The following is a 57,671-nucleotide window of genomic DNA, read 5'->3' as shown; positions in this document are numbered from 1 at the left end:
TCGCCAATGATATTGGCTGTTATTTTTTCAACTTCATACGTCGCCATTTAGCTTCACGCCTCCTCTAACTCAGATGTACTTTTACATTATGTTGTAACCAATTTTTAGCGGTGAAAATATTATCTGGTCCCTTTTCCCCCGCAAGTCCCGTAATATCACGCGAAGAACTCGATTGCATAACGTCCGTGGCCGCCGTGAACACAGTCTTTCTCAGCGTTTCTTTCCACTCGTTGACCTTTACGCTACGTTCATCGTGATTACTTAATCCCGCTAACCATGCTTTGAACGGCGCATTCAAGCGGTCATAAAACCCGACACTCAGTTTGTTTGCAAATGCGGTCGCATCTAAGTTACGAATTCGACCAACATTGGCCAAGAACCGATAATAATCTTTACCGATGGTTTGCGTCATCAAGATGACATCTTCAATTTGCTCTGGCCAGTATCCTATATCCGACTTAGTATCAAACAAGACGTTTGCTTTAATCCGCATATCGTCAACGATTTCGGCTGCTGGCGCTTGCGACGTGACGTTTCCGTCGCTAACCAACCCCACCGACATCAGCGCCAATTGCTTGTCATCCGGAATCATGTTCTGGTCCTTTAAATCCCGCAACCACACCACGATTCCGGGTTCATGCGTGGCAGCACTTTCGTTGACCTTGACGTACTGCCCAAAATTACGCCACATGGCGATGCTTAACGACCGGAGTCCCTTCACCGCCGGTCGGTCGGCATGCGTTTTTTTATCGTGGCGCCAAGTCGTCATCGGTTCGATAAACGCATTATCGGCTTCAAAAATAGGTAACCCTGCACTGAAAATGGTGGGATGATCATCCGGCGTCCATTCAATATGCAAAATTCGTGACCAAGTTGTATATAATTCGGCTAAATTATTCGGTTGAACCTGTTGCTTCCGCCGGGCAACGTGGGCCGCGATTGATTCTTCCCAAACCGGAAGTTGTGGGGCGTACGGGTCTTGTTTCCCCGTTAAAACCAAGTTCAACATCAAGGTTTCAAACAAACTTTCTCCGTTAGCAAAAACCGGGCTCAATCGGTAGACCCACCCCGCCGAATTAGCAAATTTCTCAGTCGTTTCAATCTTGGTTTTATCGGTCACTCCCGTAAAGTTCTGGTAGGTGACCAACCAACGAGTTAATTCGGCCAGGGTCAACGTATTCTTAGCATCGCCCGCTTTGGGTGCAAAAATGGCGGGTGTACTACCACTTTCAGAAACTTGCCGATTAATCTGTTTGATAGCAACTTGCCCGTTTCCCGTGGCCACCCGCTTCTTAGTAGGAACCAAAGCATCGTAATCAGTCGTCGTTGCCTGGTAAAAAGGCCGCTCCCCAAATAAATCAAACCGGTCCGCTTGTTGCTGTAAGTACTTAGTCACTGCCGTTGAAAATGCTCCGGCTCGGTAGAGGTCACGCCAAGTTTTCAGTAACCCCCGTTGAATCGTCTTGCGACTAAACTCGGCTTCTGCCTGGTAACCAGCTTGTTCAATAGCCACAGCCCAATCGTAGGCGTTTCCCGCCATATCAACCCGTGAATAAACCGTGGTCAAAATTGCCAGCAGTAACCGGAAAACCGCTAAATCCTGTGCCTGCATATCTCCGGCCAGTCGTTGGTAATCCGGAGCATTTTCAAATAACTCTATCAGCGAAACCATTTTCTCGTGGTCCGCTTGATCAATCACTTTGAGCCATGGTTCGGTCGTTAAATTGAAGCTTTTTTCACCCATAATCCTCCCCCTTTATGTAACGCAATCCTGTCGTAGTTGCGTAGGACAAATGCCAGTTTCCCAAATCCGTTTCTAACGTTTCATTGAGCGGCAACGCTAGCGCTCCTCGTAACCACACACTTTCACGCCATGCTGCATAATGCCGACTCGTCCGTTTTTCCAAATCTGCAATAGTTTGGTCTAATTGATACACCGGTGTTACGGCAGCGGGTAAGCGAATAACCTGTTGTGCAATTTCCCAATCAGGTGCCTGGCTCAAGGGACGGCCATCGAGTAAAACATCCCCCTTGGCAGTCTGTTGAATCAGGATGACTTCCAAGGTTTCTTGGATATCCCGTACCGCAGCACTCGCCTTTTGATCGTCATTAGCCACCTCTTCTTGTGGCCGTTCCAGCCACCCTAAGATGGTCGCATCAGCATCCAAATCTGGTTCGTCAATTTGAAACGCCTGGGCCTTCCTTTGTTCTTGACATCGATGCCGGTTAAAATTTTCCAACGCCTTTTCGATTCCTGGTATCTCAACCGGAGCGGCTTCATCATAAACAGCCTGAACTAGCGGTGAGATATCCGCCGGCAACTTCAAGGTGTCATTTAGGAAATAATCCGTACGAAGCAACAGATACTTTTCGTAAATGGCTTCGTTAGCCGCTCCATACTGACCCGTTGTTTGACTCCCCATGACGTAAAGCTGTGGTGTCTGGAGCGCTTGTGGCCGTTTGATTTGATGCCGATGCAACCGCCCCGCCCGTTGTAACAGTAAATCCATGGGGGCGATATCGGTATACAAAACATCAAAATCAATGTCTAGCGACTGCTCTAGGACCTGGGTGCCAATCACAATCAACTTAGCCGGTCGCTTGCCCTGTTTGCCGATGACCGCTTGTAACCGTTGCTCCTGTTTTTCACGGTCCGGCGCTAAGAAAGCGGAATGGAGAATCAGGACCTCTTCATCAGCTGGAACCAAATCAGCTAACGCCTGCGCTCGTTTGACGGTGTTAACGATGAGTCCGGCGACCCCACCACCACTCAACCGTTTCAACACATGCGCCATCAAGTCATTATCTTCGAGCGTTAATCGTTGGACTTTAACGTCCTGCCGGGGACCCGCCTCAGCAAATTGAGTGACTTGCCGAACTTGCTTGCCGTCTAAAAGACTCAGTAACGGGTAAGCTTGGGTCGCTTCCCACCCCGACGGCCCCGTTAATTGCTTCGTGCCATACTTTCCCTTGGCGTACGCCTGAAGTAACGCGTTACGTTTCACCTTCGGTAGCGTTGCCGAAAGTACCACGATGGGCACGTGGTACGCACCCAACCACTCAATCGCTTGATACAAATACTGATTCATATAGGCATCGTAAGCGTGTACTTCATCGATGATGACAACTTTGTTACTCAGGCCCAAATGCCGCAAAAAGAGGTGCTTTTGTTTTAACCCCATCAAGAGCAGATGATCAATCGTTCCAACTGTAAAGTCCGCTAAAATCTATTTTTTCCCCGAAAACCAGCCGTTCACCATAACGGATTCAACCTGCTCAGTTTCAGCATTTGAGTGTCCTTGATTCACGTTAGTCGCGCGCGGCAAATGCCGGTATAACTCATTGAATTCCGCTTTTCCGTGTAACAATTTGATTTGTAACTTTTCACCTTGGCGGTCGGCCAACTGGGCTAACCAGGTATTTACCCGGGCAAACATAGCATTCGTCGTTGCCTGCGTAGGCAATCCCATGAAGAGCCCATCTCGCTGCGTTTTATAAGCCAATTCTTCCGTGGCGACCAGCGCTAACTCCGTCTTTCCCAGCCCCATAGGCGCTTCTACAATCATCATGCCAGGATCAAGTGTCTGACTGATTGCTTCTGTCATCACCTTCTGGACCGAATTTTGTTGAAACCCCCACCGGGCTTGATAAGGGTCAGAACTTGTTTTAACAGCTTGGGGCGCCCACTTATCTTCACGCCGCCAAGCTAAAATCGCCTGTTGAAACCGGGCCGTCATATCGACATCTTGCCATGTGTCTGCTACCCCAATTAACGGGAACAGCGGCATTTGGGTGTCATCATCTAAGAATTCACTTGAGGCTAGCCAGTCTGTCATAATCAACAAGCCTTCCAAAATCACGGCCTGCGGTTGTCCCACTGACGGAATTTCCGCGACATGCTGATAACCAGACAACGACAACCCGTAGTGAAACAACTCCAACTGCACTTGTTGCCAAGGCGCTTGCAGCGCGGCATTCTGATCACTTTGCCAGTAGTTCGCGGTGTAGGTCCGTAATTGTTTTCGCGGACGACGGTCGGCCGGCCTCCCATGATGCCCACCGATGATAGCCCCGATGGCAACTGGGACCCCAAAGCTTTCTAAAATGGCTTCCCCGGCAAGCGCGTGGGGTGATTTGCGGGCCAAGGCCACATCATCTAACCCTTGAAAGCCGTTGAAGGTCAACTGGTCGCGTAACTCGTGATCCAGTTCCTGGTCGCCATTGTAAGCCGGCTTTAATTGAAACGCCGCAGTGGCCTTCCCCAAGTCATGCATAAATCCTAAAAACTTCACTAATTTCTGCAAATCTTCCGCCGACAAGGATTGACACAATAGCTGCCGTTGACCTTCGGCTAACCAGTGATTCATTAACCAGTTAATGACGTTCTGGGCATCCACTAAATGAGTGATCAATGGCAACCATAAGTGATGACCATCCACCGATCGCTTTTTTGCCCAGAGAGCGCTACTTTGAGCCGATAACGCCATGATTCAATCACCTCCCCCTAGTAAGTTCCGCTAATTGTGGCTAACTTTTTCAAACTCTTTTTCGAGGTGCCGTCACTTCGATTCCTACTTTGAGCTATCACTTTACTTTGATTCTGCAACCACCCCCTTTCGGTTAGCCATTTGGGGAATATAAAACTACTTTATTCTGATTAACTGTGTCTTTACCCCAAAAGTACCTGGATTATTATCCATAGCAGCAATCCACCTATCATAATCAAAAACAGCCCACCACACATGTCTTTCCTCCAAAATAAATTTTAAATCACCCCCCACATGCGTGGGGAACACATCTTCGCTATGTTTCGGATTCGGGTAGAGTGGGAATCACCCCCACATGCGTGGGGAACACACTAAAGAATCCCTGTCAGACCGGCGTTTTAAATTTTGCAAAGAGCTATTTTTTATTAGTTCGTCCTTTGTTCCCCAAATTATAACTTCATCGCTCACCCAACAGGTGCTTAACGCAAAAAAGACACGGTTGATTTTCAATCCGTGCGTTACCCAAATACCAGTTAATCAATTTCCAGAACCAGCCCCACTCGTTTCTTAGCCAACGCCTCCTTGCTTTCTTGTCACTCATTTTCCCATAAAACGCTCGCGTCACATTTTCAACAGCACTTCCCACCCCCGCTTCCCCACTAGCGGCTATGCTAGCCTCGTCTTATTTAAACAGACGACTTTTAGCCAAAGGAAGCGAACGAACATGACAAAAATGATTGCCGGACAGGCCTTGGTCAAAGTGCTCGAAGACTGGGGCATCACCCACATCTATGGGATTCCCGGTGGCACCATTAACCACGTGATTGAGGGCCTCTACCAAGAACAGGACCGCCTGCAGTATATCCAGGTCCGCCACGAAGAAGTCGGCGCTTTAGCCGCCGTGGCCGACGCGAAATTCACTGGTCACATCAGTGCGGCCTTCGGGTCAGCCGGTCCCGGCGCCATCCACCTGCTTAATGGCCTGTATGACGCTAAAATGGATCACATCCCCGTGTTGGCCCTGGTCGGCCAGGTCGACCAAGCACAGATGAACACCAACTTCTTCCAGGAAATGGACGAACTACCAATGTTCAACGACGTGGCCGTTTATAACCACCAAGTCACCACGGCCGCCCAGATTCCTTACGTCATCAACCAGGCGATTCGAGCCGCGTACCAGTTCCAAGGTCCCGCCGTGGTCATCTTACCGGACGACCTCTCCGCTACGGAAATCGAGTACACGCCGACCAAGACGCCAACCGTTGTGGCCGCGAATACCACCCAGATCATTGACCCGCAGGCGATTCAGACCAGTCTCGACCTGTTGAAGGCCGCCAAGCACCCCCTGATTTACGCTGGCCGCGGACTGATGGGCGCCCGCGACGAACTGGTTCAGTTCAGTGAGCAGTTCAATCTACCGGTCGTCAACACAGTCCCGGCGACCGGAATCTTACCGACCCGCCACGCTAACGCCATCGGCACCACCGGCCGTTTAGGCTCCAAGCCGGGGTTCGAAGCCGTGCAAAACGCTGATTTGATTCTCTTCTTGGGGTCCGAATTTCCGTTTGCTGGCGGGTGGCCGAAGACCCTGAAAATCATCCAGGTCAACAACAACGCCTTTGACATCGGCAAAACGGTCCCGATTGACGAGGCTGTTATCGGGGACGCCAAGACCTACTTGCGCGCGATGATTGCGACTAAGGAAACCCTGCCAGAAACGGCCTGGTTACGTTTAAACCGGCAAAACAAGCAAAACTGGGAAAACTGGCTGGCGGAACGTGCCGACGATGAGACCAACGGCTTAGCCCCCGAGGCCGTCATGCAACAGGTCGCATCAATGGTCGGCCCCAACGATTTGTTTGGCGTCGACACCGGCAACGTGTCCGAGTGGGCCGTACGCGGCTTACCACTCAACCAGAACCAGCGTTTCGCTATCTCCGGGCTGTACGCCACCATGGGCTTCGGGTTGCCCGCGGGGATCGCCGGGGCGTTGAGTCGGCCCGATGCGCAATCCTGGACCTTTTCCGGGGACGGCGGGTTTGCGATGGGCGTTCAAGACCTGATCACCGCCGTCAAATACAAGCTCCCAACCATCAACGTGGTCTTCACCAACACGCGACTGGGGGTCATTTACGAAGAACAGCTTGAAAACCAGCAGCATCTCTTTGGTGTAGAACTTGCCGACGCCGATTGGGCCAAAGTCGCCGAGGCCATGGGCGCCATCGGCTTTACCGTCAGGACCAAAGCGGAAGTCGCCCAGGTCTTCGACCAGATTGAAACACTGCAGGACCAGGGCAACCAGAAACCCATCGTGGTCAATGCCATCATCAACCGCGAAGACCCGATTCGCACCGGTAACGTCCCGCTAGACCCGGCCAAAAACGATGCCGCTACGATCGCCGCTTACGCCAAGGCCTCCCACCTCGACGTCACGGCCCAACCTTCGTTAGGTGAACTCTTAGCGGCCCACGACGACCATTAAGTCTAACCTGGTCAGCAACTGTTAGCGAAATAGCGGACCTTCACCCGTTGGTGGCAGGTCCGCTATCTTCGTTTTTTTCCTCAAGGAGGTGGGTCCCGTGGCGCAATTGGCATTTACGGCCGACCCGCAAATCCAGCACCACCGCTGGTTGATCCTGGTGGCCGTTTGTTTGTTTTCGTTTATGTCTACGCTAGACGCCAGCATCGTCAATATCGCTTTACCCGTAATGGAGCGCTCATTGCACATCCCCATGAACCAGGTCGAGTGGGTCGTGTCCATCTACCTGCTGGTGACCTGCGCGTTTCTCCTATTGTTCGGTAAAATGAGTGACAGTTACGGGAAGATTCGAATTTTCAAATGGGGCGCGGGGCTGTTCACGCTGGGGTCGTTTCTTTGCGGCGTCAACCTGGGCCTGTCCTTTCTGCTGTTTTCCCGGGTCACCCAAGGAATTGGCGCGGCCATGACCATGAGCACCAATAGCGGGATCATCACGGAAATCTTTCCCAAGACCGAACGCGGCCGCGCGTTGGGTACGATTGGTTCCTTTGTGTCTTTGGGGAGCATCGCCGGCCCCGGCATCGGCGGCCTGATTCTCGCCAACTACTCCTGGGGCTATATCTTCTGGATGAACGTCCCGATTGGCATCATTGCCTTGATGTATGGTCACTTCATTTTACCCCACGATGTCACCTTCAGCGACGACGCCATCGATTGGTTAGGTGCGGGCCTCTTTTTCATCACCATCGCGACCACTTTTGGCGGCATTTTCGGCGGCCAAGCGATCGGGTTCACCCAACCCATTATTCTTTGGGGCTTGGCTTTGGGGCCCTGCTTTTTCTTGAGCTTCCTACTCACGGAGTACCGGTGCCCCCACCCGTTGGTCGCTTTGCGCTTGTTCGCCAACGCGCAGTTCTCCGTTAGCTTGTTGTCGGCCTTTCTGGTCTTCGTGGCCAACCTGTTCTTTTCGGTCATTATGCCCTTTTTCTTGGAAAATACGCGCCATCTTCCGGCTAACGTCGCGGGCTACCTGTTCATGACCTTCCCTTTGGTCCAAGTCGTTATTGCCCCGTTGTCCGGGTTAGTGACCGACCACGTGGGACCAGAACTGATTACCGTGATTGGCTTAGCTTTGATCAGTCTCAGCCAGTTGGGCTACCTGAACACGACGGTCGGCTTGCCGTTTGCTTTCCTGGTGCTCTTCATTGCGACCGGTGGCCTGGGCAACGGCATCTTTCAAGCGCCCAATAACACCATCGTGATGAGTGCCATCCCCGTGACCGAGTTAGGCATCGCCGGCAGTCTCAGCGCGTTGGTCCGAGAACTCGGCATGGTCATTGGTATCGCGACCGCCACCACGGTCCTCTTCTCGTCGATGAGTCATCAAGCAGGGCACCTGGTCTCAACGTACCCGTTTGGCCATCCCGACTTATTTATTCATGCGTTGCATACCGCCTTCACGTTGGCTTTAGTCCTGTGCTTGCTTGCCACGGGCTTATCGATTTACCGGTGGATGGTGACCCCACGAAATGCATCAGTGAAATAGAACCATGTTCCACGTGAAACATCATTTTTCAATCAAGTAAAAGTGCAGTAGAAAATAACTCTTCCACTGCACTTTTTTAGACCCCCACATGCGTGGGGAATACCCGGAGTTGACCAAAGGCCAGTTAAAACGCATGGAATCACCCCCACATGCGTGGGGAATACAAAAGAGCCGGATCGCTGATCTGGCGGGAAATAGAATCACCCCCACATGCGTGGGGAATACACTAAGGAAATCCCGTCAAACCGGCGTTTTGATTTTCGCCCGAGACCGTTTTTTATTAGTTCGGGTTTTGTTCCCCTAGTATACCCTATCAATAATGACCTGACGTGAAATCCAAATTCACTGGTCAGAATCCAAATTTATCCTAGCCAGAACTGACTTCCACCCCATTTGTGGTACCATTGACCTTTAGTGACGCTAAATTGAAAACCTAGGAGTTTAACATGAACGAAATCTTAAAAGCACAGTTTTTCGTCGACGACTTATCCGCCGACCAGAAGCATATGATCACCAAAATCAACGATTACATTGCTCAAGGCCTGACCCGTAAACCATCTTCGGTCGCCATCATCGAAGGCGCCGCCGGAACCGGGAAATCCGTCGTTTTGATAGAACTGGTTCGGCAGTACATGACCGACCCGCAGTACCGGACCGCGCTGGTGGTCAACCACCCCGAGTTATACAAGGCCTACCGCGACATGGGGAAGGCCATTCCCCATTTGAACGTCCAATCGATTCGACGGCCAACCGCGTTGATCAACGATGCTCAAAAACACGATAAGCAGTACGACATCATCTTTGTCGACGAAGCCCATTTGCTATACTCCAAGTCGGAACCCTACGCCCATTACCGCGGGCAAAACCAACTGACCGATTTGATGAACCTGGCCAAAGTCGTGGTTGTCGTTTACGATTTCGACCAGGTCTTCCAATCCAAGATGTACTGGGACAAGGATCTCTTGATGAAGACCATCGGCCAGCACCCGCACCAACTCTTCTCCATGAACTTCCAATACCGGATGGTCGCCAGCAACGAGCAAGTCGCCTGGATGGACGACTTGACGGCTCAAAAACCGCTGCGGCCTTTCCCGACCAACAGTAAGTTCGAGTTCAAAGTCTACGACAAGGCCGGCGACCTTTTTGAAACCATCAAACGCCGCAACAAGGAATACGGTATGAGCCGGGTCGTCGCGACTTCCGGTTTTCCGCGCATCGACGGTCGGCACAACGTAGAAATGGACACCTTCAACCTCCCCTGGGACGAATGGGACCCGCAACGTACCCCGTGGGCCAAGCGGGAAGGTTCCATCACCCAGGTCGGTACGATCTACACGCTGCAAGGGTTTGACTTAAATTACGTGGGCATGATCATCGGCCCGTCCTTCGGCTACGACGCCAAAACCGACAGCATGACCGTGATCCCCGAAAAGTACTCGCATAAAGAGGTCTTCAAGAAGCGCAAGGACCGCAAATTCACCCGTGCGGAGTACCAGGCCTTCATCGCGAACGTCTTAAACGTGCTCATCAAGCGTGGCAAGTATGGCCTGTACTTGACAGCGTACGATGATGCGTTACGGCAACGCCTGTTAGAACTGGCGCAACAAAACTAACTCGTCAATCTAAAAAAATCTCGGTCACCACAGCCGTAGTGGGATGACCGAGATTTTTTGAATTTTATGCCCGTGATGGTTTGACTACAGTTGCTTATACAATAAGAAACAAGTCAGGGCTGCCGAAGCCGGGTCATTTTCGTCTAAGTGAATTTTTCGTTGCGCAAGCACGTTGAACTGCCGCTTAAAATAAAAGGGGTAGTTACAATCCGAATCGGTATACAGATAAATCAACTCATGAGACGCATATTGTTCAAACGCGTGTAAGAGCCGGGAGCCAATATGGTGACCGGTCAGTGCGGGGTCGACCGCAAACAGTGTGATTTCCGCTGATGGGACTAACTCCCCAAACTCCAGATACATCTGTTGGTTGACTTGATCGTACTGCTTAGACTCACCGGCATAGCTGCCTAACGCAATGACGTGTCGTCCCAACGTTGTGTAGCATCGCTGGGTCCACTTGAGCTTCAGCCGAGGTGTGTTGGAGATACGCACAAACAAGAATCCCACTAAGGAGTTAGGGCTAAAAAATGACTTGCCGTTATTGGCAAGTCATTTCTTAGTCTGTGCTCAACCCCTGTTCGTCGCTGTGATAGCACCGATAGACTCATTTTCAAAGACGACCGACCAGTCAGTCGTGACCAGCTTGGGGCCCATGTCTTTAACTCTCGCTGATGGGAGTTGCCTAGGGGACACCGCGGTCCCACCTAGCCACCTTTGTTCCACGTGAAGCATCCCCATCACCACCTTGAGTCCTTAGTTACGGGTATCGATACAGTAGGCTCGGATTGGCGAATCACTGACTTCGATTCGCAATAACTGCGCCCCATTGTCCCGCAAGACTTGGTCAATTTTTTGAAAAAGGTACTCGGTGACGTTTTCCACCGTGGGGTTCACCGTTTGAAATTCCGGTAAATCATTCAAGAACTGGCCAGAAAGTTCATCTAAGACTTGTGTAGGATCGTTTCGATATCGTAAAACGCCACCATTTTATCCGTGGTATGTAACTCACACACGATTTCCCAGGTATGTGTATGCTTCTCCCCCGATCCCGCGGCCCATCGAATCGCGTGGCTCGCGTTAACATAAGATTTTATTTTATAAGTTCGTTGACTCATCTCGTTCCCTCCCGCATGGCACTACTGCCATCTTAGTCGAAGTCTGGCCCCTTGACAACTGCATCCGCGCCACTTCCAGTTGCGCCGTGCGTCCCGTAGTTGTAAGCTTTGAATAGTTCTTACTCTAAATTGATTCGAGGAATTCACATGCGGCAACAATTTTACCATTTCAATACCCGAGCCCTAAAACTCATCTTTTACGGCTTTTTCATCCTCACCTTTGGCTTTGCCCTGACTTCACCTAACCTGATTTTGGGGGACAATGCCGTCACCAAAGTTGGGACTACAGGGGTGACGACCGGGGTGCTATTGCTGGCCTTAGCCATCGCACTTACCCTATACGTCTCTCCCCACGCGCGACGGCTAGGTTACAAGGTGTTCGTGACCAACCGGTGGGTAACCGCCAGCGGGTGTCTGGGCCTCGTGGTGCTCGGCCAAATCGGCTTAGTCTGGGCATTGCATTTCCCCAGCGGGGCTGATGTAGACGCCATTCACCAAGCCCTGCTCACTCCCAACGCCCCGAACACCGTGGGCTATTTTAGCGTCAACCCCAACAACCTCCCCCTCTTACTCATCCAACACTGGTTAGCCAGTCAGTTTCACACTACGTCCTGGCTCTTCTTCGATTCCTGGACGTTGCTTTTCGTCGACGTCTCAGCGACTTTGAACCTCTTGAGTTTGGCGGTCATCGACCGCACCAATGTCCCGTGGGGCTTGTATCTACACGCCCTGTGGCTCGCATTCTTTCCCGCCATCACCATTCCGTATACTGATACCTGGGTCTTACCCGCTGTGTCATTCTACATCCTCTGCTATTGCGTGCTAGCTTACTCGAACGCCCCTAAGCTACTTAAAGCTCTCGCCGCGCTTGGGTTCGGCATGGGGGTCAGTGCCGCCTTCTTCATCAAGCCCTCGGCCATTGTTCCGGCAATCGCCATTGTGCTCATTGAAGGCTTGACACTACTGAAGCCCCAACCCCACCACTGGCTCTGGCTGGGACTGTTGGCACTCCTCCTAACCGGTAGCACTGCCGGCAGCTACATAGTGGGGCACCACGTCGTCCAAACTCAAACCTACATCCGCGTCAATCAGGCCCGGGCTAAGCCCCTGGTCCACTTTATCAACATGGGCCTCTCGGGTCAGGGCGGGTACAACGCGAAGGACTCCTACAAAATGGTGACTACGTTGAATAAACAAGCCCGCATCAACTATTCCGTGACGACCATCAAGCGCCGATTACGACGTCTGGGCCTGACCGGTTACGTGGCCTTCCTCTGGCAAAAACAACAGCACAATACCAGCGACGGGTCGTTTGGCTGGGCCCAAGACCCCTTGCTGGCCCAACGGCGTCACTTTCCAACCTCGCCTAGTTGGTCCGGTCACCTCGAGAACTTCTTGTTCCTTTATGGCCGGAATTTGGGGGATCTCCGTTTTCTGACCCAAATCTGGTGGTGTCTCTGGTTAGGTCTCATCTTCTTTGCCTGGCACGATGACCGCAAAATCATCCAAGCACTCCGGTTGGCCTTCGTCGGTGGGTGCTTGTTCCTGTTGATTTTTGAAGGTGGGCGAAGCCGCTACCTGATTCAATTTTTACCCGTTTTGTTGCTTCTCGCGACCCTCAATAGTCCGGCTACGCATCAGCTACTTCACCGTCATTTGGCCTGGCTCCACGCCCCCACCGTTAATCACTCGGTGACTTAATTAGTTCAGTAGCTTTACTTACATTTCACTCACAAGCTATACTAAAATTAGTGATCGGCTAATGGCCGACCACGTTCGGAGGCATATTGCATGGGAATTTATAAACCCATTTTCATCTTAACTTTAACCATCAGTTTTGCATTACTGGGAGGTGGCCCGGCACAAGCAGCGACCACCACGACCTCTCGTAACGCGGCTCTGACACAACTACATCATCAAGCGGCGACCTCGGCATCACTATCGACGGTGATTTTACCGACTGGGCTGATAAACCAAAACACGCCATGACAATCAGCGGCGATGACGACAACGTGAAGTACGTCTCGTTGTTGACCGATAACCACTCCATCTACTACTACATATTGATGAGTCCTAAGCTGCAAGGCGGCTACACCAACTTTCAACCGAGCGGGTACGTCCTGACGGTTGGCGGCAAGACGTTCCACCTTTCCTTCAACAATCATCAAACCGTGACCCTTAACGTCGGTGAGAAACAGGCCGTCGCCATGAACCTTTACGGGAGCGACGGGTCGAACGTGAACTTGAGTCATCAAGCCTACGTCTCTCGTCAAATCATCCCCCAAAAGTTGGGTGACGGAACGGCCGTCAAGGGGAAAGGATACGTCCTCGAATGTGCCATTCCACTAGCGGATCTCCAAGGAATTTCCAGCACCAGTGGCCAAACCATCTCCCTGAAAAACCCGAATCTCTGGACCGGATCCTTAAAGGTTTCCGGCGGAAGTACCGGACCCATCGTCTTGGCTGGCATCGGCGCTTTAATCGCCGTGGGAAGCGTGTGGCAATTCTCGACTCGTCCGCAGAAACGAGGTCCCCGCCAATCATGAGCATTTATTTAATCCTGGGGTTCCTCATCTGGCTTTATCTTATCTCCGTTTTAAAACGTGCTCAGGTTCCCGCTTTCTATTTCATCGTGGGGTCCGCCGGGCTCTTTTTCATCCTGATAGCGTTGAGTGATCCTTATTGGGTCTGGTTCTTTACTCACGCCGTCATCAACGGGGTCCGCTGGGTGGGGACCGTGACCGGCATGTGTACCATCATGTCTCACTACGGCCTCGTCAGCATCAATAATCCGTTTAACCCGCTGACCATGACCATCGACTACGAGTGTTCCGGCATCATCGAGACCACCGCCTTCGTTAGCCTGGTCGCTTTCTTTCCGCTTTTTAACCACCACGAACGCGTCTTCTTTGGCTTGCTGGGCTTGTTGTGGATCTACCTGGCCAACGTACTACGCTTAGCCATTGTCATCGTGTTGGTCCACTTTTCGGGCGGGCAGATTTTCTTTTTCGCCCACGCCATCCTGGGCCGCCTTGTTTTCTACATTCTGGTCATTGTTCTGTACTACAACGTCTTCACCTACTCACAAATCTCACGAAATTTTTATGCGGCCTGCGTTGCGACCCTGCGTCGCTGGCAAGTTAACCTTCACTGGGGGCGAGAAAAGTCATGAGTTATTGGTTGAACCTGACGCTATTTAAAATGGGCTTTTGGTTGACCTGGGCGTTGATCCCCATCGTGGTCGAAATTATCCCCGCCATCATTTCTAGCTTACGTCTCCTACGCCACAATGCCCATCCGCGGCACCTGGAGTCGCCCGCTAAATGGCCTGTGATCTCCATCATCGTCCCGGTCTACAACTCCGCGGACACCCTCTTTGCCTGCCTCGACTCGATCGAACGGTCCACCTACCCTAAGGCCGCCATCCAGGTCATCGTGGCTGATAATCAGAGTACCGACAATAGCTTCGCTGTCTTTGCGGCGGCCCAAAACACTTTCCAGGACCTCCACTTATCCATCATCCACACACCGAAGGGAAAGGCGCGGGCCTTAAACAACGCCCTGTACGTGGCCATCGGAACCTACATCATCAATATCGACAGCGACGGTGTCCTTGAACCGCACGCCCTCACCAATATGATCCTGCAATTCGAAAACGACGACCACGTCGCCGCGTTGACCGGCACCATTTTGACCCAAAAAGACCGGCTGAAACAGCATGGGCACGTCTTGCAATATAACGAGTACTTTGAGTACGCTCAGGCCTTCCTTTCCGGTCGAGTCATGGAATCACACCATAACCAACTGTTCACCATGTCGGGAGACTTTTCCGCCTTTCGCAAGGAGGTCGTGCTCAATACCTTTCTTTACGATGCCGACACCATCGGGGAAGACACCGATATGACGTTTCAAATCAGAGACCGCCTCAACCAGCGCGTCGAGCTGTGTCCCGACGCCATCTTCTATATCGAACCAATCGCTAATTTGGGCCAACTCTATACCCAACGTCAGCGCTGGCAACGGGGGGAAATGGAGGTCGTTCAACAGTACACGCACCGTCTGAGCGTGCGCGACTTCTTCACAAACTTCATGGTCCGCCGGCTCTTGTTGGACCACACATTCCTTTTTCCCCGCATGATTTGGCTCTGCGCCAGCGTCGTGCTGCTCTTCTTTCGCTACTCCCCAATTATGATGGGCATGTCGTACGTTATCATCTACCTGCTCTATATCCTGGTGAGCCTCTTCAACTACCTCTGCGTCTTGCAATTACTGGTCGCCTTCCCGGAGGAGCGCCGCTTTTACCGCCGGCAATGGTGGGTCGCGACCACCCTGCCCGTGTATAGTCTGGTCTGTGCTTTCATTCGGCTAGTGGGCGTCCTCAACAGCATGACCACCACGGTCGGCTGGAACTCGACGCCATTTCGAGCCGAGTGGCGCCGCATCAAGACTGTCGTCGCCCACGATTGGCGCGCCGTGAGATTGCACCGCAAGTCGGCGCGTAAATGATTAACCGCAACCCAAAATGCCTAACCTGGAAGTTTAACCAGGTTAGGCGTTTTTAATTGTCTTTATTAATCCAACTCATACGGTGTGTAAACCGACTGGCCCCCGAAGACCAAGAAGCCAAAGTCCTCCGGCGTACTGCCGTCTTCATCCCCATCGGGATCGAAATTGACGGCGTAGGTCTTTTGCGGATTGAACAGTGCCAAACGGTACTGGGCTTTCCCGTGGTAGTGGACCTTCTTGGTCTTGAAACCACTCAACTTCTTGGCCAGATACAAGTAGCGTGTGTGGCCCTTGATGGTGGTCCGCTTGATTTTCACGGACGTCTTAGGCTTGGCCCGGTATTCCGTCTTACGACCAGCCGGATCGTTGTGGTGGACTTCCACGTACCCATCGGTGGTGATCACCACGCTCCGTTTGGCCAGTTTCCCCGCCGTGATGGGTTTGGTCGAGCTTCCCAAATACAGGTCCCCCGCACTCCCATTTTTCGGCATGTAGGCGGGGCGCTTAACCCGGGCAAAGGATTGGTAATGCTTAGTCGTTGCGGCATCTTGACCGGCCCATAAGCCCTTTTTGTACCCCGGTGCGAGGCGCTTGGTACTCAACCGATTCGTGACCACTTGCATGCTCTTCACCGTCTTGCCTCGTTGCCGTTGGCTGACTACCTGGCCAGCCACCACGGTCCCCTTCGGTAAGGTGATGGTCTTCTTTAGCGTCCCGGAAACGTACGCGTCAAACGGTGCCCGTACGCGAACCTTTTTGGTGGTGCGGTAATAGGTCATCTTGGGCGAAGTCTTGACCTGTTTGGCCAACGCCTTAGCGCTGAGCTTCTTGGCTGTAACCGGCGACCCCGTCGTTTGTCCTTGGTACGCATAGAACGACTGGCCCCCGACGCGGTAGTTGGCATAGACGCCATAACCGATGGTGGTCGTCTGCTTTTGCTTCTGCAGAGTCAACTGGTACCCCGCAGCCCCCTTTACCGTGGTGGGCGTATCTTTCAAACCCTTCAGGTGGTGCCGGTAGGCCATTGTGACCACGCCGTGTGCCTGACTAGTCCGCAAAATCTTCTGACTCACCGGTTTCCCTTGCGGTAAGTCCGTATCGTTCCTCTGACTGGTGCCCGTGTCGTAGTATTCGACGTACCCGTCACTCGTGGTCCGGAACAATTGCGTGCGTTTTTCCTGCGCCGACGTGCCCTTAAACAGATTAGCCGCGGTGAGATCCGCAAAGTCATCGTGCATCACGGTACTGTATGCCGGTTGGTCAACGGGCGTCGCCTTAAGCGTACGTACTGCGACATCTTTAAAGGTCTGTTTGTCGCCAATCCCCAGTTGGTGCCGCAGGTGATAGCTCAACGCCGTGGCGTTGATGGCCAAAGTTTCCCGGCCCTTGCTGACACTGGTGGTCCCTTGAATGACGGTCCCCTTCGCGTTTGATAGCCTTTGGAGTACCCCTTGACCATCGACTTCGCGTATACGTACCCGTCATCACCGCCGTAGTCATCCCGAATATGTAAATAAGTTGCCGACTTGTTGCCATGTTTCATGGTGACCTTGGCGTCCGCCATCCAGGTCATCTTCTGGTGGGCGCTGTCGACCTGATTTAAAATCCACAACCGCTTGGTGTGGGTCTTGTCCCAAGTAAAGCGCGTCTGCTTATCATTTTTAAGGTGATAAGCTGTCCGGGCAATCTTCTGCGTCTTGGTGATGTGGTAGCTGGTCTTAGCCTGCGCCGTGGTGGTCATCAGGCCCACGCTGCCCCCGATAAACGCCACGGTGGTGGCTAACCTTCCCCATTTAATTAACATCTAAATAACCCCCTCCTCAAATCTGGTTACTAGTTAAGGATACCACTATTGTTGACTAATAATGGTATTATCGGGTAAATGTAACGGGGATAAGTTACGGCCAGATCAACGTTTATGCTTCTAATCTTAGCTATTAAGCCGATCAGCAGGCCGCACCTAATCCCGCCAAAAAAGCGTCCAACCATCACGGTTGAACGCTTACTTTATTGTTCAAAAATTCCATTCATCTCAAGTTACATAAACCGGTAGGCCGACGTCGGCAGACTGTACCGATGCGTCCCGGGCTTGAAGTGGGTCAACACCACGGGTTTTAAACTGCTAAGGTGTTGCGATTGGACCAAGATCCACTGCTTTTTCCCCCGTAACTTCATCTGGCGGAGTGAAAAACTACTTTCCTGGTAATTATTCCGCGGATCTTGGCGGTTCATTATCGTGTAATGCTGCCACTTGCCCTTGGTCGTGGTACGTTGGACCACGACATGCTTGAGATTAGCGATGCGGTGTCCATCCCGATACGAGCGGTAGTGATGCTTGGTCATCACCGTTTTGCGTAAACCATCCGTATTCCTGCCATAGTAGTGGTACCAGGTCCCACGTAGTTTCTTCGGGATTGTGGTCAACTGCTGAGTGCGCGTGGCTGCGTGGGCCGTGGGGGCACCCACGGGCAACAACAAGCCAACGCTATCAATCCTGCTTTAAGTTTCATCGCCAACTCCTCTTTTCGCTGTTACCGACCCGCTAAGCAACCCGGCTTTTCCCTTTTTATACTTCCAATTATACTGCATAACTGTAGTTTCTGCCGGACGACTTGTCCTATTTTCTAAGTTAGATATTACCCAGTTTATAAGAGATTGTTAGTTAGTGACAACAACTGGCGCTTCACTTTAGATTATACGACGTATAAACCGCCTGGCCCCCAAAGACCAAGACCCCATAAGCGTTTGGTTTAAGCCCTTCTGCATCCCCATCGAGATTAAACTGGACGGCGTAGGCCTTTTGCGGATTGAACAAAGCTACCCGATACTGAGTTTTCCCGTGGTAATGGACCTTCTGCGTCTTGAACCCGCTCAGATTTTGGGCCAAATACAGATACCGAGTGTGGCCCTTGATGGTTGTCCGTTCAATCTTCACTGATGTCTTAGGCTTACCATATTGCGCATCCCATTCCACGTACCAATCGGTCGGCGTATTTTGCCGGATTTCCACATAACCATCGGTAGTGATTCTAGCACTGCGTTTGACGAGCTTTCGCGTGAGAATGGCTTAGGGCGAGCGCCCCACATACAGGTCCCCCGTACTGTTATTTTTGGGCATATAAGCCGGCCGCGCGACCCGGGCAAAGGACCAGTATTGCTTGACCTCTGCAGTATCTAGACTGGCCCATAACCCCGCGCGGTAACCGGGGGTCAGGCGCTTGGTGCTCAACCGATTCGTCGCCACCTCCATTATGGTGATTTTTTTGCCCTTTTGGTAGCGATAGTTCAAGTTGCCAGCAACAATCGTTCCTTTAGGTAACGTAATGGTCTTTGGTAACGTCCCGAAAGTGTACGCATTAAATGGGGCCTTTAGCCGTAGCGTTCTGGTCGTGCGATAGTAAGTCATCTTTGGCGCCGCCTGAACCCGCTTGGCTAATGCTTGCGGACTCATTTTTTTAGCCGTGATGGGCGGATCAGTTACCCCCCGGTATGTAAAGAACGGTTGATTACCGACTTGATAACGGGCATAACTGTCTTCATCGACCGTTTGAATCTGCCGTTGATTCTGGATAGTCAACTGATACCCTGCGGCCCCCGCGACCGTGGTGGGGGTATCGCGCAGCCCCTTGAGGTGGTCACGATAAGCAATCGTGATCCTCCCATGAGATTTACTGGCCCGTAAAATCTTTTGACTCACCGGTTCACCTTGAGGGAAATATAAATTCCAACGCTGATCGCTACCATTGTCGTAGTATTCCACGTAGCCGTCACTGGTCGTCCGCAGTAATTGGGGAAATTTTTTCGCAGCTGGGTCCCCCGCAAAGAGCTCCTCATCCGTGACTGCATTAACATCATCAGCGTGTTGCTCAGTGCTGTAACTCGGTTGGTCAATAACCGTAGCAGCCGTCTTAGCGAGCACGATTTTTTTGAAAGTTTGGGTATCTTTCAACCCAATCTGTTGCCGCAAGTGATAGCTTAGGCGCGCTTCATTGATATTCAGAAGCGCTTGACCGTGATTGGCACTGATGGTTCCCTGGACGATGGTCCCATTGGGCAACGTCACCGTTCCCCCACCCGATAAACCGACCCTAGTGGCTGCATTAAACCGGTAGTAACTCCGAAGCGAGGTATCCGTTTGGTAATTCTTGGGGTACCCTTTGACCATTGCCTTGGCATAAACATAACCGACCTCCCGATTCGAGTCACGAATATGGAGGTAGGTCGCCGAGTGATGCCCATGAGTCATGGTAACTTTGGCATCAACGAGCCAGCCCGTCCCGTATTGGTTCAAGATACACATCCGGTTGGTGTGGGTCTTGTCCCAAGTAAACCGTATCTGCTTACTATTTTTTAGCCGATAAGGTGTCCAATTGATACGCTGGGTCTTGGTAATCCGATAACTGGACTTAGCCTGTGCCGTGGTGGTCATTAAGCCCACACTACTCCCAATCAGGACCATCGTGGCCCACTTTCCCCATTTACTCAACATTGATGTAGCTCCCCTTAAATTTTAGTGATTAGTTAGCCCCGTAAATCCCCAAATAGTTTCTTTAGCTGACATAATTATCCCAACTACTTGTGGACATTAACTGTCAGTATGGTATAATTCTAGCTATGGCATTTCTTCATTCCAAAAATACGAGAGGTGCCTAGTATCTAGCCGCAGCGTTGCCACGTTGCGGTTTTTCTTTTGCCCTAAAGTTGCTAATCTAACGGTCGCTCGGAAATGTTCCACGTGAAACACTTGCCGCATTACCGATGAGCGTCGTTCGTAAAATGACTGACTTTCTTCGCGACCGTCGCATCCCGGAATCCCATCTTGCGATAACTCCCGTAGTCCGTCAGCTTCAACTTTTTTCCTTTTTTGTAAATGACGTAATCCCGGGAACCGGCTAGCACCAGACCGCGCTTGGCTACGTGCCCCTTCAACCGATAAACGTGAGCTTTCAGCTTTTTATAGGTTAACTTGCTGTGCCGTTGTTCTGGCATGTTGGAAACTTGCCAAGTGAAGGTCTTAGCTTTAAAGATCAAGTGCGCCGGAAACCCTTGCGCCGCGGTTTGATGCCGGTCTTGATACTTACCCCGAATCGCTTTGGGGACGCCGCGATGCCAGCTGGCGGCACTAGCCGTCGTTGAGACGATACCGCCTAGACTGATGGTGGTCAGGACCAGTGCCACGCCACGTTGCCAGTTTTTCATGTTGTGTCCTCCCTAGTTGTCGTACATTCCATTTTACTTGCCGAGCTCCCAGAAACCGGTCGGCAAGCTCATCGAAGTTTTTATAATTACGACCGCCAGTTGCGACTTTTATCCCGTTTCATCACCAGCAGCCGTTAGTATTCTTGTGGGCCGTGTCCTTAGCTAACGTCCAATTCGATTTAAGTACTGCTTGCCCTTATAAGTATACGAATAGTTGTGCGCTAACTTTTGTTTCGTCCAGACCTGAAAGCCGCCCATATTGTAGTAGATACCTAGGGTTCGCTTCCCGTGAACGCGCTTATGTGATAACCAAACGTTGCCGAGCGTTTGATAATCATATTTTGCCAAAGAATTTAAGTTATAGTTGGTCCCGCCGTAACCTTTATACCCCGATTCAGCTCCCTGCCCTTTCTTTAACCGTAAAACATGTAGTTTACGCCACCCGTGTTTATTGGTAGCGTATAATCGCTTGCCATTCATGCTAACCGCATGCTTCGTAATCTTCAAAGCTTGCCACCGGTGATGGCCAAAGTATTGATACCACGTTCCCCGCAGCTCCGTGGGGGTGGTCGCATGCCCCTGATACTTCGCACTAGCCGGTTGCGCGCCACTCAACCCTAGCCCCACACTGATTGCGCCAATTCCCAACATTAATCCCAGTCTAGCTTTTAGCATTTTCTAACTCATCCTTTCCCAATCTAGTTGGCTAATTTTAGAATACCACCGGGTAAGTCAGCAAGCTAGGGCTTTACAGAAATAATACATATGGTTATTAATTTACTAATATTGTGAAGTGCACAGCCCACAGAAAGTCGTCAAAAAACTAGCCGCTCCACCCACCTGTTTAAAATCGACCTAACTAAAAAACGTCCTTGAGTATCCAATTGCTCAAGGACGTTTGCTAGTGATGCTTAATCGTGACTGGTTCAGCCAACGACCCCGTTTGGTCGCTCGAAGCACCTTATTTATGATACGGACTCCCCTCGTTGATCATAAACGCACGATAAACTTGTTCCGTTAAAACTAACCGCATCAGCTGGTGGGGTAGGGTGAAGCGCCCAAACGAGATTTGCGTGTTAGCCCGCTTCAAGACTTCCGGCGCCAAGCCCAGCGACCCCCCAATCACGAAGGTTAAATCTGAGTGCCCGTACGTGGTCAAATCCTTGATTTCCCGCGCAAACTCCTCTGAGGAGCGTTCTTTCCCCAAAATTGCTAGGGCAAAGACATACTCGCGGTCCTTAATCTTTGCTAGGATCCGGTCACCTTCCGCTTGCATTACCTGGTCCATCTCCGCTTGCGAGAGACTCTCCGGCGCTTTCTCGTCTGGCACCTCAACAATGGAAAACTTACAGAACCGGGACAACCGTTTGGCGTACTCTGCGATTCCCTGCTTAAAATACTTTTCTTTTAACTTTCCGACCACGACAAACTTGATGTTCATAACGGCCTCCTCAATTAATTTATCCACAGGTGCATAACCAGTGGTTTTTAGTTTCTCCATAACAACCAATTCCCATTATACCCTGAACTCGTCGTCAGAACCAGATAGCGATTATCGCCGCTACGGCCCGTTTTCTAGATACCCCTGGGGGTAGAAACGTAGGCTTTAAGCTGTGGCTTCTCTCACTTATCGCAATGTTCCACATGAAACATTTATCAACAGGTTCCCGTCAGTTACCCACCACGGTAATTTCTGGCGACGTTTTCCAGTGACCTCTACCGCCCATATGATCAGCAGCCCGTTAGCCTACTTCCCTGTTCAATTCAGAAATAGTGTCTAACCCCGTCATACCGGCGTCTAAACATAATCTAATGCTAATAATCTGTGAACTTTTCCGTTAGACACCTTACTCAGATACCTGACAAAACGACGGGTCCTCTTAGAGTTTATTCACAAAGTTATCCACAAGTTGTCCACAACCGGTAAGCAGATATTGGGGGTCGTTTTGATCTTAACCCCCACATCTATTTTTTGGCCAAATGTCAATCCTTTTTTACTTATCCACAGTTATCCACAAAAACGTTTGTTCGTTACGGCAATTAAAATCATTGTCATATCAACGTTTATGGCACCATTTTTCACAATCACTAAAAATTATCCCCATCTTTTTCGCCAACCTGTGGATAACTTTATAACCGCTACCATGCTTATTTATCCCCCGTTTTACTCCGGCCATTTTACTTTGTGAAAAAAGTTATCCACAGGTTATCCACAGACTTTTTTGCCACCTGAATTACGCTAGCGGTCCTCACTTTTTTCGTTCGGCATCTCTCACCCACTTACGGTTTTCCGACGTCCTTTCTCCGTTTCAACTTTCGGCTTTTCTATAACGCCCCCAATGACTCCCAAACACGCGTTCTTCGCTCTGTAATCGGCACACCACCCTCTGTGCTGGCTACTTTCAATAAATCCTAGTAAGCTTTACCACGTTTCTTCCCGGCCACCTTATAATCAGACATTTGGCCTCTCGAATTCATCAATCGTGTTTCGCCATGCGAACTGCATAGTTTAACCTTGCCCATCAAAAAAGGCCCGGGATTCACTCCCGGACCTTCAGCATCGACACCACTTGCTGTGGCCTCAACCTTTATCGTTGTGTTTAGCTTTCTGACGTAGAATTCGTGGTGCTCTTCAACTGTGAAGAGGTTTCCGTCAATTTGACATTCGTGGTCTTCTTCTTACCATTGTGGTAATAAGTCATCGAGACCGTATCGTTAATCTTGTACTTGTACAGGATATCCCGTAACGTGGACTGGCTGGTAATCTTGTGGCCACCCAATTCCGTGATGACATCGTACTTGGTCAAGCCAGCTTTCTTTGCTGGTGATCCGGACGACGCACTCATGACGACGACCCCTTCATTCACGCTAGATGGCAGCTTCAAAATGGACTTTTGTTGCGAACTCGAGACGTTGGTCAGATCCACGTAGGTAATCCCTAACGCAGGCCGCACAACCTTGCCCTTCTTGACTAATTGATTGATGATTTTGACCACTTCGTTCGACGGAATGGCAAAGCCCATCCCTTCGACGCTGGTCCCTTCGGTATCACTGGCAATCTTCGACGAGGTAATCCCGACGACTTGACCGCCGACGTTAATCAACGCCCCACCGGAGTTCCCGGGGTTGATCGCGGCATCGGTTTGGATAACCGTGGCGTTCCCTGTCTGGGTCCCCGCGGAGTTCGTGGTTTCAATCGTCCGCTTCTTAGCGGAGATGATCCCTTGCGTTAACGACGTCGCGTACTGACTGCCTAATGGTGACCCGATGGCCAAGGCAGTCTCGCCGACCTTGATCTTATCGGAATTGCCAAATGAAGCCACGGTCTTTAAGGCCGAGCCGTTGACCTTCAAAACGGCCAGGTCAGTCACGGAATCTTTCCCGACGACCTTGGCCTGGAGCTGCTTGCCGCTACTCGTCACGACCCGCAGTGCCGAAGATCCGGATACCACGTGATTGTTGGTGACGATGTAGGCGGTGTTGCCGCTCTTCTTATAAACGACCCCGGACCCTTCGGATGCTTCTTCCAAAGACGATTTCGAGCTAGATGAATTCGATGAACTCTGACCGAAGAGCTCCCCTAAGGTACTGTTACTACTTTCCTTTTGTAGGTTGATGACGGAGACCATCGCCCCCTTGACCTGATTGAAGGCCTTAGTGGCTTGGCTATTGACGTTGACCGTGACGTTCGACGTCTTGGTGTTCCCCGTCTTATTGGACCCGGCCGGCACCGCCGTCGAGTTCAACCCACTGTTATTGAAATAGGATACCCCACCGTAGGCGACCCCACCACCAAGTAATCCGGCAATGATTGCCGTCACGGCGACCTTCGTTAAGGTCAGTGGTTTCTTGGGGCGCGGCGTTTGCTCCGGCGTTGATCGCTGTTGATCCTCAAATTGATTTTGGGCATTATCATTTTGATTATTATTGTTATTATTATCAGCCATCGTCTCGCGCGTAAATGCGCTAACCCTCCTCATTATCGACTTGCCCCATGGGCAATTTAACTTAATATCCCCATTTTAGCGGGCGAGTGTGAATTTTCTGCGATAAAAATGCGCGGAAGTCCTTAAACTTTTAAATTGCCTCCAGCGGCGTCGCAGCTTCGGGATCGGTATCGAGTAACTTGAAGTCTTCGCCGACGCCAAAGTCTTTGTTGGCCATCATCGAGGCCACCGTTAAATGACACAGGGACTTCATATTATTGTGCAAACTGCGGTGCCCCAGATAGATCTTCTTGGTCCGATTGCCCAGGACATCCATCAAGGTATCGGCCCCTTCCTCGTTGGACAAGTGTCCCTTATCGCTTAGGATGCGTTGCTTAAGGGGCCAAGAATAGTCTCCCATCCGCAACATTTCCACATCGTGGTTACACTCCAACAAGTAGGCGTCGGCATCCTTGATGACCCCTTCGACGTGTTCGGACACGTACCCGGTATCCGTCAAGATAACGAAGGTCTTGCCATGATAGTGGACCGCGTAAAATTGCGGTTCCGCGGCATCATGGGAGACCGAAAAGCTCTCGACGTCAATGTCGCCAAAGGTCTGGACCGTATCTGGTGCGAACAGGTGCTTCTGGTCCAAGGAGACCTTGCCGATGCGCGAAGCCATCGCGTCCCAGGTTCCCCGGTTCGCGTAGACCCCGATTTGGGGGTAGCGTCGCGCCAGAATCCCCACGGCCTTGCGGTGGTCGGTATGCTCATGGGTTACCAGTAACGCATTGACGTCGGTCAAGCTCCGGTCGATGGTCCCCATCAAATGTTCAATTTTCTTACCACTCAAGCCCGCATCAATCAGCAGGCGTTCGTTTGGACTTTCCACATAGCACACGTTGCCCGTACTGCCACTGGACAGAATGCTGATGCGTAAGTCGTCTCCTTGCGTACTCACTTTATCTAACCCTCTCTTGACCTATCACCGTTATCATACCGCATTCGACTAAACTTGTAACCTGATTACTTGGTTGGTATCTCATAAATCACTGCGAAACAAAAAGCGACGATCATCGTCGCTTTTCGCTCACATGTATTTGCGGTGCCACCACGTTAATTGGTGGTCGTCGTCCCGCTGACCGTCTTCACGTTACTATCTGAAGTAAGGATGGTTCCCGTAAAGGCGTTCACGTGTTTCAATTGTACGATCCCCGCATTATTACCGCTGGAGGTCTTGACCGCAATGACCCACGTCGGGATATACACACTGCTGTTCTTCAAAGTGAAGTACCGTGTATAAGCCAACTTAGTCCACATGATCTTCGTATTATTTTGTAATTGATTATATTGGTACAGGCTGATTAATGCCTTCCGCTCCGAAATCATCCCCGTTTTTTCCCGCAAAGTCGTGACGTCTGACAGGTAACCTTGGGTGTAGCCGGTGATGGTCCCATCATTGGTCAGGCTAAACCGCAACTGCCCGTAACTAGAATAAATCTGCCCGTCGGTAACCCGCTGGGTGTACACCACGGTATTTCGACTCGACAGGTTTTGATTATAGCGGTAATCATCCCCGTTTAAAATCAAGGACGTATTGCTGACCACGTCGGCCAAGGTCCGGTTAGGATGCTGAGTATCCACGTTATCGATTGGGGTCTTGAACGTCGAGGTAATCAACCCATCATCGTACCGAACGGTTTGGTCAGTCAGACTAGTCAGGCTGGCCTTGATCTGGGCGGCATTATCCTTGGTGGAAATGTAATAACCCTCGCCACTCTTTTTACTGGGAGATTTGAACGTGATGTTGTCTGCGCGCATTTCCTTCACGATGGTCGTATCCGTATCAGCCGACCGGCCCGAAGCCGTGTCCGATTGACCCGTCGCATCACGTTGGAAGGCCGCAAACAGAAAAATATCGATTGCGATAAAGGCGACTAAAAATAACCACTCAATGCGCCGAAAATCCATAGCTGACGATTCCTCCTTGCCGGTCTACTTCAACAGTTGTTCGTAGTTCTTCCAACTGCCCTTGTAGTACACGTACCAGGTAGGCGTCAGATCAACGACTTTATCGGAAGCTGACGAGGTGGCCCATTGGTACCCAAGCTGGAGACTACCAATTTTCTTCTTACTATACCCAGCCGCGCTCAACTGGTCAATCACGGCTTGGGTCCCTGGTAACTTCACAGCATGTTTGTCGTTAGGCACTGGGACCTGCAAACTATAGACTGAGAAGTTATACCGCCGCACGCCCTGTGACGAGAGTTGGATCCGAGCGGTCCCGTAGTTGCTCTGGTTAAAAATCGGGAACCCTTCCACGAAGCTTCGGTAGGTCAGCGTCTGGTTCGACTCGTTATAACCGTAGTAGCGCAGGTTTTCCATCGGGAGGCCAATCGACTTGACGGCCTTGTAACCGGTGGATAAGTGCTGGTTAAAACTCAACGCCACTTGCGAGGCACCGTAATCTTCGAACAGCGCCATCCCCGCTTTATTATAGAAGGTCAACTGGCGTGACGCCCCGTCGCTATAGACGGTACTATCCTTATTCTTCTTGGCCGTCACGTTCGTCGACTCCCCTTTGTTCAACAAGCGGGTCGTAAAGTTATCCGTCGATTGGTGGTTGACCAGGTAACTGTAGGATGGTACCGCAACGCGGTTAGTCACGTAAGCCAGTGCATTCCCATTGAGCCAATCCATTTTGACATCGATGCGAAAGAGGTTTTCCTTCAAGATTTTGCGCAACGCCTTAACGCCTGCGTGTCTGATCTTGACTCGGTAAACACTTTGCTGCTTATCATCTAACAAGTACAAATAGTCGGGATCCGTCAACGAGACCATGATTCGGGAGAACTTCGTTGAATGCCGGTTCAATTGACTACCGAACACGGTATTGAACACCCGGATGTTAACCGGGCTAGCGTAGGACAACAGCAAGCTACTCTTTTGTGTCAGGTAACGCATATATTCGGTGTGTGATACCCCATCCACCTGCGTGACCCGACCGAAGTCCCACTTTTTCAGTGCATCGCGAAGTTCCGTGGTCAAGTTGACTTTTCGGTTGTTCAACAGTTCTTGCTTCCCAGAAGCATTGCTATAAACGACCTGCGTCGGCAGAAACACGTCGCGTTGTGGCCGGGTACTGATATCAGTGGTCTGGGTGTTCGAACTGCGTTGCCGGTTATGTTCATATTGCGCTGGGTTGGTCCAAATCAACGCCGAAAAGGTGATACTGACAGCTACCGCTACGGCTAACCCCAGCGGTAACAGGACTTTAGTTATCTTCATCCCAGAGATCCTCCTCTTCGTACGGCTTATATGGCAAGGAAATGTAGAACGTCGAGCCGCGACCTTCGCGACTATCGACCCAAATCCGGCCGCCTAACATTTGGACGACTTCCCGGGAAATCGCTAACCCTAACCCCGTACCACCTTGGGCCCGTGATCGGGCTTTATCGACCCGGTAGAACCGGTCAAAGATTCGTGGGATATCGGCCCGGGGAATTCCGAGCCCTTGGTCAGTCACACTAAGCATCACGTTATTGTGCGTCTCTAGCAACCGGCAGGTGATGACCCCACCGTCCGGGGAATACTTAATCGCGTTGTTCATCAAATTATCCAAGACCTGTGTGAACCGGTCCGTATCGATTTCGACCCACAAATCACGCTTGGTAAATTCCCGTTTGATGGTGTACGTCTTCTCTGGCTGGTCATCTTGTTTGAGAATCATGTCGAAACGATCCAGGACATAGTTATACAGTTCATTCAAGTTGACCATTTCCAGGTCCAACTTTTGGGTCCCAGAATCCATCCGCGACAACGTCAGTAAGTCGTTGATCATCCGAATCATCCGGTCAGTTTCTTCCTGGGTGACCTTCAAGAATTCAGGGGCCACTTTCGGGTCCTTCCAGGCCCCTTCGGCCAGTGCTTCAACGTACGAGCGCACACTGGTCAGCGGCGTCCGTAACTCGTGCGACACGTTGGACACGAATTGTTTCCGGTCCTGGTCAATCTTTTGTTGTTCGGTAACGTCATGTAAGACACAAACAATCCCCGAAATAAACCCAGATTCCCGTTGAATCAATGAGAAGTAGGCTTGCAGAATCAAGTCATGATCTTTGGTTGAAAAGTCTAAAACTAAATCATCCGGGTCTTCGAGCAACTCGCGCAAAGTATAATCTTGGCGAATCGCCAACAGATCCAGAATAGATTTACCGACCGCATCATCCGCATCGGTATCCAAGAAGTTACTGCCCATTTCGTTGATAATCGTGACGTTCCCCCGCCGGTCGGTGGCAATAACGCCATCGGTCATGTGGGCCATCACGGAGTCCAACCGCCGCCGTTCTGATTCCGTCGATTCCTGGGCCTCTTCGACCCGGACGGATAGGTTATTGACGGCACTGGCCAGTTGGCCCAATTCATCGTTACCATAAACGTGGACGTGCCCAGAGTAGTCTCCGCGCGCAATCCGCAACGTTTGTTTCTTCATTTCGTCAATTGGCCGGGTAATTGCCCGGGAAATAATAATCGCCATGACGAGTCCCAAAATAATCGCCACAAACGTCGCCGACAAATAAATCAGCGTGATTTGGTTGATGTTTCGGTACACGGAATCCAGACTCGCCCGCATATAAATAACCCCGACCAAATCACTGTTGTTACCCTGGGTCCGAATGATCCGGGTCACGGTGGTGTAATAGCGGCTATTGTTCTGCGAATTATAGGTGGTCCGCACCACGTCACGGTTATTATAAATCGCATTTTTAATGTCACTGTCGGTGGTCTTCTGCCCCACGACACCTTGATTATCAGCTTCGTTAGTCCCCCGAATGGTCCCCTTATTATCAATCACCCGAATTTGGGCGTTATTGGTATTGGTGATCTCGGAGAGCGTCGATTTAATCTGCTTATTGGCCCCACTCACATTGGTTTTCGCCAGTTCGTTGGAGAGTCGATTAGTGATGTAGGTTTGAACCACCTGTTGGGACTTAAAGGTGTTTAAGTTCTGGTGTTCCAGTTGCCGCACGAAGACGGCACCCACAATCTCCAGGGTCAGTAACAGCAGCAGCGCAAAGACTAACGCGATTTTAAAATGAATCGATTGAAAGAATCTAATTTTGCTATTCACGAAGTTACATACTCCTCCGCCAAAAATTTAGCGTTGCCGCTAGCTAAGCCTGATCGGAATCAGGGTTGCGCAGATAATACCCAACCCCTCGCCGCGTCACCAGCCAAGTTGGGTGCGAAGGACTGTCTTCAATTTTTTCCCGTAGGCGCCGGACCGTCACGTCCACCGTCCGGACATCACCAAAGTAATCGTAGCCCCAAACGGTCTGGAGCAAGTGTTCCCGGGTCATGACCTGGCCAATGTGTTGGGCCAAGTAGTGCAACAGTTCGAATTCCCGGTGGGTCAATTCAATGTTGGTCCCCCGCTTGGACACGGAGTATGCTTCGGGGTGGATCGTCAAGTCGCCAATTTCAATATCTTGGTTTTCCGGTTCCTCGGGTTGCGCATGGGCCGCGGTGTTTTGCCGCCGTAAGTTGGCTTTGACCCGGGCAACTAATTCCCGGTTCGAGAATGGCTTAGTGACGTAGTCGTCAGCTCCCAGTTCCAGGCCTAAGACCTTATCGAGTTCGGAGTCCTTAGCCGTGACCATAATGATCGGCATGTCGTGCTTTTTCCGCACTTCCCGGGCAACTTCCAAGCCATCGACCTTGGGTAACATCAAGTCCAAAATCACTAAATCCGGGGTGTTTTCTTCCACGTGTTGTAACGCGGCTTCCCCGTCATAGGCGACGTCCACTTCGTAGCCTTCCTTTTCTAAACTGAACTTCATGATATCTGAGATGGGCTTTTCGTCATCGACGACAAGAATTTTTTTGGCCATAATTAAAAATTTCCTCCTTAAGGGAAATACCATTCGTTCCGATAATTGCAGGATTATCGGCAGGTCGACCGCTGGATGTCACACTACCATCGTCAGCGGGACCACTCCATTATTGTGTTCCTGATAATGCTCGTTTAAAGTCAAGGAATAAGGGATTATCCATGATAACCCGGGTGAATCACAGGTGTGTCCGGGACCGCTGATAAATTTCCAGCAGGCACTCAATCGGGCACTACTTGAATTATACCACATCATGAAGCTGGTTTCAGTCCTATTCCGCCACGGTTTTAAGGTGCTTTTAACATAATATTTCCCAGGAAATGTCGAGATGTGGGACTAATCGAGTCGAGCACCCCATTTTATCGTTATTAAAAATAATTAATCGGTTTTAAAAGTCCAAGGCTAACCTTTTAACTTTATATCGAGTTTTAACTGAAAAGTTTGCTTTTTAACGTTTATTTATCATGCGATAACACGTTATTTTTAAAAAAATTCCAATTTTAAGTCAAATTTTTTGACAAAAAGGATTGCGTCCCCTTAGCTGACATGCTATGATAGTTCTCGTCGAAAGATATGGGCAGTTAGCTCAGTTGGTAGAGCAACGGACTCTTAATCCGTGGGTCCAGGGTTCGAGCCCCTGACTGCCCATCATAGCATCACCACTAATCAGCTTTCACGAAGATTAACTTCGGGGTTGCTGATTTTTTTGACCAATAAATCATGAGTCTTCGTCAACTGAAGGTGAAAGATTGGCCCTATAACATCTGTTATTGATGATCAAGATAAACTTGATTGTTAGTAACAGATATTTTTGTGTGGACTTGATGGTACATTTTAAAGTACGACGAATTGTCAAATCAAGTGTAACTTTTTACCGAAGAAAACTTCAGATGGTGTCTTCCAGCCTAAGACCTTACGGGGGCGATTATTTAAATTCCTGACAAACTTCGCGATATCTTGATCGGTCAGTTCATCAAGGTCAGTTCCTTTGGGAAAATACTCTCGGATGAGACCATTGGTATTTTCGTTGGTCCCACGTTGTTGTGGTGCGTGCGGGTCTGGAAAATAGACTGAGATACCAAGCTCTTTACCGACTTCACGATAACCCGCAAACTCTGTACCTCGGTCTGGTGTAAGCGTACGAACGCGTTTAGGTGTGACTGTATGCAGGAGGTCGATCATCGCTTGGGTCACATTCTTGGCATTCACTTTGGGTACACGCTCAGACAGAAGGTATCGTGACTTACGGTCGACCAGTGACACTAAACCCGAACGCCCGACCTTGTCGCGAACGGTATCGCCTTCCCAATGGCCAAAACGAGTCCGATTCTCACATGAGACTGGTCGTTCATGGACTGATGGGACATTATTAAAACGGCCACGTCGTTCGTTGACAGTTCCTTTAACCTTACGAGTTTTCCCACGATGTCGTAACTTTCGAGCGAATCCTCGAGCCCCATGACTTTTACGTTTAACGCCTAAATTATTTCGTTCAATTCCGCGATAAATCGTGTTGTAGCTGATATGCCAATTACTGGTCTCTAAAGATAAACGACCGGCGATTTGCTCGGGTGACCATTGTCGTTGAAGAATGCAGTGAAGGACAAAGTCGCGTAGCTTTAAATTCTCCAGTACCCTGAGGCGGCGACTCTTTAATCGGCGCTGTTGATAGTTCTGCTGGGCTTTTACGGCGGAATAGGCGCCCCGACCGCCGTTGCGTTTAATTTCTCGTGACACAGTGGCTTTGGAACAACCGATTTGATTGGCAATAACCTGGTAAGTATGGTGTAAAGTTACACCTAACAGTATGCATTCGCGGTCTTTTAAGGTAAGATGTGTATATGGACTCATAGCCTAAGAACTCCTTTAGATGATTGTTATGGTGACTTCATTCTACAGGACTCAGGCTAGGAGTCTATTTTTATTTTCTTACTTGTTGCACTTCAATTGTAAATTCGTCACGCAAAAAAGAGATATAGTCAGCAGACTTATATCTATCCACTACCACATTTCAAAAAAAGAAGCGACTATACCCTAATGTCTCGGAATATCAAAAAAATGTTCGAAATTGAAGGTGCTCATATTAAAAGCGTTAAACTGATTAACCTCAATAGTACTGGCCCCTTTAAAGTAAAGAATACTTTGGACTATCATCCGCTATGATTGGCGCAAAGTTATGTTGAAATTGCTACGTTGTAGCGAATGAAACGTCATCCTATGTCTAAACAAGCGCTATTTTAGATATAACGAATGCAATATTCCTTTTGGCAGAGAGCGTGTAAAGGCCACCGTCACCGATATGAATTATACCTATCCACAGTTAGTCTCAGTCCTCCCTAATGCGCTTGTTGTCACGGATAGATTCCGCATTGTAAGTACTGCTACTAAAGCCTTTAATGCGACCCGAGTTCGTATCATGAAACGATACGGAACCACAACTCCTAAGTACAAATCCTTAAAACGATATTGGAAGCTTTTGCTTAAACCCAACGAACACCTCAGGCTACTATAGACACTTTCCGTTCATTAATTTCTAATTACATATTCGTTTAATTTTTAACCTAAAAAGGATACCTAAGTCGTTGTGCGACTAGGTACCCGAATATAAATTATCAACAACAGTTTATAAAGAACCGGAATTCCCCCGGCCAGTTATGTATCTATTCCGTTAATATTATTGTAATTGCCCAAATTAGTATCCAAGAAATAACCCCACAAACAGCGACAACAAATAAACCTTCAATCACCTCAAACAAATTTTTAATTAGCTCTCCCAAATCCTCCAAAAAATCAATCATTAATTAACCTCCTATATTATATATTGTACACGCCACAAGTATCAAAGTAATTAATTTCTTTATCCATTAGGCCGTATAAATCGCTTGAAGGTACTATACCACTGTCCTTCAATCCTAATGCGTTTAATACCATAATGTTTGCCCAAGTTCGCCATAACTTAAGTAGTCCCAGATTCAATAATTGCATCTATTAGGGCGCTCCTTATTCAATTAAGCGTTGTCCTTCATAAATTCAGCTCATTCAGTTTTAGGGATGTATAAACATGATTATTTTTTCAAAAAAGACTTGCATCACCCCCAGCTCGCATGGTATGATTGTTTTCGTTGAAAAGTTATGGGCAGTTAGCTCAGTTGGTAGAGCAACGGACTCTTAATCCGTGGGTCCAGGGTTCGAGCCCCTGACTGCCCATCTTATACAAAAGCGATGTCGGTAACGGCATCGCTTTTTTCGTCCGTGTATTTATCCACTTTCATTGATACTTATTCATTCATTGAATGAGTTGCTCATCACCTTTTACTCAGCTACGCCAAACGGGTGTCGCAGAACGTTTAATCGTTCTGCGGCACCCGTTTTTTGTGGCTCAGCGCTGATTATTTCCAATAAGCGTATTTATATTGGGCATCGCTCATCATAGTGTACTTCAACCCACCAACCTGTTTCGAGACCAAGTGAGCCTTAGCCTGCTGATACAACGGGACTAAGCCAGCTTGTTGTGTCACATACGTATCGGCTTGCTTCATTAAATCCCACCGTTGCTGAGTGGTGTATTTGCTCGTGTCATCGATTTCTTTCATTAAATTGGTGTAATGGGCGTTGTCCCACTTGGTGAAGTTGACCGAACTGGTCCCGTCCGCCATTTGCAGGAAGTCCGCGGGATCCCGCCAATCGGTCGTCCAGCCATCGAGGTCGATATCGTAATTGCCTTCGGACCCCTTATTGATCTGTTGGGCCAGCGGTAACGCCTTAATGGTCACGGTCAACCCCGGCATGTACTTTTGGGCTTGTTGCTGCAGATACTGGGCCACGTGTTGTTGTTCGTCCGTATCCGCCGTCAAAATTTCCAGGCTCGTTTTCTTGATGCCCAGTTCTTTTTTCGCTTGTTTCCAAAGGGCTGTGGCCTTCTTGGGGTTATAACTAACCAGGTTCCCCACTTCCTTGGAGAAGTCCTCGCCCGTCTTCGGATCATTGCCGTCGCCATAAGGAATCAGACTTTTAGCCGGTTGCGACCCGTCTTGTAAAACCTTATCGGTGACTTGCTTCCGGTTCACGATGTAGGAGAAGGCTTGCCGGACCTTAGTATTATGGGTGACCGACCGTTTGTCATTGAACTCTAAGAACCGCATCGAACTGTTCAACGTCGTGGTCAGTTGTGAGTTATTCGCATTTTGCTTGATGTATTGTCCCGATAAATAAGTTTCTTGGACCTTCCCCGATTTGAAAAGGTTGGCCGCGGTACTTGGCGTCTTGACCACTTGCACGCTGACCTTCGGAATTTGAACGTTCTTAGCGTTCCAGTAATGCGGGTTCTTCACGTAGGTCCAACTGTCACTGTTACCACTCCAGCCGACCAGTTTGTAAGCCCCCTCAGACATGGTCTTGGTGGCCGACGTCCCATAATGGCTGCCATACTTCTTAAAGAGATCCGTCTTCATCGGATATTCCGCCGTGGCTAAGATGTCCGGTAACCAGGGTTGCGGTTTCGATAACGTTAATTGCAGGGTCCGTTTGTTGAGGGCCTTGACTCCTAGTGCGCTGGGATCCTTCTTGCCGCTTTGCACAGCTGAATAATTCTTCAGATACTTTAGTTTATTGGCCACCTGCGACTTGGACTTCGGGTTGACCTGCCATTCAAACGAGGTCACGAAGTCTTGGGCGGTCACGGGGTCGCCGTTTTGCCACTTGGCATTCTGCTTGATTTTGAACGTGTAGACCGTGCCGTTTTTCGTTGGTTTGACCACCTTTTCGGCCACGCCCGCCACGACCTTGCCCTTCTTGTTCAGGGTATAAAGCCCCTCTTCCGTTTGCGAAATCATGCTCGAACTGTTCACGTCACCGGAGATGGCCGGGTTGGCCGTTGCGGGGTTGCCCACCAAAGTCACGTTCAACGTCGCGTCGTGACTCTTCGCTTCCGACGTCCCACAACCGGCTAATCCAATCACGGCCAATAAGCCAATACCCAATCCCATCATTTGTTTATGCATTCCGCTCAACTCCTCATTTAGACCAAAAAAGCATCCACTCTCGCCGACCATCCCTGGTCGACAAGGGCGAATGCTTCGCGGTACCACCTTGTTTTATCACTTATGGCATCAAATTCGATGCGCGCGGGGTAACGGCCGCCAGCCGGCATTGGCTACTTAGGTTCACCAATGAAACATCGCGATGCGGTTCACGTGGATTTGCGGTTTCGGCTGACAGCTACCCGAACTTGCTGGACGGGCCTTCACGTTACTCTTCGCAATCTAGTCTTTGCTTTGATTAATATTTAATTTATCACCATTCATTTTTAAAGTCAAACACTTTATAAATATTCATATTATTCGAAAATAATGCATAATCGCGTCTAAAAAAGGCAATCGGCTTACTGGCAGTAAGCCGATTGCCTGCTTAAAAATCAGGCACCACGTCATCCGCCGACAAAACTTTCTGGACGGCAAAAATCCCCACGTACCAGCCGCTTGGGCCTGATCCGTGGAGATTTTATCGATTACTTTTTCAGTACCGTTATTTATAATTGCCTTAATTTTCACCCAAACGTCATTACCGTTGGGAGGTGGTCGGCTGTTGCGGCGTCATCTTGGTGGTCTCGCGACTCACCGTTTTCCCCGCCTGACTAGTCGTTGTTTGAGTCTTCATTTCCACTTGACCGTGATGACCACTCGTACTATCCAACCGTACTGCCGTTTGGCCGGAAGTCGGTTGGACCACCGAATCCGTCACGGTCGATTGGGTCGGCGCCGTATGGATACCACCCCATAGAAAGAAGCCCAGCACTAACCCCAGTAGCAGGCCACTCATTCCCCGAATTTTCTTTTTCATGTGCATTCCCCTAATAACCTATATTCCACTACTATGATTTTATTATACACCCTACCCCCACAATATTATTTATAAACTTCCGCTTGTCGCCGATTTCCCGTGATAACGACCAGGTTCAGTCCCAAAACCAGGAGATTCGCCACCGCCGCCACCACGAAGAGTAGCGTATAGGAGCCAAAGTCGATGACCAGGCCCCCGAACAGCGGTCCGAACGCCCGGCCGACTGAAGCCCAAGCGTTGGCCATCCCCTGATACTGCCCTTTGACCACGGCCGGTGTCAGACTGTTAACGATGGCCGGAATCGCCGGAAAAGCCGTGGCTTCGCCCATGGTCAAGATGACCATGGCAATCACGAAGTGGGCGTAGTCCTTGGCAAAGATCAGCGTGACAAACGACAACGCCACGAAAAAGATGCCAGCATAAACTTGCAGGTACAAGTTGGTAAAAAAGTTCGCCAGCCAGTTCAACAGTGCCTGAAACACCACAATCAACGCGGCGTTGATGGTCCACAACAGACTATAATCGCGCATCAAGATGCCCATCCCGGTCATGTACACGGACAGATTAGAATTCCACTGCTCGTACATGATCCAGATGATGACCAGCGAAAAGAAAAAGCTGCCCATGATGTACCGATTCGCCTTGGGCAGGGTCACATGGTGTGTCGTTTTAGTTTGGACTTCGCGGTGCATCACCGCCGGGACGTGATAGGTCGTCAAGATGACCACCAAAAAGGCCCCAAACAAGCTGGTCGCGATGCTAAATAGCAACGTGATACTGACACTGTAGACGAACCCGACCATCGCGGTCCCCGCGACAATCCCAAAATTTTGCGCGAAATACAACATATTGAAGATATAGCGGCCATCGCGACTATGAATCGTAGTGCCCAGCGAATTGACCATGGTCAGTGACCAGCCCGACGCAAAGCCCAAGGATAAAAGTGCGATGGGAAACGCCGGCCAGCCGTGATTGAAAATCAACACCAGCATGGTAACAAAGGATAGCGTCACGCTGCCAATGATCAAATAAAACGGGTTCAACCGGTCGAACAACCGCCCCCCGCTGATACTCCCCAACACGTTGGCCAGGGAATAGAACAGTAAAATCACCCCCACTTGGGTCAAGGAGATGCCCAGGTGGTTATGTAAGTAAATGGTCGTTAGCGGCCAAATAAAACTCATGCCGATACTGCTGAAGAGCTCCCCCAGCAATAACCAACGCAGTCGAATCTCCCGCATTGCATAGCCTCCCTCTCTTCACGTGCATCCTGCTCCTCGCAGAGACGCGGACGCTAACATTAAATTTAGATGAGACACAAATTAAGACCCATTCTATCACGGATACCGGCGGGCGACTAGTTGCTTGGCCATATTAATTGCTTTTCGCCGGCACCTTTTCTACACTGAATTTAAAGGAGGCAATTACAGATGACGACACTCTTTATCGACGGCAGTTCCCGCTCCGACGGAAATACCGCTGCGCTAGGTGAACGCTTACTGGCGGACATCCCCCACCACACCGTCCACCTAGCACAGACACATTTAAATTTTGAACGGGATCACCGGGAGACCACCATGCCCCAACTCGACGAGTCCGACGACTACCTGACCATCATGGCACAGTTTCAGGCGGCCGACAACATCGTGTTGGGGACCCCCGTCTACTGGTACAACATGAGTGGCCAGCTCAAGGTCTTTATCGACCGCTGGTTTGACAGTTTCACGGCAGGAACATCGTTTGCTAATAAGCGGATTTTTCTCTTGATTGTGGGCGCCGATGACCCCCTCCACAAAGCCAAGCCCCTCATCGAACAGTCGATAAAGTTGTCCTGCGATTGGCTCAAAATGACCTTTATGGGGACCGCGACTTTGGTGGCCGACGCTCCCGATGATATTCGTAACTTACCGTCGCTACCGGCCAACGCCCAGGCGCTCCGGCAATCGTTGATTATGATTGAAGACTAAGAAAGGGAGACTTGCTATGTCGACCCAGTTGACCACGCCCTCACCCTTAGGCCCCTTGACGTTACTGGGCGATGATCATCATTTATACGGCTTATGGTTCAACGACCAAGCCCACTTTGGCGCTAATTACGACTTGACCGCTATCCCCACGGGCCAGACGGAATCACTACACTTAGCTCTCGATTGGCTCCACGCCTACTTTGCGGGTGAAGCACCAGACCCGTTTGCGTTACCCTTAACGCCGGAAGTGACCCCATTTCGTGCGCAGGTTCTCCAAGTGCTGACTCAGATTCCGTACGGGAAAACCGCGACATACCAACAAATCGCGACTCAGCTAGGGAAACCGCAGGCCGTGCGAGCCGTAGGTGGTGCCGTAGCCCACAATTCGCTAGCCATCGTCATCCCCTGTCATCGGGTGGTGGGCCATGATGGTGCCCTCACCGGTTACGCGGGTGGACTCGACCGCAAGCTTGCCTTGTTGACGTTAGAAGGACACGATTCCGTGGCGTTAGCCCACCATCATATTTAATCTCGACGCTAAAAGCGACCGTCAAGCCATCACGTGATGGCTTGGCGGTCGCTTCAATTTTGCGTAAAGAAAAACCACCGCTCGGGGAAAGCGATGGTCATCGGAGTAGGGGTAACGTCATAAGAATTATGACGTTAACTATTTTTTCATTATTCCAGGGGAGGAGGAGTACATGAAAAAAGATTGTTAATCTTTGGTAGAAGCAACGTTTGGGTTAACTTCTATGTTGCTTATAATAACTGGTAAATATGACGAAAATGTGAACTTTCTCGCACATCCTGATGAATTTTGCGTCTCACTGGACAATTCCCCAGTTAGCCGGTCTCCACCGTTCCCTGGAATCCAAGCTTAACCCTCGTTAGCCCTGGTCGTCCGGCACGTAGGCCACCGACGAGAATTTGTTAAACGACTTAACAAACAGTAATTTGACCGTTCCCCGCGGACCTGACCGGTTCTTTTCAATAATGACTTCGACTTCACCGACGTCTTGGTTCTCGTCATCACGGGGATCACTGTCACCCCCACCATCAGCGTCATCGCCTTCTCGTTCGTAATAGTCGTCCCGGTACAGGAACGAGACGATATCGGCATCTTGTTCGATCGACCCGGATTCCCGGATATCGGATAAGACTGGCCGCTTATCCTGCCGTTGTTCCACGCCCCGAGAAAGCTGAGATAATGCAATCACCGGGACGTGCAGTTCCTTGGCCAGCTTTTTCAATTGCCGAGAGATATCGGAAACTTCTTGCTGACGGCTCTCGTGATTGGTTCCTTCGATCAGTTGCAAATAATCGATCACAATCAGTCCCAGGTTCTGCTTTTCCTTGGCGAGCCGTCGACACTTGGCCCGAATCTCGGTAATCTTGTTCCCGGCCGTGTCGTCGATGTAAATGCTGGCCTTGGATAAACTCCCCATTGCCATGACTAAGTTGTTCCACTCGTCTTCGGTCAACTGACCAGTCCGCAAATGATTGGCGTCGATGGAGCCCTCCGCACACAGCATCCGGTTGACCAACGATTCGGCACTCATTTCCAGACTAAAGATGGCCACGGTCTTGTCGGTCCGGGTCCCCACGTTTTGCGCGATATTCAGGGCAAAGGCGGTCTTCCCGACGGCCGGCCGGGCCGCAAGAATCATCAGTTCATCGTCGTGTAGGCCGGTCGTCATCTTATCGAGTTCGGCGTAACCCGTCGATAATCCGGTGATGGCGTCACCCTTTTTCGAGAGTTCGTTGATGTCTTCAAAACTCTTGCTTAAGACTTCGCGAATCTGCCGGAACCCCGACTGACTGCGCATTTCCGCAACGTTCATGATATCGCGTTCGGCGTTGTCCAGGATTTCGGTGACGTTACCGTCCTGCTGATATCCCGTGGTGGCGATATTCGTCGCGGTTTGAATCAATCGCCGCAGAACGGCCTTGTTTTGCACGATCTTGGCGTAGTAGGTGGCGTTAGCGGCGGTCGGTACCGAACTCGCCAGTTCAGCGATATAGGAGACCCCGCCCACGTCATCCAATTCGTTTTTAGCGGTCAATAAATCCGTGATGGTGACCACGTCGATGGCTTCGTCGCGGTCATTTAGATCCACCATGGCTTGAAAAATAATTTGATGTTCCCGGCGATAAAAATCTTCCGGGGTCAAGACTTCCAACGCATCCACCAACGCGTCGGTACTCAAAAAGATCGCCCCTAAGACGGCCTTTTCGGCTTCGAGGTTTTGCGGTGGTGTGTGGTCTGTTAGTGCACTATTGTCCATTCGTATCTCACTAACTCCTCTACTTGATCTAGGCTGCCGATTTAACGGTCGTCATCCATTTTATACCATCTACAGTGAAACGACCCGGTTTAAAATTCGAAAATCAATTGGGGATGGTCTCGGACTTACAGTCCCAAGCACTCCCGTTTTTTAACTAAAATTCCCCCGGTCAATTCAGATAATCCATCATACCACGGAAAGAAAAAGCCGCCAACAGGGGGCGACTTTTTATCATCAATCTATTAGAACCTTTTATTTTTGCTTTTGAGCGACGTGGACCCGAATCTTGGCGGTCACGTCGGGGTGGAGCTTGACCGGCACGTTGGTGTAACCCAACGAGCGAATCGGTTCAGGCAAGTCGACCTTGTGCTTATCCAGCTTCAGGTCAAATTGCTTGGCTAAAGCCTGAACGATTTGCTTGCTCGGAATCGACCCGAACAAGCGGCCATCATCTCCGGCCTTGGCTAAGATTTCCACGACCGTCTTGTCGTCTTCCAAGTGTTGCTTGAGGTCGTTGGCTTCAGCCAATTCTTCGGCTTCGCGCCGTTGTTCGGCCTTCCGTTCGGCGTTGAGTTGACTCATCGCAGATTGGTTGGCTTGCTTGGCTAATCCTCGCTTGATTAAAAAGTTCTGGGCGTACCCATCAGGTACGTTCTTGATTTCACCGCGTTTACCTTTTCCGCGGACGTCCTTGGTAAAAATCACTTTCACGTCGGTCACTCCTCAATTTATCACTTATTTTATCCTACGCCGAATCCGCCCTTAACGCAATTAACTACTCGTCGGCGTTGGCTTCTTCGACCGTGTGGTTCAAGATGTCCAATAACTGTTGCTTGACTTCGGCCATCGACTTATCGGCGATTTGGGTCGCCGCGTTGGACAAGTGACCGCCACCGCCCATGGCTTCCATGGTCAGTTGGACGTTGATCTTGCCTAGCGACCGGGCCGAAATGCCGACCCGCCCGTCGTCGCGGCGGGTGATGACGTACGACGCATCAACGCCAGACATGTTCAGCAGGTCATCGGCTGCCTGCGCCGCCGTGACCGGATCGTAGGTTTGGTCCTCCTCACCGGCGACCACCGCCATGTCTTCATTGACGAACTCGACTAATTCAATCAGGTGGTTACGTTGCAGGTAACTATCAACGTTTTCCTTCATATATTGTTGCATCTTCATGGCATCCGCTCCCGCCGAACGCAGGTAACTGGCCGCATCGAAGGTCCGCGTCCCGGTCCGTAACGAGAAGTGCTTGGTGTCCACGAAGATCCCGGTCAGCATCGCCGTTGCTTCGACCTTGTTGATGGGTTCACTCTCTTGCGACTGGTACTCGAACATCTCGGTAATCAGTTCGCAGGTCGAGCTGGCGTACGGTTCGATGTAGACCAGTAACGGATTTTCGGGGAACTCTTCCCCACGCCGGTGATGGTCGAGAATCATCACCCGATTTTCCAACCGGTGGTAAAGTTCCGGTGAAATCGTAATCGACGGCCGGGAATGGTCGACCATCAGCAACATGCTTTGGTCGGTGGCCTTTTCCAAGGCGTCCTCCGGCGAAATGATGGCCGCAGCCACATCGGGATAATCTTGTAAATCATCCAGTAGCCGTTGCACGTCGGAGTGGACCATTTCGGCATCCAAGACGATCCAGCAGGTCTTATGGTTCATCTTGGCAATCCGGCGAATCCCCAAGCAAGCCCCCAGCGAATCCATATCTGGTTGGGTGTGGCCTTGTACGAAGATCTGATCAGATTCGTTCATTAATTCCTGCAAGGCCTGTGAAATCATCCGGGCCCGGACCCGCGTCCGTTTCTCCATTGGGTTGGTCTTCCCACCATAGTAACGGGCTTCACGGTCGGCAGCCTTCACTACGACCTGGTCCCCACCCCGGCCGAGGGCTAAGTCCAAGTTGCTTTGGGCTTGGTCGGCCAGCTTATTCAAGTTGGAATCCCCATAGGCAATCCCGATACTCAAAGTCAGCGGGAAGTTTTGCTTCGACGTACTTTCCCGGATGGTGTCCAGGATCTTAAACTTATCAGCCTCGATGGCGGCCAGCGACTTGGCGTACGCTAAGATGAAGTAATGGTCGTCATCCAATTGTTTCAGGTACATGTCGAATTCTTGGACCCACGACGACAACTCGTTGGTCACATAATTGCGTAGGTTAGAAATCTCCTGGTCAGTCATCGACTGAGTAATCTCATCGTAGTTATCCAGGAAAACCTGCCCAATTGCAATCTTTTCATTATCATAGCGTTCTTGAATCAACTGATAATGGGTAATGTCGTACAAATACACGGCGTGGAAATCGGGTTGCACGTATAGCGTCAATCGGTAATCATGCCAGCGCACCGTCGATAACGTTTCCGGTTTGGCCTTATCAACCAACTCTGCCAACTGGGCGTCAACTTCTTCCAATGGATGCCCCAACACATTTTGGTCGTCAAAATAATGTTGTAAGTACGGGTTGATCCATTCAATTTGGTTCGTCGTCCCAAGAATCATAACGCCCGGTGGCATCCGAATCAGTGATTCCTGCTCACCCTGTTGAATCCGATAGGATAAGTCAGAAATATACTGAGCCGTATCGGTCCCAATCTCCGCCATGGTATTGAACACCACTAGCATACCGATACCCACTAAGACTAAGATGACAATACCGAAGATCCAATTCATGAGAAACGACAAGACGATTCCTAAAATGGCTAAGCTTGCCGTTAAAATTGCGATTCCTCGGAGCCGCCGATTCTGTAAGAATTCGGGGACGTTTGCTCGCGAAAATAGTTTGTGCATACTTACTCCTCATCTGATTCGTCCTAAAATCGATTCGCGGTGGCGTCACCCGACAAAAAACGGTGCGCCGAAACCGCTCTAAAGAATACATTCATTTTATCACAATCCAGGGGTTTCACAAAATTTCGTTCTCCTAAGAATCCCGTCATGGCGGCGTTATACACGGATTCAGCCCGTCAGGTCAAGCCCCATAAGGTCTCCCGTAAACTCGCAACAAATTTAGCTGGTAATTGCAAGTCCTTGCACGTCAACTTTCAATTTTGGTTACTCATGGGTGGTGGTTTCATCATCAGCCATATTTTAGCCCGTTATTTGCCGGTTTAAACCATCATTTTCATATCAACTACCCATAAGCCATCGAGGTGATGTTTCACGTGAAACAATTCAAAATACCTTCAGAGGCCCTGACTTGCCTTCTGGGCGCAATCCGCTACACTAACAGGAGAAGCACTCAATGAAAGGAAGAGATTTTTATGTCGTCATCAATTCCAGTTCAACGCCACTCTGCCCGGGATTTCAGTGACCGCCCCGTTGCACTCGATACGTTACGCGCCATCTTGACCGAGGCCCAATTGGCTCCTTCTTGGGAAAATGCACAACCCTGGAAGGTCTACCTGGCAACCGGCAAGACCGCACAACACCTCCGCCAGAGTCACCAGGATTTGAACCAACAAGGGACTAAGAGTTGGACCGAAGTCGTGCCCCCTAAGGATTGGGCCACCCTGCCACAAACCAACATTACGGCCTGGCAGCAAAACATGCAACAATTCTACACCGCAAACGAACGCGACCAGTTCGTGTCTCGGCAACGGGGCCTGTTCAACGCTCCCGCCATCGTTTACTTGACTATGCCGAAAAATTCTTCGGCCTACTCGGCATACGACTTGGGGGCTTTCGGATACGGCATCTTGCTCGCCGCGACCCGTCACGGTGTCAGTGGTGTCCCGGCCTACGAACTGGTTCGTTACCCGGACGAGATTCGTGAAGCCTTTACGATTCCGGATGACGAGGCCATCTTTATGGGGATTGCCCTGGGCTACCCGCAAACCGATAGTCGGGTCAACGCCTTACGCCCCGGTCGCTCTGACTTGAATGATATTCTGCAGGTACGCGATTAATCGCATTAATTATTTAAAACAAAATATAGTTTATCCTTACGGCCCAGAAAAAACTTTCTGGGCCGTTTGTCTACCATCTACCCACACCCGTAAATTTTCACTCGGCCGTTGACATTTCTGAAATCCATGCTAAACTAGCAATCATTAACAATCGATGAGAAAATTAAAAAGTTATGAAGAAGACTAGTAAGTACGTGGCGTGGTCCAGCGATCCCGGTTTAGTGCAAGCGGGAACCCCAAGCGCAACCGAACTCCCTTCCGAACCGTCAGCTGAACTGTAGTAAGCCCGACCGGATGCAGCCGTTATCCTTGCCTTGAATCGTGGTGTGGCCCCACAGGACCTAGCCTGCGGGAAAAGTTGCCTCTAGGAGCCATGGTTCATGTTGAGATCAAATTAAGGTGGTACCGTGCAAATTCCTTTTGCGCCCTTACGGAGAAACACTTTCCGTAAGGGCGCTTTTTGTCGTCCACCACATCGATTGAACCTAGGAGGTTTTTGCCCATGCATCGTTCACTATTCACTATTCCCGTTGCGCTACTACTTACGGTCACCCTAGCCGGTTGCGGCCAGGCCAGTGGCCAATCCAAGAATAAGACCTTAAACGTGACCTTAGCCGATGAACCCGCGACGGCCGATCCTAATAAGATGACCGACACTAACAGCGGCAGCGTGGTCTTTCAAACCATGGAAGCTCTCTATACTTATAACAAATCAAATAAAATCGTGCCTGGCGTGGCGACCAAAATCGTAAAGCCCACCAATCATGGTAAGACTTATACGTTCAATCTTCGTAAAGATGCTAAGTGGGCCAATGGTCAGGATGTCACGGCGCAAGATTTCGTTACGTCCCTACGACGGATGGTCAACCCCAAGACCAAAGCACAATACGCTGATCTCCTTTCGGCCTTTAAAAATTACGATGCCATCCAACACAGTAAGATGTCTCCCAGCAAGTTAGGGGTCAAGGCCCTCAGCAAGACCAAGCTACGAATTCAATTGACAAAGGCTGTCCCTTACTTCAACGACCTAGCCGCCAGTAAGTATTACCCACTCAACACCGATGCCGTGAAAAAATATGGGTCCAAATATGGGACCAGCGCAGCTAAGACCATGAGTAACGGGCCATACAAGTTGGTCGGCTGGACCGGCAGCAATTCGACTTGGCACTACGTTAAGAACAAGCACTATGGGAACGCCAAGAACGTTCAGATCAACCGAGTCAAAGTCTCTGTCACCAAAGACGAGACCACCGCGGCCAACCTGTTCAAATCCGGCAAGATTCAAGAGACCACGGTCAGCGGCCAATATGTTCGTTCCAATGGTAACGATAAACAGTTGCAAACCCACCTGTTAGGCCGCATGAGCTTGTTGGTCTTTAACAGCAAGCGCAAAGCCACGAAATCTGAAAACCTGCGGCAAGCCGTCTCCTACGTCATCGACCGGCAGAAGCTGGTCAAGAGCGTTTTAGGTGATGGGTCCAAAGCCGCCACTAGTGCCGTGCCGAAGGGCGACCAAGCCAATCCTAAGACCGGCGAAGATATGGCCAGTGAGGTCGGCAACCTTTTGCCCCACAACGTGACCAAGGCTAAAGCTTATTGGCAAAAGTACCTGAAAGAAACCGGGAAAAGCAAGGCTACCCTGAACATTTTGACCGATGATAGCGATGCCGATAAACACGTCGGCACTTACATTCAAGCCGTCATGGAAAAGAACTTTAAGGGGTTGACTGTCAATATCACTGCTTTGCCACACGCCCAACACGTGGCCCGCGACTTCGACCAGAAGTACGATATCAACCTGATTGGCTGGTCAACCAACTGGCTGGACGCCGACGACTACTTGGAATTGGCCGCCAAAGATAATTCGGTCAATTTCACCCATTGGAACGACTCGACTTATAACCAAATGCTGACCAGTGCCAACGCAAAGACTGGTCTGGCCCGGTACAAGGGATTGATGGCCGCCGATAAATACCTGATGAGCGTTAAGGGCTACGTGCCCGTTTACCAGCCATCCGAAGCGAAACTGGTCAGCAAGGATGTCGGCGGGCTGACCTACTCGTTGTTGAATGAAGCCCAATACCAATACGCTTACTGGAAATGACCCACTCAGCTTTAAGGAGGCGACCAATCCGTTTCAATCGCATCACCATTACAACTTTCTGGAGGTAATTTTATGACCACATTTTATCATTGCAATTTCTTTGACGGCACCACCGACCACAACACCCCAGACGCTTGGTTCACGGTCGACGACCAGACCGGCCGGATCACAGCTCGTGGCACCGGCGCTCCCACTGGGGACGATGAGCAAGTCGACTTTCACGGCCAGTACGTCATGCCGGGCTTCTTCAACGTCCACACCCACGTGACGTCTGGTCCGGACACGCCGGACGGGTCTTACGGTCAATCTGAAGCCGAATCGGCAGTCTTTGCCACCCAAAACCTCCAGCAACTTCTAAAATCTGGCGTCACCTATATCCGTCAGTGCGGGACCGCCTACGACGTCGACATTGCGCTTAAACGCATGCAACGCGACGGCAAGCTTCCTCATACCCCGCACATGATGGTTTCAGGCAAAGCCTTCTCGATGACCGGGGGCCACGGTGATTCCCCGCACGGCGGGCATGCAGTCGATTCACCCGACGAGATGCGCAAGGCCGTCCGTACCGCCTTTAAAAACGGCGCCGAATGTATCAAGGTCATGGCGACCGGCGGGGTCATGACGCCCAACGACTTCATGGAAGACCCACAACTATCCGTAGCGGAAATGCACGCTGCCGTAGAAGAAGCCCACCACAAGCGCCGCATCGTGGCGGCGCATGCGGAAGGCAACCCTGGGATTCAAAACGCGCTTGACGCAGGGGTCGATTCCATCGAACATGGCTTCTACGTCAACGAGGCTGAGGCCCACCAGATGGTCAAGCAAGGGACTTACCTCACCCCAACTCTAATCGCCGAATGGGCCGCCGCCAAGGACGGTATCGGGGTTCTCCCGGATTGGGAGATCAAGAAGGCCGAAGACGCCCTCGACGACACCTACGTCAACCTCACCCGGGCCGTCAAAATCGGCGTCAAGTTCACCTGTGGGACCGATGCTGGCACGCCGTACAACGGGTTCGACCGGACCCCCGAAGAGTTCGGGATGCTCACTAAGATTGGAATGACTCCCGCCCAAGCTTATCAATGTTCCTGCATCAATTCGGCAACGCTACTAGGGGTCGCCGACGACTATGGCACCCTTGAGGTCGGCAAGTTCGCTGATTTCCAGGTCCTCAAGAGCGACCCGGTCGTGGACACCGCCAACGTGGTCCAAGCCGATAAACAAGTCTACATCGGCGGCCACCGCGAATTTTAAGTCAAAAGGAAAACGTGGCAACCAGGAAGTGGTCAACGCCCTTTCTACCGCGCTTCTCTTTTCCAAAATTTTCTGAAAACGTGGATAAAAAATGAAAATCCGACGTTGACAAACAAAATTTCGGTGCTAAACTAGCAATTATTAACAATTGGTTAGAACATTAAAAAGTGATGATGAAGTTCAGTAACGTTGGTGGCCCTGTTAGCGAACCCGGTTTAGTGCAAGCGGGTCAGGTCCTAAAACGTGAACATCCCTTCGGAGCCGTCCACCGAATTCAAGTAAGTGTTCAACCGGGAAGCATCCCGTTATCCGTGCAGTGAATCGTAAGGCTCGCGAGCGTTAAAAGCCTAGTTTAGCACTCGCGTCTAGGCGCCCTACCGTTCATGTTGAAGGCGATGGGTCTCTCATCGCAAAAATAAGGTGGTACCGTGCGAGTTGCACCCTTATGGAAGTGTCTTTATTCCATAAGGGTGCTTTTTTGTTCTTAAACCTTAGATCAATTGTGCTAGGAGGTTTTTTAGATGACTCATAAATTTTGGCTTACCGTAACCGCATTATTAACATTAGGTCCTTTAAGTGGCTGTGGACAAGCATCCGGTCAAACGAATCAAAGCAAAACATTGAATGTTACCCTGGCCAGCGAACCAGCCACTGCCGATCCCAATAAATCTACAGATACCAACAGTGGTAGCGTGATTTCGCAGACTATGGAGGGGCTGTACACCTACAACAAGCAAGGCAAAATTGTCGCCGGCGTGGCCACTAAAATGGTGAAACCTACCAATCATGGTAAAACCTATACCTTTACCCTTAAAAAGAATGCCAAGTGGGCTAACGGTCAACAAGTGACCGCTCAAGATTTCGTGACTTCCTTGCAGCGGTGGGTCAATCCTAAAACCAAGGCGCAATACGCCAACTTACTGAGTGCTTTTAAGAATTATTCAGCCATTCAAACAGGAAAGCTACCTGCTAGTAAGTTAGGGGTCAAAGCCCTCAGTAAAACCAAGCTTCAATTTCAGCTCACCAAAGCTGTTCCGTACTTTAACGACCTGGTAGCCGGTTATTACCCGCTAAACACGGCTGCTGTGAAGAAATACGGCCAAAAATATGGTACTAGCGCCGCCAAAACCGTTAGTAACGGCGCCTACAAATTAGTTGGTTGGACTGGTAGTAATTCCTCCTGGACCTACGTCAAGAATCCCCATTATTGGGATGCCTCGCAGGTCGGTATCAAGAAAGTTAAGGTCAGCGTGACCAAAGATGAATCTACCGCGGCTAACCTATTCAAATCAGGAAAAGTTCAAGAGACCACCGTTAGTGGGCAATACGTCCGCGCAAATGGCAACGATAACCAGCTTCATACTCACCTGTTAGGCCGTTTACAGTACCTTTACGTTAATAGTAAAAAAACTAAAACCAATTCCGAAAACTTACGCCAAGCCGTTTCCTACGTCATGAACCGGAAAACTCTAACGAATAAAATTTTACAAGATGGCTCAAAACCCGCCTTAAGCGCCATTCCCCATGGGGATCAGGCTAATCCAAAAACGGGCCAAGACATGGCTACTGAAATCGGTAATCTCCTACCAACCGACGTCTCTAAAGCCAAAACGTACTGGCATAAATACTTACAAGAAACCGGTCAAAGTAAGGTCACCTTGAACTTATTGACCGATGACACGGATGATGACAAGCACGTGGGGACTTACCTCCAATCGGTCATGCAGAAAAACTTTAAGGGATTGACCGTTAACATCACTTCAATCCCCCACGCGCAACATGTCGCCCGCGATTTTGCAGGAAATTTCGAACTGAATTTAACTGGTTGGTCGACTAATTGGTTAGATGCTTCTGATTTTCTTAGTTTGGCGGCGAAAACCAATACGGTCAACTTTACCGGCTGGAACGATTCGAAATTCAACCAATTATTGAATCAAGCTAACAATAAAACTGGCTTAGCTCGTTACAACGGGTTAATGGCTGCCGACAAACGTCTTATGGCAGTTAAAGGCTACATTCCCGTTTACCAACCTGCCGAAGCCAAGCTCACCTCCAAAAACGTTACCGGCTTGACCTACTCTTTACTCCACGAAGCTCAATATAAATACGCTGCTTGGAAATAACTAACAAGCATCCGGAATCGAGGTGATGCCTCTGTTACACCAGACTTAACTTAATTTTAGGAGGACTTTACAATGACTAAAACCACATTTTTCAACTTTACCTTATTTGATGGCACGACCGATCAAAATTTAACCGACGCCTGGTTCACCGTTGATAACGAAACGGGACGCTTGGTAGACCGGGGACAAGGAACACCCGCCACTGCTGATACTCAAGTTGACCTGCACGCCCAATATGTCATGCCTGGCTTCTTCAACGTTCACACCCACGTCTCGGCTAATCCCTTAGCTTTGAACGGCAGTGATAATTCTGAATCCGAAACCGCCGTCTTCGCTTGGACGAACCTCCAAGCCCTTCTAAAATCCGGCGTCACCTACACCCGGGGCTGTGGGAACGATTATGACGTCGACGTCAAACTAAAAAAACTTCAGAAAAGTGGGCAACTTCCCCATACCCCGCACATGCTAACATCCGGAATGGCCTTTTCGATGACCGGGGGCCATGGCGATTCACCACACGGTGGCCATGCCGTTGATTCACCCGACGAAATGCGCAAAGCCGTCCGGACCGCTTTTAAGAATGGGGCTGAAAGTATTAAAGTCATGGCAACTGGTGGCGTCATGACGCCGAACGACTTCATGGAAGACGCCCAGCTTTCGGCGGCCGAAATGCACGTCGCCGTCGAAGAAGCCCACCACAAGCGTCGCGTGGTTGCCGCCCATGCCGAAGGAAACCCAGGCATTCAAAACGCTCTCGACGCTGGTGTCGACTCGGTGGAACACGGCTTTTACGTGACCGAAGATGAAGCTAAACAGATGGTTAAACAAGGGACTTATCTGACCCCGACCTTAATCGCTGAATGGGTCATCCCAGAATTTGGCAAAGGCGAACTCCCCGATTGGGAAGTCAAAAAAGCTGCTGACGCCCTTGACGACACCTACGTCAACATGCGCCGAGCTTTCAAACTTGGGGTAAAGTTCACTTGTGGGACCGACGCTGGGACCCCCTACAACGGGTTCGACAAAACTCCGGAAGAATTTGGCTTACTGACCAAGTTAGGAATGACCCCGGCTCAAGCTTACCAATGCTCCAGCCTAAATTCTGCTCAACTCTTAGGCGTCGCAGATGATTACGGGACCCTTGAGGTTGGTAAATTTGCAGATTTCCAAGTTCTTAAGAAAGATCCCTTAGCAGACACTGCTAACGTCGTCCAGGATGATAAACAAGTTTATCTGAGCGGCCAGCGTGAATTCTAATCCGATCCAACTAATCCCCCTGAGTTCAAGCTCAGGGGGATTTTTAGAAGGGTAAATTAACAATTGAAACGCCACAACTAAGAAGAGAATAAAAAGGAACTCATAGCTTGAATTCCTTAAAATTTCCGTGTAAAAATCCAGTTAAGTTACCCCACAATAGCTGGTTTAGTCGATTTAATCTAATTTATCGGCGCCAGTCATCCAGGGAATCTAACCCGCTATCACGCACCAAGTTATGCACAGTTTTATCCACATTATCCCCATAAGATGGGGATAACTCAGGCTATTTATCACCTAGCCTTTGAATTGCATAACCGCATGAGGTTATTTCACTAAATTAACTTTAAGTTTAACCATTTTCATAGCTTAATTTTTACAGCTCTTAGTCTATCCGCTGATTTGTATATTTACACACAATTGCCCCCATATTTAGGGGAAATCACTGACTTATCCCCCAAATATGGTAGTTATCCACCAAAAGCTGTGCATAACTCGTCCGTTTTTGGGGATAAGTGGCAAAAAAAGGAATCACTCGATTGAGTGATTCCTTTTCCATGCTAACCTTCGTCGCTAACGAATGGCATTAAGCCCATGATCCGTGAACGCTTGATAGCAATAGTTAACTTCCGTTGGTTCTTGGCACTGGTACCAGTGACCCGACGAGGTAAAATCTTGCCCCGTTCGGAGATGAACCGACGTAATAAGTCAGTGTCTTTGTAATCAATGTATTCGATGTGGTTGGCTGCGATGAAGTCAACCTTACGACGGCGACGGCCGCCACGACGTTGTCCTGCCATGGATAAGTCCCTCCTTATAGTGTTAGTTTTTTAGAACGGTAAATCATCGTCAGAAATGTCAATCGAATCGCCAGTGTTTGCAAACGGGTCGTTGGCGTTGTTGCCATTGTTCCCGTTATTGTTCTGGTTGCCGTTAGCCGGGGCGTTATTGCCCGTTGGCGCAGCGGAATTTGGATTCCCTTGTGGGGCGTTCGACGGGTTCCCACTCGTGAACGGATTGGTATTTTGCGATTGATTAGTCTGAGGAGCATTATTCGCAGGTGTGCCGTAATTATTGCCACCTTGAGCCCCACGGTTACGATTGCGGGGTTCCAAGAAGGAAAAGTTTTCGACGACCACTTCGGTCACATAGACCCGTTGGCCCTGTTGATTTTCATAGTTCCGGGTCTGAACGCGGCCTTCAATGCCGACCAAAGATCCTTTGTGCATATACTGGGCAAAATTCTCCGCGGACTTGCGCCAAATCACACAACTAATGAAATCAGCTTCCCGCTCACCTTGCTGGTTGGTGAACCGCCGATCAACGGCCAAAGTAAAAGTGGCAACAGCAGCACCGCTTTGGGTGTATCGTAATTCAACATCCCGTGTTAGTCGGCCAGTAAGTACTACTCGGTTGATCATTGCTGAATAACTCCTCTCAAGTTAAAAGTTAAGGTTAAAATTAATCTTCGCGCTTAACGATCATATGACGTAAGATATCGCCATTGATCTTGGATAAACGGTCGAATTCGTTTAAAGGCGTGTCGTTGTCAGTGTTCAACGTTACGACGTGGTAGATACCTTCGTTGTAGCCACCAAATTCGTAAGCGAAGCGACGCTTAGACCAGTCTTTAGAACTGATAATTTCTGCACCGTTGTCCGTCACGATCTTGTCAAAACGTTCTACCAAGGCAGTCTTAGTAGCGTCGTCAAGATCTGGACGAATGATGTAGGTAATTTCGTATTTCGTAGTTTCCATGAATCGTACACCTCCTTATGGACTTCAGGCTTCCACCAGATTGTGGAAGCAAGGAGAGTCACTAGCGTAAGCCAGATACTCACAAGGTAGAAGTATAGCATAAAAAACGGGGGGACGCAAATCGGGGCCGACCGATGGGGGTGAAAAACGATACACGCTTAACTCCGATGTTGAACCGGGATTTTTTCCGACTTCGCAAATCCCAGCCAAACTAATTGCACTTAAAAAAGGGACGTGGAAAGATTACCTTTCCACATCCCTTAGCTTCTCGTGATCGACCCCGTGGTCCAACCCAAGCAGCATACTGTTCAATTAAGCTTCAGAATCGTCGTCCGTCGGCGTATCTGGCGTGGACTTAGCCACCGGTGCGTCTGCTGAATCACTATCAGTCGACTTTTCCGTCGTGTCATCCGGCGTGTCGTCTTCCTTAGCGACCTTGGCCATCGTGGCCACCTTCGAGTCCTCACCTAAGCGAATCAGATGAACCCCCAATGTCGCCCGGCCGGTGACGGAAACGTCGGCGACCCCGAAGCGAATCATGACCCCTTTATCGGTAATCAACATGATATCTTCGTCGCCGTTGACCGTGGTCAGACCCGCTAACGGCCCGTTCTTTGCGGATACGTTGACGGTCTTGATACCTTTTCCGCCACGACCCTTAATCGGGTACTCGCTGGCCGGCGTCTGCTTGCCGTAACCCTTTTCGGAAATGACAAAGACGTGGTCGTCTGGTTTCAAGACACTGGCACCAATGACGTAATCGTTGTCCCGCAGGCGAATGCCCCGGACCCCGGTCGCTGACCGCCCCATGGACCGAACTGCGGATGCCGAGAAACTAACCGCGTAACCCTGGTGCGTTCCAATGATGATATTGGCCGTTTCCTGAATAATAGCCACGTTCATTAGTTCGTCGCCGTCCTTCAGGTTCAACGCCTTCAGTCCGTTACTACGGATATTGGCGAATTCAGCCACGGGCGTCCGCTTGACCGTCCCGTTGACCGTGGTGAAGAACAAGTCGTTGTCGTCATTTTGACCGGAATTGGCCACGTTGATGACAGCTTGAACGTGTTCATCAGTATTGATTCCCAAGAGGTTAATGACCGGAATGCCTTTGGCCGAGCGCCCGTATTCGGGAATCTCGTACCCCTTCATCCGGTAGACCTTCCCGGTGTTGGTAAAGAATAGCAACATGTCATGCGTAGACGTGGCGACTAAGTGTTCAATAAAGTCGTCATCGTGAACGCCCATGCCTTGAATTCCTTTACCACCCCGGTTTTGGGCCTTGAATTCAGTGGTTGGCAACCGTTTGATGTACCCGTTATGGGTCAAGGAGACCACGACGTCTTCTTCGGCAATCAGGTCTTCGTCTTCGATACTCAAGACCTCCCCGACCATCAATTCGGTCCGGCGCTTGTCACCAAACTTATTTTGAATGTCGAGTAATTCTTGGTAGATGATTTCCTGTTGGCGGTCCTTGGACGCCAAGATGGCCTTGTAATCAGTGATGGATGCCTGCAAGTTCTTGTACTCGTTTTCGACCTTTTCACGTTCCAGTCCCGTCAACCGAACCAACCGCATGTCCAAAATGGCTTGCGATTGCTTGTCCGACAAGCTGAACCGACTCATCAACTGGTTCTTGGCCAATTCCGAGGTCTGGGATTGGCGGATGATCGTGATGATTTCATCGATATGGTCCAGCGCAATCCGGAGCCCCTCCAGGATGTGGGCCCGCGCTTGGGCCTTCTTCAAATCAAAGGCCGTCCGCCGCCGGATAACCTCCAGCTGGAATTTCAGGTAGTACTGTAAGATGGCTTTTAAGCCCAACACTTTGGGCGCGCCGTCCACAATGGCCAGCATGTTGATGCCAAAGGAAGTCTGCATCAACGTCATCTTGTACAAGTTGTTCAAAATGACTTCGGCGCTGGCATCCCGGCGGACATCAATAACAATCCGCATCCCGGTCCGGTCAGACTCATCGTTGACATCGGTGATGCCTTCGATACGTTTGTCTCGTGCCAGTTCGGCGATGCGTTCAATCAGCTTAGCCTTGTTGACCATGTATGGAATCTCAGTGGCCACGATGCGTTGCTTACCGTTCTTTTCTTCTTCGATGTCGACCTTCGCCCGTAAGGTAATGGTCCCCTTACCGGTCTCGTAAGCCCGGCGAATGGCCGCCTTACCCATGACGATCCCGCCGGTTGGAAAATCGGGACCCGGTAAGGCCTCCATCAATTCCGCCAACGTGGCGTCAGGGTTGTTCATCAAAATGTGTAGCGCACTGATGACCTCGCTCAAGTTGTGGGGCGGAATGTTCGTCGCCATCCCCACGGCGATTCCGGACGCCCCGTTCACTAAGAGGTTCGGAAACCGGGATGGGAGCACGACGGGTTCGCGTTCACTGCCATCGTAGTTATCCTGATAATCGATCGTATCTTTATTGATGTCGCGCAGCATTTCCAGCGCGATTTTACTCAACCGGGCTTCGGTATACCGCATGGCTGCGGCGCCATCACCGTCGACGGACCCGAAGTTTCCGTGACCGTCAACTAACATGTAGCGGTAGGAGAAGTCTTGTGCCATCCGCACCATCGATTCGTAAACCGCCGAATCACCGTGGGGGTGATACTTCCCTAAAACGTCTCCGACCACCCGGGCCGATTTCCGGAAGGGCTTGTCGGGCGTGATGCCCAGTTCATGCATATCGTACAAAATCCGCCGGTGAACCGGTTTGAGTCCATCGCGCACGTCAGGCAAAGCCCGGGCCACGATAACGCTCATCGCGTAGTCCAGAAACGATGTCCGCATGGTTTTTGAAAGATCCACATCGGTTATTCGCGTGTGGGTAAAATCTTGATCAGCCAAATTCTTATCCTCCGTTCCTACTTCCGCGTAACGCTAAACATCGAGGTCAGCAAACGTGGCGTTATCTTCGATAAACTGCCGCCGTGGCGCCACCTTATCGCCCATCAACATACTGAAAACTTGATCAGCGTTGATGGCATCCTGTGAGTCGACCCGCAAGAGCCGCCGATTTTCGGGGTTCATGGTCGTGTCCCACAGTTGTTCCGCATCCATTTCACCTAACCCTTTGTACCGTTGAATCTGCGGCTTCGGTGACGGGGCCAATTGGCCTAAGATGGCTTTTAATTCTTCGTCCGAATCGATGTAGCGTTGGAACTTCCCTTGGCGGACCCGGTACAACGGTGGACAGGCAATGTAGACAAAGCCGGCATCGAGTAACGGCCGCATGTAACGGTAGATCAACGTCAGTAACAGCGTCCGAATATGAGCCCCATCGACATCGGCATCGGTCATAATAATCAACTTATGGTAGTTGGCTTTGGAGACGTCGAAATCGTCGCCGAAGCCGGTCCCCATGGCCGTAAACATCGAGCGGATTTCTTCGTTCGCTAAAATGCGGTCCATCGAGGCTTTTTCGACGTTCAAAATCTTCCCCCGAATCGGCAAGATGGCTTGGGTCAATCGCGACCGGCCCTGCTTGGCGGATCCACCGGCAGAGTCCCCTTCGACGATGAATAATTCGGAGATTTCCGGGTCCTTGGACGTATTGTCCGCTAATTTACCGGGCAGGTTACTGATTTCGAGTCCACTCTTCTTCCGGGTGACTTCCCGCGCTCGCTTAGCAGCGACCCGCGCCTTAGACGCCAAGGTCCCCTTGTCGACGACCTTGCGCGCTACGTCGGGGTGTTCCATCAAGAAGCGCATGAAGTGGTCCGCAAAGGTGTGGTCCACCGCGGTCCGCGCATCGGAGTTCCCCAGCTTGGTCTTGGTCTGCCCTTCGAATTGTGGGTCCGGGTGCTTGACCGAAACGACGGCTGTTAAGCCTTCACGCACGTCATCCCCGGTCAGGTTAGCATCGCTATCCTTCATCAGCTTGTTTTGCCGCGCATAGTCGTTGACGACTCGCGTCAAGGCTCGCTTGAAGCCTTCTTCATGGGTCCCACCTTCGTAGGTGTGAATGTTGTTGGTAAAGGTCAGTAAGTTGTTGTGGTAGTCCTCGGTGTATTGGAGGGCCACTTCAACGGTGATGCCGTTTTCTTCCCCTTCCACGTAAATCGGGGGTTCAAACAACGTCGTTTTGTTTTTATTCAGGTAATCGACGTAGTGGCGAATCCCACCTTCGTAGAGGAAATCCTCTTCGGTCGGGGTCTCGGGGCGTTCATCACGAATCGTGATCCGTAACCCCTTGTTCAAAAAGGCCAGTTCCCGAATCCGGGTGGTCAACGTCTGAATATCGAAGGTCGTGGTTTCTTGGAAAATATACGGGTCTGGTAAGAAGTGCACGTAGGTCCCGTGCTTTTCTTCTGGCAACCCGGTCTCCGTGACGTGCATCGGCGTCTTGACGTGGCCGCGGGTGAAGTCCATGGCGTAACGCTTGCCATCCCGAACG

49 protein-coding genes, 2 tRNA genes and 1 pseudogene (2 of these 52 running past the window's edge) are annotated in these 57,671 nt (G+C 50.4%); 19 read left to right on the top strand and 33 right to left on the bottom strand.

Annotated elements, in window-relative coordinates; all coding sequences use genetic code 11:
* The 4 genes in view from casB to H3M12_RS13040 are tightly spaced (at most 45 nt apart) and all read right to left on the bottom strand, a layout consistent with a single transcriptional unit that may run on beyond the window.
* A protein-coding gene (gene casB / locus H3M12_RS03735; protein WP_182150935.1) for a type I-E CRISPR-associated protein Cse2/CasB crosses the window boundary here: on the bottom strand, positions 1 to 47 show its 5' end (the start). Its footprint begins 562 nt before the window's first position; only the first 47 of its 609 coding nucleotides appear in the window; it begins with the start codon at positions 45 to 47; its stop codon lies beyond the left edge, outside the window.
* A 17-nt stretch (positions 48 to 64) separates the two neighbouring features.
* Positions 65 to 1,744, bottom strand: a complete 1,680-nt coding sequence (locus tag H3M12_RS03730; RefSeq protein ID WP_129032298.1) for a type I-E CRISPR-associated protein Cse1/CasA — start codon at positions 1,742 to 1,744, stop codon at positions 65 to 67.
* A complete protein-coding gene (gene cas3 / locus H3M12_RS13045) occupies positions 1,737 to 3,182 on the bottom strand; it encodes a CRISPR-associated helicase Cas3' (protein WP_325065016.1) in 1,446 nt (481 codons plus the stop codon). Before cas3 ends, H3M12_RS03730 begins: the two co-directional genes overlap by 8 nt.
* Positions 3,183 to 3,227: 45 nt before the next feature.
* Entirely contained in the window at positions 3,228 to 4,412 is a 1,185-nt protein-coding gene (locus H3M12_RS13040) for a CRISPR-associated endonuclease Cas3'' (protein ID WP_325065015.1), read from the bottom strand.
* A gap of 799 nt (positions 4,413 to 5,211) precedes the next feature.
* Here H3M12_RS13040 and H3M12_RS03720 point away from each other — a divergent pair.
* The 3 genes from H3M12_RS03720 (at position 5,212) to H3M12_RS03710 (ending at position 10,125) form a co-directional block, all read left to right on the top strand.
* Positions 5,212 to 6,969 carry a thiamine pyrophosphate-dependent enzyme gene (locus H3M12_RS03720; RefSeq protein ID WP_129032296.1) on the top strand — a complete coding sequence of 586 codons (1,758 nt, stop codon included), beginning with the start codon at positions 5,212 to 5,214 and terminating at the stop codon, positions 6,967 to 6,969.
* A 97-nt stretch (positions 6,970 to 7,066) separates the two neighbouring features.
* Positions 7,067 to 8,512, top strand: coding sequence for an MFS transporter (locus H3M12_RS03715; RefSeq protein WP_170954959.1), 1,446 nt, complete (start codon positions 7,067 to 7,069; stop codon positions 8,510 to 8,512).
* A gap of 446 nt (positions 8,513 to 8,958) precedes the next feature.
* Positions 8,959 to 10,125, top strand: coding sequence for a DUF2075 domain-containing protein (locus H3M12_RS03710; protein ID WP_129032294.1), 1,167 nt, complete (start codon positions 8,959 to 8,961; stop codon positions 10,123 to 10,125).
* Between the two features lie 84 nt (positions 10,126 to 10,209).
* On the opposite strand, the gene H3M12_RS03705 is transcribed toward H3M12_RS03710, so the two are convergent.
* Together H3M12_RS03705 and H3M12_RS03700 are read right to left on the bottom strand one after the other, a co-directional pair.
* A complete protein-coding gene (locus H3M12_RS03705; protein WP_129032292.1) occupies positions 10,210 to 10,620 on the bottom strand; it encodes a GNAT family N-acetyltransferase in 411 nt (136 codons plus the stop codon).
* A 261-nt stretch (positions 10,621 to 10,881) separates the two neighbouring features.
* A pseudogene (locus H3M12_RS03700) lies at positions 10,882 to 11,243 on the bottom strand (6-carboxytetrahydropterin synthase).
* A 147-nt stretch (positions 11,244 to 11,390) separates the two neighbouring features.
* Here H3M12_RS03700 and H3M12_RS03695 point away from each other — a divergent pair.
* From H3M12_RS03695 to H3M12_RS03675, 5 genes are all read left to right on the top strand, one after another.
* On the top strand, positions 11,391 to 12,944 hold the full coding sequence (locus H3M12_RS03695; protein ID WP_129032289.1) for a TIGR03766 family XrtG-associated glycosyltransferase: 1,554 nt from the start codon (positions 11,391 to 11,393) through the stop codon (positions 12,942 to 12,944).
* Between the two features lie 90 nt (positions 12,945 to 13,034).
* A complete protein-coding gene (locus H3M12_RS03690; RefSeq protein WP_129032287.1) occupies positions 13,035 to 13,232 on the top strand; it encodes a hypothetical protein in 198 nt (65 codons plus the stop codon).
* Positions 13,229 to 13,789 (top strand): Firmicu-CTERM sorting domain-containing protein, encoded by a 561-nt coding sequence (locus H3M12_RS03685; protein WP_129032285.1) that lies wholly within the window; start codon positions 13,229 to 13,231, stop codon positions 13,787 to 13,789. The genes H3M12_RS03690 and H3M12_RS03685 overlap by 4 nt, the downstream gene beginning before the upstream one ends.
* Positions 13,786 to 14,415 carry an exosortase family protein XrtG gene (xrtG, locus tag H3M12_RS03680; RefSeq protein ID WP_129032283.1) on the top strand — a complete coding sequence of 210 codons (630 nt, stop codon included), beginning with the start codon at positions 13,786 to 13,788 and terminating at the stop codon, positions 14,413 to 14,415. Before H3M12_RS03685 ends, xrtG begins: the two co-directional genes overlap by 4 nt.
* Positions 14,412 to 15,749 carry a TIGR03111 family XrtG-associated glycosyltransferase gene (locus tag H3M12_RS03675; protein WP_129032281.1) on the top strand — a complete coding sequence of 446 codons (1,338 nt, stop codon included), beginning with the start codon at positions 14,412 to 14,414 and terminating at the stop codon, positions 15,747 to 15,749. The genes xrtG and H3M12_RS03675 overlap by 4 nt, the downstream gene beginning before the upstream one ends.
* A 65-nt stretch (positions 15,750 to 15,814) precedes the next feature.
* On the opposite strand, the gene H3M12_RS03670 is transcribed toward H3M12_RS03675, so the two are convergent.
* The 14 genes from H3M12_RS03670 to yycF form a co-directional block, all read right to left on the bottom strand.
* Positions 15,815 to 17,122 carry a hypothetical protein gene (locus tag H3M12_RS03670; RefSeq protein ID WP_129032279.1) on the bottom strand — a complete coding sequence of 436 codons (1,308 nt, stop codon included), beginning with the start codon at positions 17,120 to 17,122 and terminating at the stop codon, positions 15,815 to 15,817.
* Positions 17,098 to 17,553 carry a hypothetical protein gene (locus H3M12_RS03665; RefSeq protein ID WP_182150934.1) on the bottom strand — a complete coding sequence of 152 codons (456 nt, stop codon included), beginning with the start codon at positions 17,551 to 17,553 and terminating at the stop codon, positions 17,098 to 17,100. Before H3M12_RS03665 ends, H3M12_RS03670 begins: the two co-directional genes overlap by 25 nt.
* A gap of 233 nt (positions 17,554 to 17,786) precedes the next feature.
* On the bottom strand, positions 17,787 to 18,227 hold the full coding sequence (locus H3M12_RS03660) for a hypothetical protein (protein WP_129032275.1): 441 nt from the start codon (positions 18,225 to 18,227) through the stop codon (positions 17,787 to 17,789).
* A 205-nt stretch (positions 18,228 to 18,432) separates the two neighbouring features.
* Positions 18,433 to 18,759 (bottom strand): hypothetical protein, encoded by a 327-nt coding sequence (locus H3M12_RS03655; RefSeq protein ID WP_182150933.1) that lies wholly within the window; start codon positions 18,757 to 18,759, stop codon positions 18,433 to 18,435.
* 57 nt (positions 18,760 to 18,816) lie between these two features.
* Positions 18,817 to 20,238, bottom strand: a complete 1,422-nt coding sequence (locus H3M12_RS03650) for a hypothetical protein (RefSeq protein WP_129032271.1) — start codon at positions 20,236 to 20,238, stop codon at positions 18,817 to 18,819.
* A gap of 263 nt (positions 20,239 to 20,501) precedes the next feature.
* Positions 20,502 to 20,948 (bottom strand): hypothetical protein, encoded by a 447-nt coding sequence (locus H3M12_RS03645; RefSeq protein WP_129032269.1) that lies wholly within the window; start codon positions 20,946 to 20,948, stop codon positions 20,502 to 20,504.
* 162 nt (positions 20,949 to 21,110) lie between these two features.
* Positions 21,111 to 21,623 carry a hypothetical protein gene (locus H3M12_RS03640; RefSeq protein WP_182150932.1) on the bottom strand — a complete coding sequence of 171 codons (513 nt, stop codon included), beginning with the start codon at positions 21,621 to 21,623 and terminating at the stop codon, positions 21,111 to 21,113.
* A 286-nt stretch (positions 21,624 to 21,909) separates the two neighbouring features.
* On the bottom strand, positions 21,910 to 22,389 hold the full coding sequence (gene rlmH / locus H3M12_RS03635; protein ID WP_129032265.1) for a 23S rRNA (pseudouridine(1915)-N(3))-methyltransferase RlmH: 480 nt from the start codon (positions 22,387 to 22,389) through the stop codon (positions 21,910 to 21,912).
* Between the two features lie 1,159 nt (positions 22,390 to 23,548).
* Positions 23,549 to 24,895 carry a S1C family serine protease gene (locus H3M12_RS03630; protein WP_129032263.1) on the bottom strand — a complete coding sequence of 449 codons (1,347 nt, stop codon included), beginning with the start codon at positions 24,893 to 24,895 and terminating at the stop codon, positions 23,549 to 23,551.
* Between the two features lie 130 nt (positions 24,896 to 25,025).
* A complete protein-coding gene (locus H3M12_RS03625; protein ID WP_129032261.1) occupies positions 25,026 to 25,838 on the bottom strand; it encodes an MBL fold metallo-hydrolase in 813 nt (270 codons plus the stop codon).
* 155 nt (positions 25,839 to 25,993) lie between these two features.
* The gene (locus tag H3M12_RS03620; protein WP_182150931.1) at positions 25,994 to 26,848 is read right to left on the bottom strand and encodes a two-component system regulatory protein YycI; all 855 of its coding nucleotides are present in this window, start codon (positions 26,846 to 26,848) and stop codon (positions 25,994 to 25,996) included.
* Between the two features lie 24 nt (positions 26,849 to 26,872).
* A complete protein-coding gene (locus H3M12_RS03615) occupies positions 26,873 to 28,165 on the bottom strand; it encodes a YycH family regulatory protein (RefSeq protein WP_129032256.1) in 1,293 nt (430 codons plus the stop codon).
* The gene (gene walK, locus H3M12_RS03610) at positions 28,152 to 30,008 is read right to left on the bottom strand and encodes a cell wall metabolism sensor histidine kinase WalK (protein WP_129032254.1); all 1,857 of its coding nucleotides are present in this window, start codon (positions 30,006 to 30,008) and stop codon (positions 28,152 to 28,154) included. The genes H3M12_RS03615 and walK overlap by 14 nt, the downstream gene beginning before the upstream one ends.
* Before the next feature lie 43 nt (positions 30,009 to 30,051).
* Positions 30,052 to 30,768 (bottom strand): response regulator YycF, encoded by a 717-nt coding sequence (gene yycF / locus H3M12_RS03605; RefSeq protein ID WP_129032252.1) that lies wholly within the window; start codon positions 30,766 to 30,768, stop codon positions 30,052 to 30,054.
* Between the two features lie 575 nt (positions 30,769 to 31,343).
* Between yycF and H3M12_RS03600 the strand changes: the two genes are divergently transcribed.
* Positions 31,344 to 31,416 (top strand) — tRNA-Lys (locus H3M12_RS03600).
* A 204-nt stretch (positions 31,417 to 31,620) separates the two neighbouring features.
* Here the strand turns inward: H3M12_RS03600 and H3M12_RS03595 are convergent.
* Positions 31,621 to 32,619, bottom strand: coding sequence for an IS30 family transposase (locus H3M12_RS03595; protein WP_182150819.1), 999 nt, complete (start codon positions 32,617 to 32,619; stop codon positions 31,621 to 31,623).
* Between the two features lie 448 nt (positions 32,620 to 33,067).
* Between H3M12_RS03595 and H3M12_RS03590 the strand changes: the two genes are divergently transcribed.
* Positions 33,068 to 33,280: a transposase gene (locus H3M12_RS03590; protein WP_129032250.1), complete on the top strand. Its 213-nt coding sequence runs from the start codon at positions 33,068 to 33,070 to the stop codon at positions 33,278 to 33,280.
* A gap of 148 nt (positions 33,281 to 33,428) precedes the next feature.
* Here the strand turns inward: H3M12_RS03590 and H3M12_RS03585 are convergent, their stop codons facing one another.
* Positions 33,429 to 33,566 carry a hypothetical protein gene (locus tag H3M12_RS03585; protein WP_170954958.1) on the bottom strand — a complete coding sequence of 46 codons (138 nt, stop codon included), beginning with the start codon at positions 33,564 to 33,566 and terminating at the stop codon, positions 33,429 to 33,431.
* 336 nt (positions 33,567 to 33,902) lie between these two features.
* On the opposite strand from H3M12_RS03585, the gene H3M12_RS03580 reads away from it, so the two are divergent.
* Positions 33,903 to 33,975: transfer RNA gene (locus tag H3M12_RS03580), tRNA-Lys, on the top strand.
* Between the two features lie 182 nt (positions 33,976 to 34,157).
* Here the strand turns inward: H3M12_RS03580 and H3M12_RS03575 are convergent.
* From H3M12_RS03575 to H3M12_RS03565, 3 genes are all read right to left on the bottom strand, one after another.
* Positions 34,158 to 35,768: a peptide ABC transporter substrate-binding protein gene (locus H3M12_RS03575; protein ID WP_129032248.1), complete on the bottom strand. Its 1,611-nt coding sequence runs from the start codon at positions 35,766 to 35,768 to the stop codon at positions 34,158 to 34,160.
* Positions 35,769 to 36,327: 559 nt separating this feature from the next.
* The gene (locus tag H3M12_RS03570) at positions 36,328 to 36,606 is read right to left on the bottom strand and encodes a hypothetical protein (RefSeq protein ID WP_129032246.1); all 279 of its coding nucleotides are present in this window, start codon (positions 36,604 to 36,606) and stop codon (positions 36,328 to 36,330) included.
* A gap of 65 nt (positions 36,607 to 36,671) precedes the next feature.
* Complete coding sequence (locus tag H3M12_RS03565; protein ID WP_182150930.1) at positions 36,672 to 37,847, bottom strand: MDR family MFS transporter; 1,176 nt, start codon at positions 37,845 to 37,847, stop codon at positions 36,672 to 36,674.
* Between the two features lie 189 nt (positions 37,848 to 38,036).
* Between H3M12_RS03565 and H3M12_RS03560 the strand changes: the two genes are divergently transcribed.
* Together H3M12_RS03560 and H3M12_RS03555 are read left to right on the top strand one after the other, a co-directional pair.
* Positions 38,037 to 38,573 carry a flavodoxin family protein gene (locus tag H3M12_RS03560; protein ID WP_129032242.1) on the top strand — a complete coding sequence of 179 codons (537 nt, stop codon included), beginning with the start codon at positions 38,037 to 38,039 and terminating at the stop codon, positions 38,571 to 38,573.
* A 16-nt stretch (positions 38,574 to 38,589) separates the two neighbouring features.
* On the top strand, positions 38,590 to 39,102 hold the full coding sequence (locus tag H3M12_RS03555; protein WP_182150929.1) for a methylated-DNA--[protein]-cysteine S-methyltransferase: 513 nt from the start codon (positions 38,590 to 38,592) through the stop codon (positions 39,100 to 39,102).
* 358 nt (positions 39,103 to 39,460) lie between these two features.
* Here the strand turns inward: H3M12_RS03555 and dnaB are convergent, their stop codons facing one another.
* The 3 genes from dnaB to H3M12_RS03540 all read right to left on the bottom strand — a co-directional run bounded on the left by dnaB (position 39,461) and on the right by H3M12_RS03540 (position 43,649).
* On the bottom strand, positions 39,461 to 40,858 hold the full coding sequence (dnaB, locus tag H3M12_RS03550; protein ID WP_129032238.1) for a replicative DNA helicase: 1,398 nt from the start codon (positions 40,856 to 40,858) through the stop codon (positions 39,461 to 39,463).
* A gap of 252 nt (positions 40,859 to 41,110) precedes the next feature.
* Positions 41,111 to 41,569: a 50S ribosomal protein L9 gene (gene rplI, locus H3M12_RS03545; protein WP_129032236.1), complete on the bottom strand. Its 459-nt coding sequence runs from the start codon at positions 41,567 to 41,569 to the stop codon at positions 41,111 to 41,113.
* Positions 41,570 to 41,633: 64 nt separating this feature from the next.
* Entirely contained in the window at positions 41,634 to 43,649 is a 2,016-nt protein-coding gene (locus H3M12_RS03540; RefSeq protein WP_129032234.1) for a DHH family phosphoesterase, read from the bottom strand.
* Positions 43,650 to 43,796: 147 nt separating this feature from the next.
* On the opposite strand from H3M12_RS03540, the gene H3M12_RS03535 reads away from it, so the two are divergent.
* The 6 genes from H3M12_RS03535 to H3M12_RS03510 all read left to right on the top strand — a co-directional run bounded on the left by H3M12_RS03535 (position 43,797) and on the right by H3M12_RS03510 (position 51,505).
* Positions 43,797 to 43,973 (top strand): hypothetical protein, encoded by a 177-nt coding sequence (locus tag H3M12_RS03535; RefSeq protein WP_170954957.1) that lies wholly within the window; start codon positions 43,797 to 43,799, stop codon positions 43,971 to 43,973.
* A 149-nt stretch (positions 43,974 to 44,122) separates the two neighbouring features.
* Positions 44,123 to 44,767, top strand: coding sequence for a nitroreductase (locus tag H3M12_RS03530; protein ID WP_129032232.1), 645 nt, complete (start codon positions 44,123 to 44,125; stop codon positions 44,765 to 44,767).
* Between the two features lie 502 nt (positions 44,768 to 45,269).
* Positions 45,270 to 46,871: a peptide ABC transporter substrate-binding protein gene (locus H3M12_RS03525; protein ID WP_182150928.1), complete on the top strand. Its 1,602-nt coding sequence runs from the start codon at positions 45,270 to 45,272 to the stop codon at positions 46,869 to 46,871.
* A gap of 72 nt (positions 46,872 to 46,943) precedes the next feature.
* A complete protein-coding gene (locus H3M12_RS03520; RefSeq protein WP_129032228.1) occupies positions 46,944 to 48,125 on the top strand; it encodes a metal-dependent hydrolase family protein in 1,182 nt (393 codons plus the stop codon).
* 521 nt (positions 48,126 to 48,646) lie between these two features.
* The gene (locus tag H3M12_RS03515; protein ID WP_182150927.1) at positions 48,647 to 50,248 is read left to right on the top strand and encodes a peptide ABC transporter substrate-binding protein; all 1,602 of its coding nucleotides are present in this window, start codon (positions 48,647 to 48,649) and stop codon (positions 50,246 to 50,248) included.
* Positions 50,249 to 50,320: 72 nt separating this feature from the next.
* On the top strand, positions 50,321 to 51,505 hold the full coding sequence (locus H3M12_RS03510; protein WP_129032224.1) for a metal-dependent hydrolase family protein: 1,185 nt from the start codon (positions 50,321 to 50,323) through the stop codon (positions 51,503 to 51,505).
* Positions 51,506 to 52,062: 557 nt separating this feature from the next.
* Here the strand turns inward: H3M12_RS03510 and rpsR are convergent.
* The 5 genes from rpsR to gyrB all read right to left on the bottom strand — a co-directional run.
* Positions 52,063 to 52,302 carry a 30S ribosomal protein S18 gene (gene rpsR, locus H3M12_RS03505; protein ID WP_129032222.1) on the bottom strand — a complete coding sequence of 80 codons (240 nt, stop codon included), beginning with the start codon at positions 52,300 to 52,302 and terminating at the stop codon, positions 52,063 to 52,065.
* A gap of 30 nt (positions 52,303 to 52,332) precedes the next feature.
* A complete protein-coding gene (gene ssb / locus H3M12_RS03500; protein WP_129032220.1) occupies positions 52,333 to 52,923 on the bottom strand; it encodes a single-stranded DNA-binding protein in 591 nt (196 codons plus the stop codon).
* A 40-nt stretch (positions 52,924 to 52,963) separates the two neighbouring features.
* Positions 52,964 to 53,260 (bottom strand): 30S ribosomal protein S6, encoded by a 297-nt coding sequence (gene rpsF, locus H3M12_RS03495; RefSeq protein ID WP_129032218.1) that lies wholly within the window; start codon positions 53,258 to 53,260, stop codon positions 52,964 to 52,966.
* A gap of 312 nt (positions 53,261 to 53,572) precedes the next feature.
* Positions 53,573 to 56,065: a DNA gyrase subunit A gene (gyrA, locus tag H3M12_RS03490; protein WP_404820009.1), complete on the bottom strand. Its 2,493-nt coding sequence runs from the start codon at positions 56,063 to 56,065 to the stop codon at positions 53,573 to 53,575.
* 90 nt (positions 56,066 to 56,155) lie between these two features.
* Positions 56,156 to 57,671, bottom strand: the 3' portion of a protein-coding gene (gyrB, locus tag H3M12_RS03485) for a DNA topoisomerase (ATP-hydrolyzing) subunit B (protein ID WP_129032214.1). It continues 431 nt past the right edge of the window; only the last 1,516 of its 1,947 coding nucleotides appear in the window; its start codon lies beyond the right edge, outside the window; it ends in the stop codon at positions 56,156 to 56,158.

This window comes from Levilactobacillus suantsaii (assembly GCF_014069315.1).
Classification (GTDB): Bacteria; Bacillota; Bacilli; order Lactobacillales; family Lactobacillaceae; genus Levilactobacillus; species Levilactobacillus suantsaii.
Note: the sequence above shows the minus strand (reverse complement) of the source record. Positions and strands in the feature narration are given on the sequence as shown.

What these genes read in the sequence shown, in the direction of transcription:
- H3M12_RS03730 (WP_129032298.1), bottom strand. Translation starts at nt 1,744, where the DNA reads ATGGGTGAAAAAAGCTTCAATTTAACGACCGAACCATGGCTCAAAGTG.
- cas3 (WP_325065016.1), bottom strand. Translation starts at nt 3,182, where the DNA reads ATGGGGTTAAAACAAAAGCACCTCTTTTTGCGGCATTTGGGCCTGAGT.
- H3M12_RS03720 (WP_129032296.1), top strand. Translation starts at nt 5,212, where the DNA reads ATGACAAAAATGATTGCCGGACAGGCCTTGGTCAAAGTGCTCGAAGAC.
- H3M12_RS03710 (WP_129032294.1), top strand. Translation starts at nt 8,959, where the DNA reads ATGAACGAAATCTTAAAAGCACAGTTTTTCGTCGACGACTTATCCGCC.
- H3M12_RS03695 (WP_129032289.1), top strand. Translation starts at nt 11,391, where the DNA reads ATGCGGCAACAATTTTACCATTTCAATACCCGAGCCCTAAAACTCATC.
- H3M12_RS03690 (WP_129032287.1), top strand. Translation starts at nt 13,035, where the DNA reads ATGGGAATTTATAAACCCATTTTCATCTTAACTTTAACCATCAGTTTT.
- H3M12_RS03685 (WP_129032285.1), top strand. Translation starts at nt 13,229, where the DNA reads ATGACAATCAGCGGCGATGACGACAACGTGAAGTACGTCTCGTTGTTG.
- xrtG (WP_129032283.1), top strand. Translation starts at nt 13,786, where the DNA reads ATGAGCATTTATTTAATCCTGGGGTTCCTCATCTGGCTTTATCTTATC.
- H3M12_RS03675 (WP_129032281.1), top strand. Translation starts at nt 14,412, where the DNA reads ATGAGTTATTGGTTGAACCTGACGCTATTTAAAATGGGCTTTTGGTTG.
- H3M12_RS03665 (WP_182150934.1), bottom strand. Translation starts at nt 17,553, where the DNA reads ATGTTAATTAAATGGGGAAGGTTAGCCACCACCGTGGCGTTTATCGGG.
- H3M12_RS03650 (WP_129032271.1), bottom strand. Translation starts at nt 20,238, where the DNA reads ATGTTGAGTAAATGGGGAAAGTGGGCCACGATGGTCCTGATTGGGAGT.
- H3M12_RS03645 (WP_129032269.1), bottom strand. Translation starts at nt 20,948, where the DNA reads ATGAAAAACTGGCAACGTGGCGTGGCACTGGTCCTGACCACCATCAGT.
- H3M12_RS03640 (WP_182150932.1), bottom strand. Translation starts at nt 21,623, where the DNA reads ATGCTAAAAGCTAGACTGGGATTAATGTTGGGAATTGGCGCAATCAGT.
- rlmH (WP_129032265.1), bottom strand. Translation starts at nt 22,389, where the DNA reads ATGAACATCAAGTTTGTCGTGGTCGGAAAGTTAAAAGAAAAGTATTTT.
- H3M12_RS03630 (WP_129032263.1), bottom strand. Translation starts at nt 24,895, where the DNA reads ATGGCTGATAATAATAACAATAATAATCAAAATGATAATGCCCAAAAT.
- H3M12_RS03620 (WP_182150931.1), bottom strand. Translation starts at nt 26,848, where the DNA reads ATGGATTTTCGGCGCATTGAGTGGTTATTTTTAGTCGCCTTTATCGCA.
- H3M12_RS03615 (WP_129032256.1), bottom strand. Translation starts at nt 28,165, where the DNA reads ATGAAGATAACTAAAGTCCTGTTACCGCTGGGGTTAGCCGTAGCGGTA.
- yycF (WP_129032252.1), bottom strand. Translation starts at nt 30,768, where the DNA reads ATGGCCAAAAAAATTCTTGTCGTCGATGACGAAAAGCCCATCTCAGAT.
- H3M12_RS03595 (WP_182150819.1), bottom strand. Translation starts at nt 32,619, where the DNA reads ATGAGTCCATATACACATCTTACCTTAAAAGACCGCGAATGCATACTG.
- H3M12_RS03590 (WP_129032250.1), top strand. Translation starts at nt 33,068, where the DNA reads ATGAATTATACCTATCCACAGTTAGTCTCAGTCCTCCCTAATGCGCTT.
- H3M12_RS03585 (WP_170954958.1), bottom strand. Translation starts at nt 33,566, where the DNA reads ATGATTGATTTTTTGGAGGATTTGGGAGAGCTAATTAAAAATTTGTTT.
- H3M12_RS03575 (WP_129032248.1), bottom strand. Translation starts at nt 35,768, where the DNA reads ATGCATAAACAAATGATGGGATTGGGTATTGGCTTATTGGCCGTGATT.
- H3M12_RS03570 (WP_129032246.1), bottom strand. Translation starts at nt 36,606, where the DNA reads ATGAAAAAGAAAATTCGGGGAATGAGTGGCCTGCTACTGGGGTTAGTG.
- H3M12_RS03565 (WP_182150930.1), bottom strand. Translation starts at nt 37,847, where the DNA reads ATGCGGGAGATTCGACTGCGTTGGTTATTGCTGGGGGAGCTCTTCAGC.
- H3M12_RS03560 (WP_129032242.1), top strand. Translation starts at nt 38,037, where the DNA reads ATGACGACACTCTTTATCGACGGCAGTTCCCGCTCCGACGGAAATACC.
- H3M12_RS03555 (WP_182150929.1), top strand. Translation starts at nt 38,590, where the DNA reads ATGTCGACCCAGTTGACCACGCCCTCACCCTTAGGCCCCTTGACGTTA.
- dnaB (WP_129032238.1), bottom strand. Translation starts at nt 40,858, where the DNA reads ATGGACAATAGTGCACTAACAGACCACACACCACCGCAAAACCTCGAA.
- H3M12_RS03540 (WP_129032234.1), bottom strand. Translation starts at nt 43,649, where the DNA reads ATGCACAAACTATTTTCGCGAGCAAACGTCCCCGAATTCTTACAGAAT.
- H3M12_RS03535 (WP_170954957.1), top strand. Translation starts at nt 43,797, where the DNA reads ATGGCGGCGTTATACACGGATTCAGCCCGTCAGGTCAAGCCCCATAAG.
- H3M12_RS03530 (WP_129032232.1), top strand. Translation starts at nt 44,123, where the DNA reads ATGTCGTCATCAATTCCAGTTCAACGCCACTCTGCCCGGGATTTCAGT.
- H3M12_RS03525 (WP_182150928.1), top strand. Translation starts at nt 45,270, where the DNA reads ATGCATCGTTCACTATTCACTATTCCCGTTGCGCTACTACTTACGGTC.
- H3M12_RS03520 (WP_129032228.1), top strand. Translation starts at nt 46,944, where the DNA reads ATGACCACATTTTATCATTGCAATTTCTTTGACGGCACCACCGACCAC.
- H3M12_RS03515 (WP_182150927.1), top strand. Translation starts at nt 48,647, where the DNA reads ATGACTCATAAATTTTGGCTTACCGTAACCGCATTATTAACATTAGGT.
- H3M12_RS03510 (WP_129032224.1), top strand. Translation starts at nt 50,321, where the DNA reads ATGACTAAAACCACATTTTTCAACTTTACCTTATTTGATGGCACGACC.
- rpsR (WP_129032222.1), bottom strand. Translation starts at nt 52,302, where the DNA reads ATGGCAGGACAACGTCGTGGCGGCCGTCGCCGTCGTAAGGTTGACTTC.
- ssb (WP_129032220.1), bottom strand. Translation starts at nt 52,923, where the DNA reads ATGATCAACCGAGTAGTACTTACTGGCCGACTAACACGGGATGTTGAA.
- rpsF (WP_129032218.1), bottom strand. Translation starts at nt 53,260, where the DNA reads ATGGAAACTACGAAATACGAAATTACCTACATCATTCGTCCAGATCTT.
- gyrA (WP_404820009.1), bottom strand. Translation starts at nt 56,065, where the DNA reads ATGCGGACATCGTTTCTGGACTACGCGATGAGCGTTATCGTGGCCCGG.